Annotated in this window: 53 protein-coding genes and 2 tRNA genes (2 of these 55 only partly in view); 41 read left to right on the top strand and 14 right to left on the bottom strand. The window is 61.7% G+C overall.

From position 1 onward, the window contains the following. From ugpE to WD006_RS06740, 16 genes are all read left to right on the top strand, one after another. Positions 1-265, top strand: the 3' portion of a protein-coding gene (gene ugpE / locus WD006_RS06815) for a sn-glycerol-3-phosphate ABC transporter permease UgpE (protein ID WP_029307589.1). Its footprint begins 584 nt before the window's first position; only the last 265 of its 849 coding nucleotides appear in the window; its start codon lies off the left edge, out of view; the stop codon is at positions 263-265. A 9-nt stretch (positions 266-274) separates the two neighbouring features. After that, positions 275-1,378, top strand: a complete 1,104-nt coding sequence (locus WD006_RS06810; protein ID WP_011516763.1) for a sn-glycerol-3-phosphate import ATP-binding protein UgpC — start codon at positions 275-277, stop codon at positions 1,376-1,378. Beyond that, positions 1,375-2,112 carry a glycerophosphodiester phosphodiesterase gene (gene ugpQ / locus WD006_RS06805; protein WP_029307590.1) on the top strand — a complete coding sequence of 246 codons (738 nt, stop codon included), beginning with the start codon at positions 1,375-1,377 and terminating at the stop codon, positions 2,110-2,112. The genes WD006_RS06810 and ugpQ overlap by 4 nt, the downstream gene beginning before the upstream one ends. Positions 2,113-2,392: 280 nt before the next feature. Next, entirely contained in the window at positions 2,393-5,245 is a 2,853-nt protein-coding gene (locus tag WD006_RS06800) for a 2-oxoglutarate dehydrogenase E1 component (protein WP_011516761.1), read from the top strand. Between the two features lie 93 nt (positions 5,246-5,338). Then, the gene (odhB, locus tag WD006_RS06795; RefSeq protein ID WP_011516760.1) at positions 5,339-6,598 is read left to right on the top strand and encodes a 2-oxoglutarate dehydrogenase complex dihydrolipoyllysine-residue succinyltransferase; all 1,260 of its coding nucleotides are present in this window, start codon (positions 5,339-5,341) and stop codon (positions 6,596-6,598) included. A 125-nt stretch (positions 6,599-6,723) separates the two neighbouring features. Then, the gene (gene lpdA, locus WD006_RS06790; protein WP_029307591.1) at positions 6,724-8,148 is read left to right on the top strand and encodes a dihydrolipoyl dehydrogenase; all 1,425 of its coding nucleotides are present in this window, start codon (positions 6,724-6,726) and stop codon (positions 8,146-8,148) included. Between the two features lie 85 nt (positions 8,149-8,233). Then, positions 8,234-9,331, top strand: coding sequence for a cell division protein ZapE (gene zapE / locus WD006_RS06785; RefSeq protein WP_011516758.1), 1,098 nt, complete (start codon positions 8,234-8,236; stop codon positions 9,329-9,331). Between the two features lie 146 nt (positions 9,332-9,477). Further along, positions 9,478-12,063, top strand: coding sequence for a heavy metal translocating P-type ATPase (locus tag WD006_RS06780; RefSeq protein ID WP_029307592.1), 2,586 nt, complete (start codon positions 9,478-9,480; stop codon positions 12,061-12,063). Positions 12,064-12,065: 2 nt separating this feature from the next. Next, positions 12,066-12,212, top strand: coding sequence for a cbb3-type cytochrome oxidase assembly protein CcoS (gene ccoS, locus WD006_RS06775; protein WP_008647465.1), 147 nt, complete (start codon positions 12,066-12,068; stop codon positions 12,210-12,212). A gap of 171 nt (positions 12,213-12,383) precedes the next feature. Beyond that, a complete protein-coding gene (gene ccoN / locus WD006_RS06770) occupies positions 12,384-13,832 on the top strand; it encodes a cytochrome-c oxidase, cbb3-type subunit I (RefSeq protein ID WP_008647464.1) in 1,449 nt (482 codons plus the stop codon). 17 nt (positions 13,833-13,849) lie between these two features. Beyond that, positions 13,850-14,515: a cytochrome-c oxidase, cbb3-type subunit II gene (gene ccoO, locus WD006_RS06765; RefSeq protein WP_008647462.1), complete on the top strand. Its 666-nt coding sequence runs from the start codon at positions 13,850-13,852 to the stop codon at positions 14,513-14,515. A gap of 4 nt (positions 14,516-14,519) precedes the next feature. After that, complete coding sequence (locus WD006_RS06760) at positions 14,520-14,687, top strand: cbb3-type cytochrome oxidase subunit 3 (RefSeq protein ID WP_011516755.1); 168 nt, start codon at positions 14,520-14,522, stop codon at positions 14,685-14,687. Further along, positions 14,684-15,598, top strand: coding sequence for a cytochrome-c oxidase, cbb3-type subunit III (gene ccoP, locus WD006_RS06755; protein ID WP_011516754.1), 915 nt, complete (start codon positions 14,684-14,686; stop codon positions 15,596-15,598). The genes WD006_RS06760 and ccoP overlap by 4 nt, the downstream gene beginning before the upstream one ends. Positions 15,599-15,653: 55 nt before the next feature. Beyond that, on the top strand, positions 15,654-17,183 hold the full coding sequence (ccoG, locus tag WD006_RS06750) for a cytochrome c oxidase accessory protein CcoG (RefSeq protein ID WP_011516753.1): 1,530 nt from the start codon (positions 15,654-15,656) through the stop codon (positions 17,181-17,183). Between the two features lie 13 nt (positions 17,184-17,196). After that, positions 17,197-17,433: a membrane protein gene (locus WD006_RS06745; RefSeq protein WP_011516752.1), complete on the top strand. Its 237-nt coding sequence runs from the start codon at positions 17,197-17,199 to the stop codon at positions 17,431-17,433. Further along, complete coding sequence (locus WD006_RS06740) at positions 17,430-17,675, top strand: hypothetical protein (RefSeq protein WP_008647451.1); 246 nt, start codon at positions 17,430-17,432, stop codon at positions 17,673-17,675. Before WD006_RS06745 ends, WD006_RS06740 begins: the two co-directional genes overlap by 4 nt. Before the next feature lie 83 nt (positions 17,676-17,758). Here WD006_RS06740 and fnr read toward each other — a convergent pair whose 3' ends face one another. Continuing rightward, positions 17,759-18,484, bottom strand: coding sequence for a fumarate/nitrate reduction transcriptional regulator Fnr (fnr, locus tag WD006_RS06735; RefSeq protein ID WP_024570149.1), 726 nt, complete (start codon positions 18,482-18,484; stop codon positions 17,759-17,761). Between the two features lie 85 nt (positions 18,485-18,569). On the opposite strand from fnr, the gene WD006_RS06730 reads away from it, so the two are divergent. The 8 genes from WD006_RS06730 to truB all read left to right on the top strand — a co-directional run bounded on the left by WD006_RS06730 (position 18,570) and on the right by truB (position 29,472). Next, positions 18,570-19,337, top strand: coding sequence for a sulfite exporter TauE/SafE family protein (locus WD006_RS06730; RefSeq protein ID WP_011516750.1), 768 nt, complete (start codon positions 18,570-18,572; stop codon positions 19,335-19,337). Between the two features lie 550 nt (positions 19,338-19,887). Then, positions 19,888-20,796 (top strand): SMC-Scp complex subunit ScpB, encoded by a 909-nt coding sequence (gene scpB / locus WD006_RS06725; protein WP_011516749.1) that lies wholly within the window; start codon positions 19,888-19,890, stop codon positions 20,794-20,796. Between the two features lie 28 nt (positions 20,797-20,824). Next, complete coding sequence (rluB, locus tag WD006_RS06720; protein ID WP_011516748.1) at positions 20,825-22,720, top strand: 23S rRNA pseudouridine(2605) synthase RluB; 1,896 nt, start codon at positions 20,825-20,827, stop codon at positions 22,718-22,720. Positions 22,721-23,048: 328 nt separating this feature from the next. Beyond that, on the top strand, positions 23,049-23,537 hold the full coding sequence (gene rimP, locus WD006_RS06715; protein WP_011516747.1) for a ribosome maturation factor RimP: 489 nt from the start codon (positions 23,049-23,051) through the stop codon (positions 23,535-23,537). After that, positions 23,534-25,009 (top strand): transcription termination factor NusA, encoded by a 1,476-nt coding sequence (nusA, locus tag WD006_RS06710; RefSeq protein WP_008650614.1) that lies wholly within the window; start codon positions 23,534-23,536, stop codon positions 25,007-25,009. The genes rimP and nusA overlap by 4 nt, the downstream gene beginning before the upstream one ends. A gap of 83 nt (positions 25,010-25,092) precedes the next feature. Further along, positions 25,093-28,032, top strand: coding sequence for a translation initiation factor IF-2 (gene infB, locus WD006_RS06705; protein WP_011516746.1), 2,940 nt, complete (start codon positions 25,093-25,095; stop codon positions 28,030-28,032). Positions 28,033-28,096: 64 nt separating this feature from the next. Then, positions 28,097-28,468: a 30S ribosome-binding factor RbfA gene (gene rbfA / locus WD006_RS06700; protein WP_011516745.1), complete on the top strand. Its 372-nt coding sequence runs from the start codon at positions 28,097-28,099 to the stop codon at positions 28,466-28,468. A gap of 59 nt (positions 28,469-28,527) precedes the next feature. Further along, on the top strand, positions 28,528-29,472 hold the full coding sequence (truB, locus tag WD006_RS06695) for a tRNA pseudouridine(55) synthase TruB (RefSeq protein WP_029307593.1): 945 nt from the start codon (positions 28,528-28,530) through the stop codon (positions 29,470-29,472). Between the two features lie 74 nt (positions 29,473-29,546). Here truB and WD006_RS06690 read toward each other — a convergent pair whose 3' ends face one another. From WD006_RS06690 to WD006_RS06675, 4 genes are all read right to left on the bottom strand, one after another. Further along, complete coding sequence (locus tag WD006_RS06690; RefSeq protein WP_011516743.1) at positions 29,547-31,160, bottom strand: DHA2 family efflux MFS transporter permease subunit; 1,614 nt, start codon at positions 31,158-31,160, stop codon at positions 29,547-29,549. Positions 31,161-31,179: 19 nt separating this feature from the next. Beyond that, positions 31,180-32,421, bottom strand: coding sequence for an HlyD family efflux transporter periplasmic adaptor subunit (locus WD006_RS06685; protein ID WP_011516742.1), 1,242 nt, complete (start codon positions 32,419-32,421; stop codon positions 31,180-31,182). 46 nt (positions 32,422-32,467) lie between these two features. Continuing rightward, positions 32,468-33,982 (bottom strand): AdeC/AdeK/OprM family multidrug efflux complex outer membrane factor, encoded by a 1,515-nt coding sequence (locus tag WD006_RS06680; RefSeq protein WP_035820801.1) that lies wholly within the window; start codon positions 33,980-33,982, stop codon positions 32,468-32,470. Positions 33,983-34,052: 70 nt separating this feature from the next. Then, entirely contained in the window at positions 34,053-34,559 is a 507-nt protein-coding gene (locus tag WD006_RS06675; protein ID WP_017514001.1) for a MarR family winged helix-turn-helix transcriptional regulator, read from the bottom strand. A gap of 195 nt (positions 34,560-34,754) precedes the next feature. Here WD006_RS06675 and typA point away from each other — a divergent pair, with 195 nt between their 5' ends. Further along, positions 34,755-36,578, top strand: a complete 1,824-nt coding sequence (gene typA, locus WD006_RS06670) for a translational GTPase TypA (RefSeq protein WP_029307595.1) — start codon at positions 34,755-34,757, stop codon at positions 36,576-36,578. Positions 36,579-36,664: 86 nt separating this feature from the next. On the opposite strand, the gene WD006_RS06665 is transcribed toward typA, so the two are convergent. Then, positions 36,665-37,576, bottom strand: a complete 912-nt coding sequence (locus tag WD006_RS06665) for a sterol desaturase family protein (RefSeq protein ID WP_035832607.1) — start codon at positions 37,574-37,576, stop codon at positions 36,665-36,667. Positions 37,577-37,721: 145 nt separating this feature from the next. Between WD006_RS06665 and WD006_RS06660 the strand changes: the two genes are divergently transcribed. The 3 genes from WD006_RS06660 to WD006_RS06650 all read left to right on the top strand — a co-directional run bounded on the left by WD006_RS06660 (position 37,722) and on the right by WD006_RS06650 (position 39,801). Beyond that, the gene (locus tag WD006_RS06660; protein WP_029307597.1) at positions 37,722-38,804 is read left to right on the top strand and encodes an enoyl-CoA hydratase/isomerase family protein; all 1,083 of its coding nucleotides are present in this window, start codon (positions 37,722-37,724) and stop codon (positions 38,802-38,804) included. A gap of 93 nt (positions 38,805-38,897) precedes the next feature. Then, positions 38,898-39,458 (top strand): NADPH-dependent FMN reductase, encoded by a 561-nt coding sequence (locus tag WD006_RS06655; RefSeq protein WP_011516735.1) that lies wholly within the window; start codon positions 38,898-38,900, stop codon positions 39,456-39,458. Positions 39,459-39,725: 267 nt separating this feature from the next. Continuing rightward, positions 39,726-39,801, top strand: a tRNA-Met gene (locus WD006_RS06650). A gap of 396 nt (positions 39,802-40,197) precedes the next feature. Here the strand turns inward: WD006_RS06650 and WD006_RS06645 are convergent. The 3 genes from WD006_RS06645 to WD006_RS06635 form a co-directional block, all read right to left on the bottom strand. Then, the gene (locus WD006_RS06645; protein WP_011516719.1) at positions 40,198-40,644 is read right to left on the bottom strand and encodes a phosphate-starvation-inducible PsiE family protein; all 447 of its coding nucleotides are present in this window, start codon (positions 40,642-40,644) and stop codon (positions 40,198-40,200) included. 516 nt (positions 40,645-41,160) lie between these two features. After that, positions 41,161-41,670, bottom strand: a complete 510-nt coding sequence (locus WD006_RS06640; protein WP_224445047.1) for a hypothetical protein — start codon at positions 41,668-41,670, stop codon at positions 41,161-41,163. Positions 41,671-41,697: 27 nt separating this feature from the next. Beyond that, entirely contained in the window at positions 41,698-42,117 is a 420-nt protein-coding gene (locus WD006_RS06635; RefSeq protein WP_011516714.1) for a hypothetical protein, read from the bottom strand. Between the two features lie 494 nt (positions 42,118-42,611). Between WD006_RS06635 and dusA the strand changes: the two genes are divergently transcribed. The 4 genes from dusA to WD006_RS06615 all read left to right on the top strand — a co-directional run bounded on the left by dusA (position 42,612) and on the right by WD006_RS06615 (position 45,426). Further along, positions 42,612-43,667 carry a tRNA dihydrouridine(20/20a) synthase DusA gene (gene dusA, locus WD006_RS06630; RefSeq protein WP_029307600.1) on the top strand — a complete coding sequence of 352 codons (1,056 nt, stop codon included), beginning with the start codon at positions 42,612-42,614 and terminating at the stop codon, positions 43,665-43,667. 924 nt (positions 43,668-44,591) lie between these two features. Further along, a complete protein-coding gene (locus tag WD006_RS06625; RefSeq protein WP_011516708.1) occupies positions 44,592-44,852 on the top strand; it encodes a hypothetical protein in 261 nt (86 codons plus the stop codon). A gap of 115 nt (positions 44,853-44,967) precedes the next feature. Further along, positions 44,968-45,043: transfer RNA gene (locus WD006_RS06620), tRNA-His, on the top strand. 173 nt (positions 45,044-45,216) lie between these two features. After that, positions 45,217-45,426 carry a DUF3079 domain-containing protein gene (locus tag WD006_RS06615; RefSeq protein ID WP_008650658.1) on the top strand — a complete coding sequence of 70 codons (210 nt, stop codon included), beginning with the start codon at positions 45,217-45,219 and terminating at the stop codon, positions 45,424-45,426. A 77-nt stretch (positions 45,427-45,503) separates the two neighbouring features. Here the strand turns inward: WD006_RS06615 and aspT are convergent, their stop codons facing one another. Then, positions 45,504-47,189 carry an aspartate-alanine antiporter gene (gene aspT / locus WD006_RS06610; RefSeq protein ID WP_011516705.1) on the bottom strand — a complete coding sequence of 562 codons (1,686 nt, stop codon included), beginning with the start codon at positions 47,187-47,189 and terminating at the stop codon, positions 45,504-45,506. Between the two features lie 55 nt (positions 47,190-47,244). After that, entirely contained in the window at positions 47,245-48,861 is a 1,617-nt protein-coding gene (locus WD006_RS06605; protein ID WP_011516704.1) for a bifunctional aspartate transaminase/aspartate 4-decarboxylase, read from the bottom strand. 268 nt (positions 48,862-49,129) lie between these two features. Between WD006_RS06605 and WD006_RS06600 the strand changes: the two genes are divergently transcribed. Further along, a complete protein-coding gene (locus WD006_RS06600) occupies positions 49,130-49,402 on the top strand; it encodes a hypothetical protein (protein ID WP_011516703.1) in 273 nt (90 codons plus the stop codon). 113 nt (positions 49,403-49,515) lie between these two features. On the opposite strand, the gene WD006_RS06595 is transcribed toward WD006_RS06600, so the two are convergent. Further along, on the bottom strand, positions 49,516-49,689 hold the full coding sequence (locus WD006_RS06595; RefSeq protein ID WP_011516702.1) for a hypothetical protein: 174 nt from the start codon (positions 49,687-49,689) through the stop codon (positions 49,516-49,518). 123 nt (positions 49,690-49,812) lie between these two features. After that, complete coding sequence (gene lexA, locus WD006_RS06590) at positions 49,813-50,469, bottom strand: transcriptional repressor LexA (protein WP_008650670.1); 657 nt, start codon at positions 50,467-50,469, stop codon at positions 49,813-49,815. A 205-nt stretch (positions 50,470-50,674) separates the two neighbouring features. Here lexA and WD006_RS06585 point away from each other — a divergent pair, with 205 nt between their 5' ends. From WD006_RS06585 to WD006_RS06550, 8 genes are all read left to right on the top strand, one after another. Further along, complete coding sequence (locus WD006_RS06585; RefSeq protein WP_011516700.1) at positions 50,675-51,676, top strand: asparaginase; 1,002 nt, start codon at positions 50,675-50,677, stop codon at positions 51,674-51,676. Between the two features lie 117 nt (positions 51,677-51,793). Continuing rightward, positions 51,794-52,168, top strand: coding sequence for a 30S ribosomal protein S6 (gene rpsF / locus WD006_RS06580; RefSeq protein ID WP_008650672.1), 375 nt, complete (start codon positions 51,794-51,796; stop codon positions 52,166-52,168). A gap of 20 nt (positions 52,169-52,188) precedes the next feature. Continuing rightward, positions 52,189-52,488 carry a primosomal replication protein N gene (gene priB / locus WD006_RS06575; protein WP_011516699.1) on the top strand — a complete coding sequence of 100 codons (300 nt, stop codon included), beginning with the start codon at positions 52,189-52,191 and terminating at the stop codon, positions 52,486-52,488. Positions 52,489-52,491: 3 nt separating this feature from the next. Next, a complete protein-coding gene (gene rpsR, locus WD006_RS06570; protein WP_006163606.1) occupies positions 52,492-52,770 on the top strand; it encodes a 30S ribosomal protein S18 in 279 nt (92 codons plus the stop codon). 30 nt (positions 52,771-52,800) lie between these two features. Continuing rightward, positions 52,801-53,253 carry a 50S ribosomal protein L9 gene (rplI, locus tag WD006_RS06565; protein ID WP_011516698.1) on the top strand — a complete coding sequence of 151 codons (453 nt, stop codon included), beginning with the start codon at positions 52,801-52,803 and terminating at the stop codon, positions 53,251-53,253. Between the two features lie 120 nt (positions 53,254-53,373). Further along, the gene (locus tag WD006_RS06560; protein WP_008650675.1) at positions 53,374-54,765 is read left to right on the top strand and encodes a replicative DNA helicase; all 1,392 of its coding nucleotides are present in this window, start codon (positions 53,374-53,376) and stop codon (positions 54,763-54,765) included. A 150-nt stretch (positions 54,766-54,915) separates the two neighbouring features. Beyond that, on the top strand, positions 54,916-55,542 hold the full coding sequence (locus WD006_RS06555; protein ID WP_008650676.1) for a DUF47 domain-containing protein: 627 nt from the start codon (positions 54,916-54,918) through the stop codon (positions 55,540-55,542). A gap of 13 nt (positions 55,543-55,555) precedes the next feature. Further along, positions 55,556-56,566: an inorganic phosphate transporter gene (locus tag WD006_RS06550; RefSeq protein ID WP_029307718.1), complete on the top strand. Its 1,011-nt coding sequence runs from the start codon at positions 55,556-55,558 to the stop codon at positions 56,564-56,566. 60 nt (positions 56,567-56,626) lie between these two features. Here WD006_RS06550 and WD006_RS06545 read toward each other — a convergent pair whose 3' ends face one another. Continuing rightward, a protein-coding gene (locus WD006_RS06545) for a C40 family peptidase (protein ID WP_029307719.1) crosses the window boundary here: on the bottom strand, positions 56,627-57,273 show its 3' portion. It continues 1 nt past the right edge of the window; only the last 647 of its 648 coding nucleotides appear in the window; its start codon straddles the right edge of the window (only 2 of its three bases are visible, at positions 57,272-57,273); the stop codon is at positions 56,627-56,629.

Raw genomic sequence — 57,273 nt, 5'->3', positions numbered from 1 at the left:
GTCGCGCACCAGCATCGCCGCGCTGTTCGTGATCCAGTTCATCTATGGCTGGAACCAGTACCTCTGGCCATTGCTGATCACCACGCAGAAGTCGATGACGCCCGTGGTGGTGGGCGTGACACAGATGATTTCCCGCTCGGGCGATGCCGCTACCGACTGGAACCTCGTGATGGCCACCGTGATGCTGGCGATGATCCCGCCGGCAGTGGTGGTGGTGCTGATGCAACGCTGGTTCGTCAAGGGCCTCGTGGAAACGGAAAAATAAGGTCATTCCATGGCAAAGCTGTCTCTTCGCAACGTTCAGAAAACCTACGCCGGGGGCACGCAGGTCGTGCACGGCATCGACATGGAAATCGCCGACGGCGAGTTCATCGTGATAGTCGGGCCGTCCGGCTGCGGCAAATCCACGCTGCTGCGCATGGTGGCCGGCCTCGAGACGATCACCGGTGGTGAGATCCATATTGGCGACAAGGTCGTCAACGATCTGGAGCCGGCCGCGCGTGATATCGCGATGGTGTTCCAGAACTACGCGCTCTATCCGCACATGAGCGTGTACGACAACATGGCGTACGGGCTGAAGATCCGCGGGATGTCGAAGGGCGAGATCGAGCAGCGCGTCAAGCATGCGGCCGGCATCCTGGAACTTGCGTCGCTGCTCGATCGCAAGCCGCGCGCATTGTCTGGCGGACAGCGGCAGCGTGTGGCGATGGGCCGTGCAATCGTGCGTGAGCCATCGGTGTTCCTGTTCGACGAGCCGCTGTCGAACCTCGATGCCAAGCTGCGCGTGCAGATGCGGCTGGAGCTCAAGGATCTGCACCGCCGGCTCAAGACGACCAGCCTCTATGTGACGCACGACCAGGTGGAGGCCATGACGCTGGCGGACCGCATGATGGTGCTCAATGGTGGCCGGGTGGAGCAGATCGGCACGCCGCTGGAAGTCTATGCGCGACCGGCCAGCACGTTCGTCGCCGGCTTCATTGGCTCGCCGCCGATGAATCTGGTGCCGGTGGCGCGGAACGGAAGCGGGCAGGGCGTCGCGCAAATGCGGGTCCAACCGAAGGACGGGCAGGCAGCGGCGACGCTGGGACATCTGCCGATGGGGCTGCATCTGCCCGAACAGGCGCTGATGGGATTGCGTCCCGAACACATCGAGCCTTGCGCCGTGCACGAGGCCATCGCCGAACTGGATGTGAGGGTGGTGGAGGCGCTCGGCGCGGATTCGTTCGCGTACGGATCGCTCGGCGGCCAGCCCATCGTGGTCAGGCTCGACAGCCAGACGCAGGTGCGTGCCGGTGACAAGCTGCCGATTACGGCGTCGGCCGAGCATCTGCATTTCTTCGACGTGCAGTCGGGCAAGCGTATCGAGGCTCAGGCATGACGAATTGGCCCTATCCCCGCTTTATTGCCCATCGCGGCGCGGGCAAGCTGGCTCCCGAAAACACGCTGGCCGCGTTTCGGCACGGTGCGTCGTTCGGCTACCGGATGTTCGAGTTCGACGTGAAGCTGTCTGCCGACGGCAAGCCGATCCTGATGCACGATGCGACGCTGGATCGCACAACGACCGGCAAAGGGCGTGTCGATGCGCTGACGCTGGGCGAACTGGCGGCGCTGGATGCTGGCGGCTGGCACAGTCCCGCGTACGCGGGCGAGCCGGTGCCGACGCTGGCGGCCATTGCTCACTATACGCAGGCCAATGGCTTCATGGTCAATATTGAGATCAAGCCGGTGCCAGGGGCCGAATATCGGACTGGTGCGGCCGTGGCGCTTGACGCACTTTCACTGTGGAGGGGCGCTGGCACGCCGCCGTTGCTGTCCTCGTTCTCGGAAGTGGCGTTGGAGGCCGCGCATCAGGTGGCGCCAGACCTCCCGCGTGCCTTGCTGCTGGATACACTGCCTGCCGATTGGCTCGAGCGGCTGCGCCGGCTGGAATGCGTGGCGCTCGACGCCAACCACCGTGAACTCGATGCTGCTGTCATCGGCGCCGCGCATTCGGCTGGGTTCAAGGTCCTCTGCTACACGGTCAACGACCGGGTGAGGGCAGCGAACCTGCTGTCATGGGGGCTGGACGGCTTGATCACCGATGCGGTCGATCAGATCGCGCCACAGTCCTGAACAGTCCGTCTTGTTTTGCATCACGAAAAGTCCCTACGAGTCCAGGGCAAACGTGCTATGCTTCGCGAGTGAAGACTTAGGTCCTTCCCCGCACAACTTGCCCTTTCGGGTCTAGCGGCGAGACCGAAAACTAGCGGCACCTGACACGGTGCCGTTCGTTCAAGGTGGTAACCGTTGGGCCCCCAAGAGTTGTTTGCAATCCGCTAACCGGTCGAGCCGTGTCGCGGAAGGTTGATGAACCCGCTTAACTCCGGCATTCCCGGAGAATAGTGAGCGCCCCATGATGCAGCAGTATCAAAGCAATTCGTACCTCTTCGGCGGCAACGCCCCCTATGTGGAAGAGCTGTACGAGGCCTACCTCCAGAATCCCAGTTCGGTTCCCGACAACTGGCGCGCGTATTTCGACGCGATGCAGAATGTCCCGGCTGCGGATGGTTCCAACGCCCGCGATATCCCCCACGCACCGATCGTCGCCTCGTTCGCCGAGCGCGCCAAGCAGGGCCCCATCAAGACCATTGTTGCCTCGGCCGATTCCGATATGGGCCGCAAGCGCGTCGCTGCCACGCAGCTGATCGCCGCTTACCGCAACATCGGCTCGCACTGGGCTGACCTCGATCCGCTCAAGCGCCAGGAGCGTCCGCCCCTGCCTGACCTGGATCCGGCGTTCTACGGCTTCTCCGAGGCTGACCTCGATATCGTCTTCAATGCCAGCAACACGTACTTCGGCAAGGAGTCGATGAGCCTGCGCGAGCTGCTCAACAACCTGCGAGAAACGTACTGCGGCACCATCGGCGCCGAGTTCATGTACGTGAGCGACCAGGCGCAGAAGCGCTGGTGGCAGGAGCGCCTGGAAACCACGCGTTCCAAGCCCGTGTTCACGCTGGAGAAGAAGAAGCACATCCTCGACCGCCTGACCGCGGCCGAAGGCCTGGAGCGATTCCTCCACACCAAGTACGTCGGCCAGAAGCGCTTCTCGCTCGAAGGTGGCGAGAGCTTCATCGCCGCGATGGACGAACTGATCCAGCACGCCGGGACCAAGGGCGTGCAGGAAATCGTGATCGGCATGGCTCACCGTGGCCGTCTGAACGTGCTGGTCAATACGCTGGGCAAGATGCCGGCCGACCTGTTCGCTGAATTCGAAGGCAAGCACGTCGACGACCTGCCGGCCGGTGACGTGAAGTACCACAAGGGCTTCTCGAGCGATGTCTCGACGGAAGGCGGCCCGGTTCACCTGTCGCTCGCGTTCAACCCGTCGCACCTGGAAATCGTCAACCCGGTGGTCGAAGGCTCGTCCAAGGCTCGCCAGGAACGCCGCGGCGACGTCGGCCACAAGGAAGTGCTGCCGGTGCAGGTGCACGGCGACGCGGCCTTTGCCGGCCAGGGCGTGGTGATGGAAACGCTGAACCTCGCGCAGACCCGCGGCTACGGCACGGGTGGCACGATGCATCTGGTTATCAACAACCAGATCGGTTTCACCACGTCGGACCCGCGCGACGCCCGTTCGACGCTGTATTGCACGGACGTGGTCAAGATGATCGAGGCGCCGGTGCTGCACGTGAACGGCGACGATCCCGAAGCCGTGGTGTACGCCATGCAGCTGGCCGTTGATTTCCGCATGGAATTCAACAAGGACGTCGTGGTCGACATCATCTGCTTCCGCAAGCTGGGCCACAACGAGCAAGACACGCCGGCTATGACGCAGCCGCTGATGTACAAGAAGATCGGCCAGCATCCGGGTACGCGCAAGCTGTACGCTGACAAGCTGGTGGCGCAGAGCCTGACCCCGGCCGAGTTCGGCGACGAGCTGGTCAAGGACTACCGTGCCGCCATGGACGCTGGCAAGCACACGGTGGATCCGGTCCTGTCGAACTTCAAGAACAAGTTCGCTGTGGACTGGATGCCGTTCCTGAACCGCAAGTGGACGGACGCTGCCGACACCGCCGTGCCGATGACGGAACTGAAGCGTCTGGCCGAGCGCATCACCACGATTCCTGAGCACTTCAAGCTGCATCCGCTGGTGGAGAAGGTCGTCAAGGACCGCTCCAACATGGGCCGCGGCGAGCAGATGCTGGACTGGGGCATGGGTGAACACCTGGCCTTCGCTTCGCTGGTTGCATCGGGCTACCCGGTGCGTATCACCGGCCAGGACGCCGGCCGCGGTACCTTCACGCACCGCCACGCCGTGCTGCATGACCAGGCTCGCGAGCGCTGGGATGCCGGCTCGTACGTGCCGCTGCAGAACGTGTCGGAAAACCAGGCACCGTTCACGGTGATCGACTCGGTGCTGTCTGAAGAGGCCGTGCTCGGCTTCGAATACGGCTACTCGACCGCCGAACCGAATGCGCTGGTGATCTGGGAAGCCCAGTTCGGCGACTTCGTCAACGGCGCTCAGGTTGTGATCGACCAGTTCATCTCGTCGGGTGAAGTGAAGTGGGGTCGCGCATCGGGCTTGACGATGATGCTGCCGCACGGCTACGAAGGCCAGGGTCCGGAACACAGCTCGGCCCGTATCGAGCGTTTCCTGCAGCTCTGCGCCGATCACAACATCCAGGTTGTCCAGCCGACCACGCCGGCCCAGATCTTCCACCTGCTGCGTCGCCAGATGATCCGTCTGTTCCGCAAGCCGTTGGTGATCATGACGCCGAAGTCGCTGCTGCGTAGCAAGGATGCCGTGTCGCCGCTGTCCGATCTGGCCAAGGGTCATTTCGAGACCGTGATCCCCGATCACGAGGAACTGAACGCCAGCAAGGTCAAGCGCGTGATCATGTGCTCGGGCAAGGTCTACTACGACCTGGTCAACACCCGCCGTGAGCGTGGTGCCACCGACACGGCGATCATCCGCATGGAACAGCTGTATCCGTTCCCGCACAAGGCCGTTGCCGCGGAACTCAAGAAGTATCCGGGCGCGACCGAAATCCTGTGGTGCCAGGACGAGCCGCAGAACCAGGGTGCCTGGTTCTTCGTGCAGCACTACATCATGGAAAACATGACGGAAGGCCAGAAGCTCGGTTATGCCGGTCGTCCCGCCTCGGCTTCGCCGGCGGTGGGCTACTACGCAAAGCACAACGAGCAACAGAAGGCGCTGCTGGACGCTGCGTTCTCCAAGCTCAAGGGCTTTGTTCTGACCAAGTAATTCGTCGGCACCCGCGGCCGCGCACCAGGATGCGCGCCGCGGGTCAGCCTACCCGCAACGAAACACACGCATACATCGAGGAATTTTCAAACCATGGCTATTGTTGACGTCAAGGTTCCCCAATTGTCGGAATCGGTCGCCGAAGCGACCATGCTGAACTGGAAGAAGAAGCCGGGCGAAGCTGTTGCTCAGGACGAGATCCTGATCGAAATCGAAACCGACAAGGTTGTGCTGGAAGTGCCGGCACCGTCGGCTGGCGTTCTGTCGCAGATCATCAAGAACGACGGCGATACCGTCGTGGCCGATGAAGTGATCGCCAAGATTGACACGGCAGCCACCGCAGGCGCTGTGGCACCGGCCGCCGCCGCTCCGGCTCCCGCCGCAGCAGCACCGGCCCCGGCAGCTGCTGCCCCCGCAGCCGCTGCCAGCGCTGGCGCCATCGCCATGCCGTCGGCTGCCAAGCTGATGGCCGAAGGTGGCCTGTCGGCTTCGCAAGTGGCTGGCACCGGCAAGGACGGCCGCATCACCAAGGGTGACGTGCTGGCCGCCGGCTCGGCTCCCGCTCCGGCCGCCAAGGCTGCTCCGGCTCCGGCCGCCGCCAAGCCGGCCCTGCCGCAAGTGTCGGCCCAGGTTGACTTCGCCGCGCTGGGCGATCGCCCGGAAGAGCGCGTGCCGATGAGCCGCCTGCGCGCGCGTATCGCCGAGCGTCTGATCCAGTCGCAATCGACCAACGCCATTCTCACCACCTTCAACGAAGTGAACATGAAGCCGGTGATGGATCTGCGCGCCAAGTACAAGGATCGCTTCGAGAAGGAACATGGTGTGAAGCTGGGTTTCATGTCGTTCTTCGTGAAGGCCGCCGTGCACGCGCTGAAGAAGTACCCGGTCATCAACGCCTCGGTGGACGGCAACGACATCGTCTACCACGGCTACTTCGACATCGGTATCGCCGTGGGCTCGCCGCGTGGTCTGGTGGTGCCGATCCTGCGCAACGCCGACCAGATGAGCCTGGCCGACATCGAGAAGAAGATCGCCGAGTTCGGCACCAAGGCGCGTGACGGCAAGCTGTCGCTGGAAGAACTGACCGGCGGTACGTTCTCGATCTCGAACGGCGGTACGTTCGGCTCGATGCTGTCGACCCCGATCATCAACCCGCCGCAGTCGGCCATCCTGGGCGTGCACGCCACCAAGGACCGTGCCGTGGTGGAAGACGGCCAGATCGTGATCCGTCCGATGAACTACCTGGCGATGTCCTACGACCACCGTATCATCGACGGCCGCGAAGCCGTTCTGGGTCTGGTGGCCATGAAGGAAGCGCTGGAAGATCCGGCTCGTCTGCTGCTGGACCTGTAATTCAGGCCAGACCTCCGTCTATCGTTTGTCGTCGTCCCCGCGCTTCGCGCGCGGGGACCCGGCCGCTACCTCGCCGCCGGACGCCCGCCCTTGCGCGGGCATGACACACCAGAGAGAAATTTCCCATGAGCAAACAATTCGACGTGCTGGTGATCGGCGCCGGCCCCGGCGGCTATATCGCCGCCATCCGCGCTGCCCAGTTGGGCCTGAACGTGGCTTGCCTGGAAGGCAACGCCTATGACGATCCGAAGGGCGAAGCACGCCTGGGCGGTACCTGCCTGAACGTGGGCTGCATTCCGTCCAAGGCACTGCTGGCATCCTCGGAAGAGTTCGAGAACGCCTCGCATCACCTGGCCGACCATGGCATCACCGTGGGCGACGTCAAGGTCGACGTGGCCAAGATGCTCAAGCGCAAGGACGACATCGTCAGCAAGATGACGAAGGGCATCGAGTTCCTGTTCCGCAAGAACAAGGTGACCCTGTTCAAGGGCTACGGCAAGTTCACCGGCAAGGCTGCAGAAGGCTTCCAGGTGGAAGTGAATGGCGAGACGCTGACCGCCAAGCAGGTCATCATCGCCACGGGCTCGAAGGCTCGCCATCTGCCGGGCGTCGCTGTCGACAACAACCTGATCAGCGATAACGAAGGCGCGCTGAAGTTCGGTACCGTGCCGAAGAAGCTGGGCGTGATCGGCGCCGGCGTGATCGGCCTGGAGCTGGGCTCGGTGTGGCGCCGTCTGGGTGCCGAAGTGACCGTGCTGGAAGCGCTGCCCGCATTCCTGGGCGCCGCCGACGAAGGCGTGGCCAAGGAAGCGCAGAAGCTGCTGACCAAGCAGGGGCTGCAGTTCCACCTGAGCGTCAAGGTCGACGAAGTGAAGACCGGCAAGGACAACGTCACGGTCAACTACACCGACAAGGACGGCAAGGCGCAGACGCTGGAAGTCGATCGCCTGATCGTGTCGGTGGGCCGCGTGCCGAACACCGACAACCTCGGCCTGGACGCCGTGGGCCTGGGCGTGGACCAGCGTGGCTTCATCGAGGTGGACGACCACTGCCAGACCAAGGTGCCGGGCATCTGGGCAATCGGCGACGTGGTGCGTGGCCCGATGCTGGCCCACAAGGCAGAAGACGAAGGCGTGGCCGTGGCCGAACGTATCGTTGGCCAGAAGCCGCATATCGACTTCAACACGGTTCCCTGGGTTATCTACACGTTCCCGGAAATCGCGTGGGTCGGCAAGACCGAGCAGCAACTCAAGGCCGAAGGCCGCGAGTACAAGTCGGGCCAATTCCCGTTCATGGCCAATGGCCGTGCGCTGGGCATGGGTGCTTCGGACGGTTTCGTGAAGATGCTGGCCGATGCCAAGACCGACGAGATCCTGGGCGTGCACATCGTGGCCGCGAATGCATCGGACCTGATCGCCGAAGCCGTGGTGGCGATGGAGTTCAAGGCTGCGAGCGAAGATATCGGTCGCGTCTGCCACCCGCACCCGTCGATGTCGGAAGTCATGCGCGAAGCCGCGCTGGCCGTCGACAAGCGTCAGCTCAACATGTAAGGCATTTGCCTCGCAAAGTGTGAGCATCGGCGCGCCGCCATTCGCGGCGCGCCGTTTTCACTTGCAGGCCCCCGGTTGAACCCACATGAACGTCACCGAGTTTTACGAACACGAACTCAAGCAGCGCGGCTATCAGTCAGATGAGGCGCAGCGTCGCGCCGTGGAGCGGCTCCAGCAATGCTATGACGAGTGGGTGGCCTACAAGGGCCGTCGAAACAGCACGCTGAAGAAGTTGCTGGTACACCCCGAGGTGCCGAAGGGCGTCTACATGTGGGGTGGGGTGGGGCGCGGCAAGTCGTTCCTGATGGACAGTTTCTATTCCTGCGTGCCGGTGGTGCGCAAGACGCGGCTCCACTTCCACGAGTTCATGCGCGAGGTGCATCGGGAACTCGAGGAACTGCGCGGTCGGGCAGACCCGCTGGACGAACTGGCGAAACGCATTGCGCGCCGCTTCCGGTTGATCTGCTTCGACGAGTTCCACGTCAATGATGTGGCGGATGCGATGATCCTGCATCGTCTGCTGCAGCAGTTGTTCGAGAACGGTGTGCAGTTCGTGATGACGTCGAACTATCGCCCGGATCTGCTTTACCCGGACGGCCTTCACCGTGATCGGGTGCTGCCGGCTATTGCGCTGCTGCAGCAAAAGCTCGATGTACTCAATGTCGATGCCGGCATCGACTACCGCAAGCGGGCGCTGGAACAGGTACAGGCCTACCATACGCCGCTGAACCGGGAGGCCAGCGCCGCGCTGCGCGATGCGTTCGTGTCCATCGCGGGTACGGCGGACGAGTCTCCGATCCTGCATATCGAACATCGCGAGATCAAGGCGTTGCGCAAGGCCAATGGCGTGGTCTGGTTCGATTTCGCGACCTTGTGCGGCGGCCCGCGCTCCCAGAACGACTATCTGGAGATTGCGTCACAGTTTCATACGGTGATCCTGTCGGATGTGCCGAAGATGACGCCGCGGATGTCATCGGAGGCGCGCCGCTTCACCTGGCTGATCGATGTTTTCTACGATCACAAGGTCAAGCTGCTGATGTCCGCCGAGGTGCCGGCCGACGAACTCTATACCGAAGGCCAGATGGCGAACGAGTTTCATCGGACGGTCTCGCGGATCATCGAGATGCAGTCGCGGGAGTACCTCGAGTCCGAACGTCGTACGGTCGACACCTCGTTGACCTGACAGGCTAGCAGGGGAGTCTGAAGGCCGTTCGAACCCGCTCCCCTGTTTGCACGGCCAGACCCTGGCTCCATTTTTGGAAGTTTGATCTTTATCAAGGCATATGGCGCGCTGGTTACCTAGTATTCGCTGGGTACTAAAAGCGCACTATGCCGTCCCTGCACGCTAGCCCCCTCGCGCCCGATGGAACGTCCGTTCCGTCCAATCCGAGCGCACAACTTGGTTCCGCCGCAGCCCTTGCCTCGGGCACGCGGCCTGGGTCGGCGTCTCTATCTACATCCACTACTCATTGTTTTCATTGCGGCCAGCCTCTCGGGCGCGATGTCACGCCGGTCGTCGCTGATATCGGCGGGCAGCGCCGCACATTCTGCTGTGGCGGCTGCCAGGCGCTGGCGCAGACACTCTATTCAGCCGGCTTCGGGCATCTATATAGCGATGTCACGCGGTTCGCGCGGCCGATAGATGCCCAGGCGCGACGCGAGGCAGAGCCTGTGTGGGCCGCCTACGATGCCCCCGAGCTGCGCAACCAGTTCGTTCGAGAACTGGGCGACGGCCGGGCGGAGATCACGCTGGCGCCGGAAAACATCCGCTGCGCGGCCTGTGCCTGGTTGATCGAGCAGCACCTCGGGCAACTGGATGGGGTCGAGTCGGCCGTGGCGAACGTGGCCACGCGCCGCGTAGTGGTGCGCTGGCAAGAGAACAAGCAGGGCGTGGCGGGGCTGCTGTCCACGCTGGCCGACATCGGCTACCAGGCATGGCCGTTCGAGGTCTCGCGTGGCGACCAGCACGATCGCCGCGAGCGGCGCGGCCTGCTGATGCGCATGGCCGTGGCGATGCTCGGCATGATGCAGGTGATGATGTATGCGTGGCCGCTCTATACGCACGAAGCCACGATCGACCCCGGCCAGCTTCAGTTGATGCGCTGGGCGAGCTTTGCGCTGACGATCCCGGTGGTTCTTTACTCTGCCTCGCCGATTTTCGCTGGCGCATGGCGTTCATTGCGGCAACGGCATATGGGCATGGACGTGCCTGTTGCGATCGGCGTGCTGGCTGGCTTCTTCGCGAGCGCTGTGGCGACCGTGCGGGGCGTCGGGGAGGTCTACTTCGATTCCGTGACGATGTTCGTCGCGTTCCTTCTGTTGGCCCGCTATCTGGAGTTGCGTGTCCGGCAAGCCTCGCGCAGTGGCGCCGAGATGCTGGCGCGCCAGCTGCCCGCGACCTGCGAGCGGCTGGTGGAGACGAGCGGCGTCGGCGAGCGGATCCCGGTTGCGCGACTGAATGCCGGTGACCGGATTCGCGTGAAGGCGGGCGAGATCATGCCGGCCGACGGTGTCGTGGTGGCTGGCGTCAGCGAAATCGACGAATCGATGCTGACAGGGGAAGCGCGGCCGGTGAAGCGCGCCATTGGCGACACCGTGCTGGCGGGTTGCTTCAATGCTGCCAGTCCGCTCGAGGTGAGCGTGCGCCGGATCGGCGCGCAGACCCGTCTCGCCGAGATCGTAGCCGTGCTGGATCGCGCGCTGGCGGATAAGCCCCGCCTGGCCCAGTTGGCAGATCGTGTGGCCGGCTGGTTTGTCGCCACCCTCTTGATCCTGGCCGCAATCACCGGGCTGGTCTGGGCGATCTGGATCGATCCATCACGCGCGCTATTGGTGACAGTCGCGGTGCTCGTTGTGAGCTGTCCTTGCGCGTTGTCGCTGGCTACTCCGGCGGCGCTGGCCGCCGCTGGCGCGGCGTTGTCGCGGCGCGGCGTGCTGCTGACCCGCGCGCACACGCTCGAAGCGCTTTCGGGTGTCACGGACATCATGCTCGACAAGACGGGCACGTTGACCGAGGGGCGTTTTGCGCTCGTGTCGACGGAGATCGCGGGCAATCTGGATCCGCCGACTTGCCAGAGTCTCGCCGCCGCCATGGAGCGTGGTGGGGAACATCCGATTGCGAGGGCCTTGGTTGAGGCCGCGGCGCACCATGCCGAACGGCTGGTGGCTGAACTGCACAACACTCCCGGGCAAGGATTGCAGGCAAATGTCGACGGCCGGTTGATGCGGCTGGGGCGTAGAGAGTTCGTCGCGGAATTGGCACCGGCAGCGGCCGACATCCGCCGCAGTGGTGACCGTTTTCCGGGCGCTACCGAGGTCTGGCTTGGTGACGCAAACGGTCCGCTGGCGTGTTTTCAGTTGGCCGATGTCGAACGGCCCCAGACAGCCGAGCTTCTGGCTTCGCTGACCCGACTCGGTGTGCGCTGTCATCTGGTTTCGGGCGATCAGCCGGCAGCGGTGCGCTGGTGGGCGGACCGCTTCGGCATCGAGACCGCCGTTGGAGCGGTCACGCCTGAAGGCAAGCGCGACTATGTAGCCAATCTTCAACAGCAGGGCGCCGTCGTTCTGGCGGTGGGCGACGGCATCAACGATGCGCCGGTGCTGGCCCAGGCCCAGGTTTCGATAGCGATCGGCAGCGGTGCGCCATTGGCGCAGGCCGGTGCCGATGCCGTGCTGACACACGGTGGCGTGGGCGAAATCGCCAATGCCATCGCCGTGGCCCGCAAGACGCGCCGTGTGGTACGCCAGAACCTGGGTTGGGCCTTTTTCTACAACGTCGTGGCGATCCCCCTGGCAGCTACCGGACTCGTTACGGCATGGATGGCAGGCATCGGAATGTCCGTGTCGTCGTTACTGGTTGTCGGCAATGCATGGCGCCTGTTGCGCGCCGCGGCGGCGCCGGCCAGGGAGTCCTGAATATGGAAACACTCTATCTATTGGTGCCGATGAGCCTGGTGCTGGTGGCCGTGATTGCCGGGGCGCTGTGGTGGGCGTTGCACGCGGGGCAGTACGACGACCTCGATCGCCCGGCGGAAGCAATTTTGCTCGACAACGACAAGCCTTGAATGTCAAGGCATATAGGTGACCGTTGCGGCGAACGCTCATTGACAGGAATTAATGCAAGCAGTTCGCAAGGGATGCTGGTGGCTTGATGAAAGTCAACGCGACTTGTAAGCCGATTTTCTAAAGTCACACCGTCAGTAGGTTTATTTTTACTTTTTGCATTGGGGGTCTGAATGGCTGTCACCACCGCGTCCTCACGCGCCGACACCTTCAACTATGGAGTCGTGCGGCAGTTTGCCGTCATGACCGTGGTTTGGGGGATCGTTGGCATGGCCGTAGGCGTTCTGCTTGCGGCGCAATTGATCTGGCCGGATCTGAATTTCAATACACCGTGGTTATCGTTCGGTCGCTTGCGACCGCTTCACACCAATGCGGTGATCTTTGCATTTGGCGGTAGCGCGCTGTTCGCCACGTCGTACTACGTCGTGCAACGCACCTGCCAGGCCCGGCTGTTCTGCGGCCCGCTGGCGTCGTTCACATTCTGGGGCTGGCAAGCCATCATCATCGCGGCGGTGATCACGCTGCCGATGGGCATTACTTCTTCCAAGGAGTATGCCGAGCTCGAATGGCCGATCGATATCCTGATCACGCTGGTCTGGGTTGCCTACGCGGTGGTGTTCTTCGGCACGATCATCAAGCGCAAGACCCGCCATATCTACGTGGCGAACTGGTTCTTCGGCGCTTACATCCTGACGATCGCCATCCTCCATATCGTCAACAACATCGAAATGCCGGTGTCGATGTGGAAGTCGTACTCCGCCTATGCAGGCGTGCAGGACGCGATGATCCAGTGGTGGTACGGCCACAACGCGGTGGGCTTCTTCCTGACCACGAGCTTCCTGGGGATGATGTACTACTTCATCCCGAAGCAGGCAGAGCGTCCGATCTACTCGTATCGCCTGTCGATCGTCCACTTCTGGGCGCTCAACTTCACGTACATGTGGGCGGGTCCGCACCACCTGCAGTACACCTCGCTGCCTGACTGGGCGCAGTCGCTGGGCATGGTGTTCTCGCTGATCCTGCTGGCTCCGTCGTGGGGCGGCATGATCAACGGGATCATGACGCTGTCCGGTGCCTGGCACAAGCTGCGTACCGATCCGATTCTCAAGTTCCTGGTGGTGGCGCTGTCGTTCTACGGCATGGCCACGTTCGAGGGCTCGATGATGTCGATCAAGACCGTGAACGCGCTGTCGCACTACACGGACTGGACGATCGGCCACGTGCACTCGGGTGCCCTGGGCTGGGTCGCGATGATCTCGATTGGCTCACTTTACTACCTGATTCCGCGCCTGTTCGGGGAGAAGGAGATGTACAGCACGCGCCTGATCGAGTGGCACTTCTGGATTGCGACGATCGGCGTCGTGCTCTACATCGCCTCGATGTGGATCGCCGGTGTGATGGAAGGTCTGATGTGGCGCGCCACGCAGCCTGACGGCACGCTGACCTATGCGTTCGTCGAAGCGGTCAAGGCAAAGTATCCGTTCTATCTGATTCGTCTGCTGGGTGGCCTGTGCTTCCTGAGCGGCATGATCCTCATGGCTTACAACGTGGCACGTACCATCATTGGCAAGCCTGCGGTTGACGCTCCGATTCCGGCCAACCTGCCGGCTTCCGCCCACTGATCGCCGAGGACCGAACGATGTCTCAAAAACAAGGATTCTTTTCCCACGAAACGCTGGAGAAGAACGTCGGCTGGCTGATCATCGCAACCATCATCGTGGTCAGTATCGCTGGCCTGGTGCAGATCGTGCCGCTGTTCTTCCAGCACTCGACGACTGAGCCCGATCCGGGCATCACGCCGTACTCGCCGCTGCGCCTGATGGGGCGCGACATCTACATCCGTGAGGGTTGCGTTGGTTGCCACTCGCAGCAGGTGCGTACCCTGCAGGCGGAGACTGAGCGTTATGGCCATTTCTCCACGGCGGGCGAGTCGGTGTATGACCACCCGTTCCTGTGGGGCTCGAAGCGTACCGGTCCGGATCTCGCGCGCGTTGGCGGCCGTTACTCGGACGACTGGCAGCGGATCCACCTGCGCAATCCGCGCGATGTGGTTCCCGAGTCGGTGATGCCTTCGTACCCGTGGCTGGAGAAGACGCAGTTGCCCACCAACGACATCCAGGCACGCATGCACGCGCTGAAGCGTCTGGGTGTGCCGTACAAGGACGAAGAGATTGCCCGTGCGCCTGAAGAGTTGGCGGGCAAGACGGAAGAAGATGCGCTGGTGGCGTATCTGCAGGGACTTGGCCTGAATCGCCGCAATGTGCGCGTTGACTCGGCGGCGGCTCCGGCGCCGGCGAAGGAGTGATGCCATGGCGATCGTGACCGCAATTGCAACCGTCGTGTCGATGCTGACGTTCATTGGCATCTGCTGGTGGGCATGGTCGGGCGGCCGCCAGGCCGCCAATCAGGAATCGGCGATGTTGCCGTTTGCCCTGCCTGACGAAAACACAACTACAAGCCGGAACCCACAGCCATGAGCGATTTCATTTCCGATTTCTGGAGTTATTACATCGCGGCCATCGCGCTCATCGGGATCGTCTGGTGTGTCTGGCTGCTGTTCTCCCAACGCAAGATGCCGAAAGGTGTCAGCACCACTGATGACACCGGTCATGTCTGGGATGGTGACCTGCGCGAATTGAACAATCCGCTGCCACGTTGGTGGATGTGGATGTTCCTGCTGGCCTGCATCTTCGGTCTTGGTTACTTGGCGCTGTATCCGGGTCTGGGATCGTACGCCGGTATGCTCAAGTTCTCGACGCAGGGCGAGCTTGCCGCTCACCGCGAAGCGGCCGAGAAAACGCAGCACCAGATCTACGCCAAGTATCTGAACATGGATATCAAGCAGGTGGCGGCGGATCCTGACGCGCGCGAGATCGGCCAGCGGTTGTTCCTGAACTACTGCGCGCAGTGCCATGGTTCGGATGCGCGTGGCAGCCGAGGCTTCCCCAACCTGACCGACAACGATTGGCTCTACGGTGGCGAGCCGGAGACGATCCAACAGACGATCACCAAGGGCCGCAATGGCGTGATGCCGTCGTTTGCGAGCACGATCGATGCGAAGCAGGCGGGCGATACCGCGCAGTACGTGCGTTCGCTGTCTGGTCTGTCCTCGGATCCGATTCGTGCATCGCGTGGCGAAAGCACCTTCAAGTCGACCTGCGCGGCCTGCCACGGCGCCAACGGCAAGGGCAACCAGGCACTCGGCGCGCCGAACCTGACCGACAACACGTGGTTGTACGGCAGCTCGGAAGCGACGATCGTCGACGCGATCCTGAAGGGACATAACGGTCATATGCCGGCGCATGAGGAGATTCTGACGCCCGAGCGCATCCGCATGCTGACCGCATATGTGTGGGGACTCTCGAATACGGGAGGCGCTGCAAAATGACTAACTGCCCCGGGGCCGGGCGGAGTGCCGCCCACCGGGGCGTGAGGGCAACACGATGAGCGCGCCCCTTAACGCCCCCGATCACTCGGACGATCACGCCTCGAACGATCCGTCTGCAAGCCAGTCGTCGAGCGATCGTAACGGCAACACTTGGCGTCCCGCGCCGCCCCCCAAGGGCGCAGAGACCACCGAGGAAGCGCTGTACGAGGTCCGCCGCAAGATCTATCCGCGCTCGACCTCTGGCGCGTTTTCGAGCTGGCGCGTGTGGCTGGTCATCCTGACGCAGTTGATTTACTACGGGACCCCCTGGCTAAAGTGGAATGATCGCCAGGCCGTGCTGTTCGATCTCGGCGCGCGCAAGTTCTACATCTTCGGTCTCGTGCTGTGGCCGCAGGATGTGATCTATCTTGCCGTGCTGCTGGTCATTTCTGCGCTATCGCTATTCCTGTTCACAGCCATCGCCGGACGCCTGTTCTGCGGCTACGCCTGTCCCCAAACGGTCTACACAGAGATATTCATGTGGATCGAGCGACATGTCGAAGGGGATCGCATCGCGCGGATCCGACTCGACGGCGATCCCTGGAGCCTGCGCAAGCTGCGAATCAAGGCGACCAAGCATGTGCTCTGGGTGCTGATCGCACTGTGGACGGGCTTCACGTTTATTGGATATTTCGCGCCGATTCGGGAGCTTGGTAGCGAGGTCCTGCATTTTACGCTCGGACCCTGGCAGAGTTTCTGGATGCTGTTCTACGCGTTTGCGACCTGGGGCAACGCCGGATTCATGCGCGAGCAGGTGTGCAAGTACATGTGCCCCTATGCGCGCTTCCAGAGCGTGATGGTCGACCGCGATACCTATGTCGTGACCTATGACGTGGGTCGTGGGGAGCCGCGTGGTAGCCGTTCCCGCAAGACCGATCGCCATGCCGCTGGCATTGGCGATTGCGTGAATTGCAGTATCTGCGTGCAGGTGTGTCCGACCGGTATCGATATTCGCGATGGCCTCCAGTACGAGTGCATCGGTTGCGGTGCCTGTATCGACGCGTGCAATCTGGTCATGGACAAGATGGAGTACCCGCGCGGACTGATCCGATACACGTCGGAAAATGCGATGCGCAAGTCCCTGTCGACATCCGACGCGCGCAAGCGGCTGCTGCGACCACGCACGATCATCTATACGCTGATCTGGTTGGTTCTGGCGGCGGGCTTCGTCGCGTCGCTGGCAGTGCGGTCGCCGATCAAGGTCGACATCATTCGGGATCGCGGCGCGCTGGGCCGGGAAGTGGAGGGGCGCTGGATCGAGAACGTCTATCGGCTCCAGGTGATCAACACCACGGAAGCGCCGATGCGGATTCGCGTGGAGGCTGAGGGCGACGACCTGACTGGACTGACGGTCGAGTATGACAAGTCCGCCGAGGCCATGCAGCCAACGTCCAACCGGTTGTTGCCGATTCGCATCCGCGTGCCGATCGACGATGCCAAGGAAGGCACGCACAAGATCAACGTAACGGTGACGGCGGAGGGCGAGGACGGCCGAGACGCGCATATCAGGCAATCCACGAGTTTCATTGTTCCCCGCAATCTGTGATGCTGAGGGCGAAATGGCAGCAAACAAGGAGAGCGCAATGACATCCCAACAGTCCAAGCCCTGGTACAGGGAACCGTGGCCGTGGCTTTTGATGAGCGGTCCGTTGCTTGCAATTATTGGCTGCGGCGTGACCATCTGGCTCGCCAACACGCATCCGGATTTGCCGGTTTCCGGCGTGGAGCGTCATGGTCTGGTCGTAGAGAAAACGGGGGCGGAGCATGTAACGTCGCCGGCTGCGAGGCGCCCATGAGACTCCGCTGGCTGATGTGGGTACTTTGGCCGGCGTTTCTGATGGGCGGAGCGGCCACCGCCACCGTATTTTCGGTCGTTGATCCGGGCGATCTCACGTTCTTCGGGCACCAGGTGGAAGCGTCTCGTGAGGCGGTCTACACGATTGGCTTCCTGGTGGCGTGGTTGTTTTGCGCGTTGTCCAGCGGGCTGACGCTATACACCATGCCAACCAAGCTCGAGGAGACCGACGAACTCGAGTAATGGATCGAGTGCTGGTAGAAAGCAGAACGGCCGCACCGGGAACTGAATTCCAGGTGCGGCCGTTTTCCTGGCTAGGACGTTCGTTAGCAGTTTCGGCTATAGACCTGCCTGATGCCTTCCATGTCCACGAGTTTCACGTGTCGTTGGCGAATCTGAATCAGGCCGGCTTCGGCGAATCGAGAGAAGAGCCGACTCACGGTTTCGAGCTTGAGGCCAAGGTAGCTGCCGATTTCTTCGCGGCTCATCCGCAGCACGAACTCGCTCGACGAGTAGCCGCGCATCGACAGGCGCTCCGACATGTTGACGAGAAATGCTGCCAGGCGCTCTTCGGCACGCATCGAGCCAAGAGTGATCAGCATGATCTGGTCCTGCGAGATTTCCTTGCTCATCAGTCGCAGGAACTGTTGCTGGAGCGACGGCAAGGTGCCGGACAGCGATTGCAGGTCATCGAATCGTACGACGCAGACCTCGGTGTCCTCGAGTGCAGTGGCATCGGATGCATGCTGCATCTCGCCGAGGCCGTCGAGTCCGACGACTTCACCGGGTAAATGGAAGCCGGTGATTTGCGTGCGTCCGTCCTCCATGGTCACGTGGGTCTTCAATGTGCCAAAGCGGATCGCATAGACTGCGGTAAGTGGCTCGCCCATGCGATAGAGCGTTTCGCCCTTGTGAACACGAACGCGTTCCTGTACGAGCGTGTCCATCTTTGCGAGGTCCTGTTGCGACATGCCCACGGGAAGGCAAAGCTGGCCCATGGCGCAAGTGGAGCAACGTGGAGACATCTCGGTGACGGGAATGGAGGTAAGCAATTGATGGTGCTCGCATGAATGCGCTTGCGATGGAGGCGCGATGCAGGCATTTTACAGCTTGATGTGACGCAGAAGCGAGGAACAGTTGCCATTTGGTGTGCTATTCAGTGTCTTTACACTTGCATTGCTTGGCGGCGTGCATTGCGCAGCCATGTGTGGAGGAATTGCCATTGCCGTCGAGCAACGGCAGTCCGGGGCGGCTGTCGCGGTCGTTAACGTCGTGCATCGTTCGCGGTTGCACTGGTGGCTGGAACTACTGGTTATGCACGCCGGGCGTCTCACGACCTATGTGCTGCTTGGGGCACTGATGGGGGCGGTGGGCGCGACAGTCTGGAAGCAGGATTACCTGCCAGTGCAGCGCTGGCTCTACGGTGCAGGCAGCCTGTTGCTTGTTCTGACCGGGGTGTGGTTGTTGCGGGGCCGCGTCATGCGGGCAGCGTGGCTCGAACGGCTGGCGGCGCGGGCGGCCTCGTATGTCGTTCAGGGCATCGCGTCGCTGGGTATGCAGATGCCGCTTCGCTTGCGTCGGCACGCGCCCATCATGCGGCGCTATGGGATGGGGTTGGCCTGGGGGCTGGTGCCTTGCGGTATGGTGTACGGCGCACTTGCGCTCGCCTTGTTGGCTGGTAATGCGCCTTCTGGGGCACTTGTCATGGCGGCCTTTGGCATCGGGACGCTGCCGAACCTGCTGGTGATCTCGGGTTTGTCGGGCTACCTGCGGCAACTGTCGCGCCGCCCCAGCGTGCGAGTGGGCGCCGCGCTTATTGTGATCGGTTTTGGGGCGCTGGGTGTCGCACGCGCCGTCTGGCTGCCCGATACGCTGGCCAATCACGGCTTCTGCGTCGTGTTCTAGACTTTTTTGCTGGTTGCAGGGCGGGGCTGGAATGCCATACAATCGCGAAACCACGGTATCGCGCTCCGATGCGCTCGTGGCGTCGCCGGGGCTGCATTCCCGATCTGGGGTGTGTGCCCAGGGGGTCTGGGCAGGTCTGGCTTGCCAGGATCGTCCCCACAGTTCATCCGGTTCACAAGATCTGGTTCCAAAGTCCGATGGGGCTGTGTGGAGAGGTGGCGCCGGTGCCAGGCGAAGTTGCCTGGGCCGATATCGATTGTTTCTTGCCGCCTTGGCGATCTGATTGTCCAGGTGAATGTCCACCCCAAAAGGGAGAGGGTGCGACGCAAGAGGTCCGTTGACTGGCGCAGTCTGTCAGCCCCGGACGATCTCCTGCCGGAACGACCCGGCAATTCGATGCAAAGAAAATGAGGTGCACGGCTGCGCTGCGAAAAGCTGCGAGTTAGCTGCGCGATGAGATGGCGGTGGCTTAGGCCTCGCTGTATCTGCAATCTCCAGTGCTTCAGGATTCGTCCAGAAGCAGGTGCAAAGACAGGCTGCACACAATCACATGAATACCCAAGAGGCGAAGATCGTCCTCGAGACCGCGCTGATCTGTGCGCAGGAGCCGTTGCGCGTTGGTGATCTGCGACGGTTGTTCGCCGACGACGTCGGTGCCGACACCATCCGGGTTCTACTCGAAGAGCTGCGCAACGACTGGCAGCAGCGCGGGGTGGAGCTCGTGGCCCTGGCCAGCGGTTGGCGGTTCCAGAGCCGTCCCGAGATGCGCGAGTTTCTTGACCGACTCAATCCGGAAAAGCCGCCGAAGTACTCGCGTGCCGTGATGGAAACGCTAGCGATCATCGCGTATCGCCAGCCGGTGACGCGCGGTGACATCGAAGAGATCCGGGGCGTGACGGTCAGCACGGAAGTGGTCAAGAAGCTTGAGGATCGGGACTGGATCGAAGTCATCGGTCACCGGGACGTGCCTGGCCGCCCCGCGTTGTACGCAACGACCAAGGCATTCCTGGATGACCTCGGTCTGCGCTCGCTGGATGAGTTACCGCCGCTCGAGGATGCCCAGGCCCAGGCCCAGGCGGCACTGCTGGATCAGCAGGCCATCGATTTCGAGGCGGTCGCGACGGCGAATCCGCCTGCTGGTGACGAGGAAGCCTTTTCGGAGGCTACCGTTGGGGTGGCTGAGACGGGCGAGCCGGCAGTTGAGTCGTTGTCGGTCGAGCCGCAATCCGAAGATCTGTCCGGTGGCGCGAGCGATGCCGCCGGCAATGAAAACGAACAGAACGACAGCGTCGCGCAGTTGCCCGAGGGTGATGGGCATGACGATGACGCGCCGGTGGCCCAGGCCAACGGATTCCATGTGGACACAGAGTCTTCCTCGCAGGAGGACGCCGCAGTTCCGGCTCGCGACGGTGATATGCCGCTGACGACCGAGGACGACGACGAGCGCGTGTCCAACTGAACAACATGCAACATCGATAGTGAATACTTTGTCTGATTCCGCTGAGCAAGACGTCCGCCAGCCGGACGTGCCGGGCGATACCGGCGCAGCCCCCGAGGGTAACGGCGCCGAAGGCGCGCCCCGCCGCAAGGGGCTGCGCCGCGGCCTGCGCAATCTAGTGGCTTCCCGTCGCCAGGCGGGGCAGGACCGCGATGGCCGGGAAACGGGGCGCGACGATGTCGAACCCTCGTCGACTGGCGAAAGCGGCGATGCTTCGCCGGCCGCCGCCCCCGCGCGTGGCCGTGGGCGTCGCAAGCCGGCGCCGGCCGCCGACACGCAGGCAGTTGCTGGTGCCGAGGAGATGGGTGGCGACGCGCAAGCTGGCCAGCCGCGATCGGATCAGCCAGCGCAGGGGGCTCGCAAGCGCCGTCAGCAGCCGCAACGCAAGGCAGCGCTGGTTGATGGTGACAACAAGCCAACCTCACAACAGCCGGGCCGCCGCAACAAGGGTGGTCAGCGCAAGGGTCAACAGCCTGGCGGCAAGCCGGGTGCTGACAGGGGTGACCAGCGTGTCGAGCAGCGCCAGGGCGACAAGCCCGGTCGGCAAGCCGGCAAGGGCGGCGCGAAGACCGCTGCCGGTGGCGAGGATCTGTTCCGTTTCGTGATTTCCGAGCAGTTCGATCAGGAAGACACGATTGTGCCGCGCACCAAGGCCAAGCCGGTGCGCGAACTGTCCGCAGACGACGACGCGCCCAAACTGCACAAGGTGCTGGCGGAGGGTGGACTTGGTTCACGCCGCGAGATGGAAGAACTGATCCTGCAGGGGCGTGTGTCGGTCAATGGCCTGCCTGCCCATATCGGCCAGCGTATTCTGCCGACCGACCAGGTCCGCGTGAACGGCAAGCTGATTCACCGCAAGGTGACGACCAAGCCTCCACGGGTGCTGCTCTATCACAAGCCCTCCGGCGAGATCGTCAGCCAGTCGGATCCGGAAGGCCGTCCGACCGTTTTCGACAGTCTCCCGCGCATCAAGAACGGCAAGTGGGTCGCGGTTGGTCGCCTCGACTTCAATACCGAAGGGCTGCTGATTTTCACCACGTCGGGTGATATCGCGAACCGTTTCATGCACCCGCGCTATGGCGTGGAGCGCGAGTACGCAGTGCGCACGCTGGGCGAACTGGCCGAAGCCGATCGTCAGCGGCTGCTGCATGGCATTCAGCTCGATGATGGCGAGGCAAACTTCCTGCGGATCGCCGATGGCGGTGGCGAGGGCGTGAACCAGTGGTATCACGTGGCGCTGACCGAAGGCCGTAACCGCGAAGTGCGTCGCATGTTCGAGGCCGTCGGTCTGACCGTGTCGCGCCTGATCCGCACGCGTTATGGTCAGTTCCTGCTGCCGCGCGGCTTGAAGCGCGGTCGCTGGCAGGAATTGGACCCGACGGATGTGCGCGGCCTGATGGCCAACATTGGACTGAAGGCGCCGTCCAAGGAAGCACAGAGCGGCGGCAAGGGTGTGACGAAGGTCGGCGGCCGCAAGCAGCGCGAAGAAGCGGCGCTGGCGGGCATGCCGATGCACACCGGCATGGATGGTCTGCCGCGCTACGAGAAGAGCGGTGGCCGGGGTGGTAATGCTGGGGGCGCGGGCCGTGGTCAGCCTGATCCGATGCAGACCTCGATGGGATACATTCCGTCCGGCCCTGCGCCGCTGACGTCGCATACGACCAAGTTTGGCGGCGGGATGGGCGGCGGCCTGCGGGGCCCTGGCGCCGGTGGTGGTCGCGGCGGCGGGCGGGGCGGCAAGGCCGGAAACGCTGGCAATGCGGGCAACGCAGGTGGCAATCGCCAGCGTCGCGGCGGTGGCGAGGTCAATGGAAATGTAATGCCAAAGGCTGCCAAGGGTGCGGGAGGCGGTAGTCGCCGTCCGCGCGGCCGAGGTCAGCGTTGATTGACGGATCGGGCGGTGCCGGTAATGGTCGGCAATCGCCCCGATCCGGAGCGGAACCTCGGAGGCTTTTGCCTTTTGGACATAATCCGCGTATAATCAAAGTCTATTCAAAAGTATCATCCTCGGCGAGGATGGGCGAATGATGGGCATTGCGCCCATTTTTTTTTGGTTCGCCCGTTTGCACTTGCGGCTGGTTTTCGTCACATGGCGGGCCGGCAGGATGATTGGGCAGGCAGGACGGTTTGCAGGTCGCGTCGAGCATCAATTCCGAGCGTATTGCGTTGTCCGGTGTCTGCCACGGTATTGAAGGCCACTACTCGGGATTACAGTGCATCTGGCAGATTTGATCGAAACCACCCTTATCGGCATGGGCTACGAGTTGGTTGAGCTTGAGCGTGCCCCGGCCGGACTTCTGCGTGTCTATATCGATCAGCCTGAAACTGGCATCGTCATTGAGGATTGCGAGAAGGTCAGTCGCCAGCTCACTCACGTGCTCACTGTGGAGAACGTTGATTACGAGCGCCTCGAAGTGTCGTCGCCAGGCCTGGACCGGCCGCTGAAGAAGTTGGCCGATTTCGTTCGCTTTGCCGGTGCTGAGGTCAGGGTTACGCTGCGCCTGCCGGTCAATGGCCAGAAGAATTTCGTGGGCATCCTGTGTGAACCCGCAGGAGATGCCGGGGCCGAGAAGATCGGCCTGGAGTTCGAAGGCAAGGACGGTCCGGCACTGCTGGAATTCGCCATATCCGATGTCGATCGCGCACGTTTGGTGCCGGTGATCGACTTCAAGGGAAATCAAAGAAAAGGGAACAAGCAATGAGCCGCGAAGTTCTGTTGCTCGTCGATGCGCTAGCGCGCGAAAAGAACGTCGACAAGGATGTGGTTTTCGGTGCGCTGGAGGCGGCTCTCGCCTCGGCCACCAAGAAACGTTTCGAGGAGGACGTGGATATTCGCGTTCATATCGACCGCGAATCCGGTGAGCACGAGACGTTCCGCCGCTGGCTCGTCGTTCCTGATGAACAGGGTCTGCAGGAGCCGGACAAGCAGATCCTGCTGTTCGAGGCACGCGAGCAGAATGCCGATATCCAGCTCGACGACTACATCGAAGAGCAGATCGAGTCGGTCGAGTTCGGTCGTATCGGCGCGCAGGCGGCCAAACAGGTCATCCTGCAGCGTATTCGTGACGCCGAGCGCGAGCAGATCCTGAACGATTATCTGGATCGTGGCGAAAAGATCATGACCGGCACGGTCAAGCGCGCCGACAAGAAGGGCTTGATCGTCGAGTCGGGCCGCGTGGAAGCGCTGCTGGCACGTGACCAGATCATCCCGAAGGAAAACCTGCGCACCGGCGACCGTGTGCGCGCGTATATCCTCAATGTGGACCGCGCCGCGCGTGGCCCGCAGATCGAACTGTCGCGTACCGCGCCTGAGTTCCTGATCAAGCTCTTCGAGAACGAAGTGCCTGAAATGGAACAGGGCTTGCTGGAGATCAAGGCTGCCGCCCGCGATCCGGGTGTGCGCGCGAAGATCGCCGTCGTGGCGCATGACAAGCGTATCGATCCGATCGGTACCTGTGTGGGCGTGCGAGGCACGCGCGTGACGGCCGTGCGTAACGAGATCGGCGGCGAGGCCGTGGACATCGTGCTGTGGTCGGAAGATCCGGCGCAGTTCGTCATCGGCGCGCTGGCACCGGCACAAGTGCAGTCGATCGTGGTCGACGAAGAGAAGCACAGCATGGACGTGGTGGTCGACGAGGAAAACCTCGCCGTCTCCATCGGCCGCAGTGGTCAGAACGTACGCCTGGCGTCGGAGCTGACCGGCTGGCAGATCAACATCATGACGCAGGAAGAATCGGCGCAGAAGCAGGCCGAGGAAAGCGAAGTGGTGCGCAAGCTGTTCATGGCCAAGCTGGACGTGGACGAGGAGGTGGCGGACATCCTGATCGAGGAAGGCTTCTCCTCGCTGGAAGAAGTGGCCTACGTGCCCATCAGTGAAATGATGGAAATCGAGGCATTCGACGAGGACACCGTCAACGAGCTGCGCAATCGCGCCCGCGATGCGCTGCTGACGATGGAACTGGCCCGGGAAGAAAAGGTGGAAGAGGTGTCGCAGGATCTGCGCTCGCTCGACGGCCTGACGCCCGAGCTGATCGGCAAACTGGCCGAAGGCAACATCCACACACGCGACGACCTGGCCGAGCTGGCCGTGGACGAACTGGTCGAACTGGCCGGCGTGGGCGAGGAAGAAGCCAAGGCGCTGATCATGAAAGCACGGGAACATTGGTTTAACTGAGGGACACGTCCGGGGTGAAGCCTGGACGCGCTTTCCGCACACGAATTGTCCCGACGTAGAAACCGAGCATTGAAAGGGTTTGAATGGCAAGCACAACAGTTGCCCAACTGGCCGCAGAACTGAGCCGCAGCCCTGCTGCACTGCTGGAACAATTGCAGGCAGCTGGGGTGGGCAAAGCAACGCCAGACGACGTCATCACCGAATCGGACAAGACCAGGCTGCTGGATTACCTGAAGCGGTCGCATGGTCAGTCCGACGACAGCGCGCGCAAGAAGATCACGCTGACCAAGCGTGAGACTTCCGAGATCCGCCAATCCGACTCCACCGGCAAGACCCGCACGGTGCAGGTGGAGGTGCGCAAGAAGCGCGTCCTGATCAAGCGTGACGACGTGGAATCTCACGGCGACGGCGCCGACTCCCAGGAATCGGCCGAGGCCGCTGCCGAGGAAGTGCGTCGCGATGAGGAACAGCGCCGCGAGCAGGCCGAGGCCCTGGCACGTCAGGAAGCGGAGGCTCAGGCAGCCCGCGAGGCCGCCGAGCGCGAGGAAGCCGAACGCCGCGCCAAGCAGGAAGCCCTGGAGGCCGAACAGCGCCGCCAGGCCGAACTGCTGGCCCAGAAGGCTGCTGAAGAAGCTGCCGCCGCACAGGCCGCGGCCGACGCCGCCGAGGAAACCGCGCGCGAGAAGGCAGAAGAAGACAAGGCACGTCTGGCCACGGAACGCGCGCAAGCGCAGAAAAATGCCGACGACGCCAAGGCTGCCGTCGACAAGGCGCGCGCCGAGCAGGACAGCGCGAAGGCTGCAGCCGACAAGGCGCGTGCGGAGCAGGATGCTGCCGCCCGTCGCCGTCGCGAAGCCGCCGAAGCGGAAGCGCGCGCGATTCAGCAGATGCTGAATGCGCCGCCACGTGTGCTGAAGGCGCCGTCGGAGCGCAAGGCCGAGGAAAAGAAGGCCGAGCAGACGGGCACGCTGCACAAGCCGGTGAAGCCGGCTGGCGCCACGACCGAAGCGAAGAAGGACGACAAGAAGGCCGCACCGGCTGCCACGACTACCACGGCTGCCGCTGGCGACAAGAAGGGCGCCAAGGGTGGCAAGACCGGTACCTGGCAGGATGAAGGCAGCCGCGGCAAGAAGGGCGGTGGCCTGAAGACGCGCGGCGATTCGTCCGGCGGTGTCGGTGGCTGGCGCAGCGGCCCGCGTGGCCGTGGCGGCAAGCACAATGCCGACGACGCACGCAGCAACTTCCAGGCGCCGACCGAGCCGGTGGTGCGTGAAGTGCACGTGCCGGAAACCGTCTCGGTGGCCGATCTGGCGCACAAGATGGCCGTGAAGGCATCCGAGGTCATCAAGCAGATGATGAAGCTCGGCCAGATGGTGACGATCAACCAGGTGCTGGACCAGGAAACCGCCATGATCGTGGTGGAAGAAATGGGCCACAAGGCGTTCGCCGCCAAGCTGGACGATCCTGAAGCGTTGCTGGTGGTGGATGGCGAGGATCACGGCGATGCCGAGATGCTGCCGCGTCCGCCGGTGGTGACGGTGATGGGCCACGTCGACCACGGCAAGACCTCGCTGCTCGACTACATCCGTCGCACGAAGGTTGCAGCGGGCGAAGCGGGCGGTATTACGCAGCACATCGGTGCCTACCATGTGGAAACCGATCGCGGCGTGATCACGTTCCTGGATACTCCGGGTCACGAGGCCTTTACGGCCATGCGTGCCCGCGGTGCCAAGGCTACCGACATCGTGATTCTGGTAGTGGCCGCCGATGACGGCGTGATGCCGCAGACCAAGGAAGCGATTGCGCACGCCAAGGCTGCCGGTGTGCCGATCGTGGTGGCGATCACCAAGGTCGACAAGCCCGAAGCCAACCCGGACCGCGTCAAGCAGGAACTGGTGGCCGAGCAGGTCGTGCCCGAAGAGTACGGTGGCGAATCGCCGTTCGTGCCTGTTTCGGCCAAGACCGGCCAGGGCATCGACGATCTGCTCGAAAACGTGCTGCTGCAGGCCGAAGTGCTGGAGCTGCGCGCACCGGTGGACGCCCCGGCCAAGGGCCTGGTGGTGGAAGCCCAGCTCGACAAGGGCAAGGGCCCGATCGCGACGATCCTGGTCAGCAGCGGCACGCTCAAGCGTGGTGATGTGGTGCTGGCTGGTAGCGCCTACGGCCGTGTGCGTGCGATGCTGGACGAAAACGGCAAGCCCTCCAAGGAAGCTGGCCCGTCGATCCCGGTGGAAATCCAGGGTCTGTCGGAAGTGCCCGCCGCCGGTGAGGAAGTGCTGGTGCTGCCGGACGAACGCAAGGCACGCGAAATCGCGCTGTTCCGTCAGGGCAAGTTCCGCGACGTGAAGCTTGCGAAGCAGCAGGCCGCCAAGCTGGAAACGATGCTCGAGCAGATGGCCGAAGGTGAAGTGCAGACGCTGCCGTTGATCGTGAAGGCCGACGTGCAGGGTTCGCAGGAAGCGCTGGTGCAGTCGCTGCAGAAGCTGTCGACGAGCGAAGTGCGCGTGCAGATCGTGCACGGTGGCGTGGGTGGCATCTCGGAGTCGGACGTCAACCTGGCGACGGCATCGAAGGCGGTCATCATCGGCTTCAACGTGCGTGCCGACGCAGGCGCGCGCAAGCTGGCCGAGCACAACGGCATCGACATCCGCTACTACAACATCATTTACGATGCGGTAGACGAGATCAAGGCGGCCATGTCGGGCATGTTGGCACCGGAGAAGCGCGAGACCACGATCGGTCAGGTGGAAGTCCGTCAGGTCTTCCGCGTGCCGAAGGTGGGCGCGGTGGCTGGCTGTATGGTCACCGACGGTCTCATCAAGCGGAACTCGATGGTGCGCGTGCTGCGCAACAACGTGGTTATCCACGATGGCGAACTCGACTCGCTCAAGCGTTTCAAGGACGACGTCAAGGAAGTCAAGCAAGGCTTCGAGTGCGGTTTGTCGATCAAGAACTTCAACGACGTTCAGGAAGGCGACCAGCTCGAGGTGTACGAAATCACAGAGGTGGCGCGTACGCTGTAAGGCGATACGCAAAGACGGCAGGCTCCGGCCTGCCGTTTTCACTTCTGCTCACGCTCAGTTTTGAATGGCCAAGAAAGGCAATATCACCTCCCGTAACCTGCGCCTCTCCGATCAGATCCAGAAGGAGCTGGCGGAGATGATCCAGCGCGAGATCCGCGATCCGCGCCTGGGCCTGGTAACGCTGCAGTCGGTGTCGCTGACGCCCGACTATGCGCATGCCAAGGTCTACTTCACGGTGCTCGGCGCCGAACCCGAGACGGCTGCCGCCATCCTCAAGGAAAAGGCCGGCTACCTCCATTCGTTGCTGTTCAAGCGACTGCATATCCATACCGTGCCGACGCTGCATTTCCATCACGATACGTCGGTGGAGCACGCGATCGAGATGTCGAAGCTGATCAACGAAGCGAACGCTACGCGCGCCAAGGACGACGAGTAAGTCCACGGTTGCCCAAGTGGTGCCGGTGGATGCCGGCACCACGTTTTTCCTCCCCTGCAATGACCGATTCCTCCGCGACCCGACCGCCCCGGCTGCCACGCCGCGACGTGCATGGTGTGCTGCTGCTCGACAAGCCTCTGGGTCTGTCGTCCAACGATGCGCTGGTACGCGCCAAGCGACTGCTGCGCGCGAACAAGGCCGGCCACACGGGCACGCTGGATCCGCTGGCGACTGGACTGCTGCCGCTGTGTTTTGGCGAGGCCACCAAGTTCTCTCAGGATCTGCTTGACGCGGACAAGACCTACGAGGCGAAAGTCCGGCTTGGCGCGACGACGACCACAGGCGATGCCGAGGGCGAGATCGTCGTCGAGCGGCCGGTGACATGCGATCACGACGCGCTTGATGCTGCGGTTGCGCGCTTTACCGGAGAGATCGAACAGGTACCGCCGATGTACTCGGCACTCAAGAAGGACGGCAAGCCGCTTTACGAGTATGCCCGGGCCGGGCAGACCGTCGAGCGCGCGGCGCGGCAGGTAACGATTCACGCCATCACGCTGCTGGACGTTGATTTGTCTGCGGCGATGTTCACGATGCGTGTCACATGCAGCAAGGGCACGTACATCCGCACGCTGGCGGAAGATATCGGTGAGGCGCTGGGTTGCGGCGCGCACCTGATCGGGCTGCGCCGAACCGCTGTCGGTGACCTGACGCTGGAAGGCGCGGTCACGCTCGTGCAGATTGACGCACAGGCTGACGACGCACGGCCGGGAATGCTCGCGCCTGTCGACGCGTTGCTGCAACGGTGCCCGCCGGTGCATCTCGATGCCGCCGCGATGGGGCGCTTTCTGCAAGGCCAGCGCATCGCACGCCGCGATCTGCCGGAAGGGCAGGTGCCGCCGGATGAGGGCACGCTGGCACGTGTCTATGGCGACGAAGGGCGTCTGCTAGGCGTCGCGCGGATGAAGGAAGGGGCCTTGCGGCCCGAGCGACTAGTCAAACTCTAGGACGCGGCATAAGCAACGCCCAAATAAAAAAGGCATCGGATGAACCCGATGCCTTTTTTGTTCGATGTTCGACGTCAGTGCGCCCCGGCTGCTTCCGCGCCGCCGCCGCCCTTGGCGCGCTTGGTCAGCCAGACGAAGCCGATCAGCACGAAGAACAGCACGCCGGAAATCCAGAAGATGTCGTTGGCGCCGAGCATAGATGCCTGCTGCGAGATATTTCGCTCCATCAGGCCGATCGCCTGCATCCGGTTCATCCCCATCGACATCAGGTGGTCGAGCTGTGCCTGGTACGTCGGGTTATACGGATTGATCTGTTCGACCAACTGGGCATGGTGCAGCGCCGAGCGGTTCTCCCAGATCGTCGTCGAGATCGAAGCGCCGATCGCGCCGAACGTGATCCGTACAAAGTTCGACAATCCGGAAGCCGCCGGGATCTTCTCGGCCGGCTGGCCGGACAGGATGATTGACGTCAGTGGGATGAAGAACATTGCCATTGCGGCGCCCTGTATCAGCGTAGGGATGATCAGCGCGCGCGTATCAACGGTTGTGGTAAAGCCAGCACGCATGAAACTGACTACGCCAAACGTAATAAACGCAGCAGTTGCCACCCAGCGAGAGTCGACCTTCGGCAGGATGCGACCGATGATTGGCGACAGGATGATCGCGAAGATCCCCACTGGCGCCATCACCAGACCGGCGTCCGTCGCGGTGTAGCCGATGATGGTCTGCAGCCACAGCGGCAGAATCACCAGGTTGCCGAAGAACAGCCCGTACGCCACGGAGATTGCTACCACGCCTGCGGCGAAGTTGCGTCCCTTGAACAGGTGAATGTCGACGATCGGGTGCTTCTCATAGTTCTCCCAGATCAGGAAGAACAGGAATCCGACTACCGCCACCACCGTCAGCGTCACGATGATCGAGGAATGGAACCAGTCGAGTTCCTTGCCCTTGTCGAGCATGAGCTGCATCGACCCCACCCAGATCACGAGGAGAGCCAGGCCGATGCGGTCGATTGGCAGGATCTTCGTGGGTGTTTCGCGATCACGATAGATTGCCCATGTGGCATACGCGGTCATGATGCCGATCGGCACGTTGATATAGAAGATCCACGGCCATGTCATGTTGTCGGAGATCCAGCCGCCAAGCAGGGGGCCCATGATCGGCGCTACGAGTGTGGTCATGCCCCATAGCGCCAGCGCCATCGAACTCTTGGCAACCGGATAGCTGGCCAGCAGCAGCGACTGCGACAGTGGGATCATCGGCCCGGCTACGGCGCCTTGCAGCACGCGCGCGGCCAGCAGTGTCTCCAGGTTCGGCGCCACGCCGCACAGCCAGGACGAGAGCACGAACAGCAAGATCGACAGCACGAACAATCGCACGGCACCGAAACGCGTGGTCAGCCAGCCCGTCAGCGGCACCGAAATAGCGTTGGCGACGGCGAACGACGTGATGACCCAGGTGCCCTGGTTCGGCGACACGCCGAGGTCGCCCGAGATGGCCGGGATCGACACGTTGGCGATCGACGAGTCGAGCACGTTCATGAACGTAGCCAGCGACAGGGCGATGGTGCCAATGACGAGCTTGCCGCCCGTCAGCGGAGGGGGCGCGGCATGCCGGGCTGGCGCCGGCTTCGGCTTGGGGGCCGGCGCCGCGCCGGAATCCGGCACTGTGGTGATGGAATCTGCCATGGACTTCTCAGGCCGCGAATCAGGTGTTGGCAGGCTTGGCGGCTGCGCGCGCCGCGCTGGCGCCGCCCGGCGCCGCCGGTGCCGGCGTGCGGCCGCCGTTGTTGACGGAGATGATGCGGGCGATCAGTTCGTCGGCGTCCTGCGCCACCTTGTCATAGACGTCCGTCTGCAGAGGCCGGGCGTTGGTGGCGGTGACCATCGCGGCGCCTTCTTCCTTGCGCACGTCAACGGTGACGTTCATCGACAGGCCGACACGCAGCGGATGCTCCTTGAGTTGTTGGGCGTCCAGCGCGATACGCACCGGCAGGCGCTGCACCACCTTGATCCAGTTGCCGGTGGCGTTCTGCGCGGGCAGGAGCGAGAACGCCGCCCCGGTACCGGCCGAGAAGCCCTCGACATGGCCCTGGTACTTCACCTTCGAGCCATAGACGTCAGCTTCCAGTTCCACCGGCTGGCCGATGCGCATATGGGTGATCTGCACTTCCTTGAAGTTGGCATCAACCCAGACCTGATCGAGCGGTACCACGGCCATCAGCGGTGTGCCGGCGGCCACGCGCTGGCCAACCTGTACCGAGCGCTTGGCCACGTAGCCGGTGACCGGCGCCGGCAGTGTGGAGCGGGCGAACGACAGGTAGGCCGAACGCAGATTGGCGGCGGCGCGCTGCACGTTCGGGTGCTTTTCCACGGTGGTCTGGTCGGTCAATACCTGATTCGACGCGAGTTGCTCCTTCGAGGCAAGCAGCGCCGACTCGGCTGCTTTCAGTGCGGTCTGGGCGTGCGAGATTTCCTCGCTCGAGACCGCGCCCGAGCCGGCAATCGCCTGGCGGCGGCGCAGGTCATCGCGTGCCTTGGCCACATCGGCATCGCGCAATGCCACGTTCGCAGCCAGCGAAGCGTTGTTCACATAGAGCGTGCGCACTTCACGCACGGCTTGCGCGAGTTGGGCTTCGGCCTGTTCCATGGCCACCTGGGTGTCGGCGCGGTCGAGCTGGATCAGCGGCTGGCCAGCGGTGACGAGTTGCGTGTCGTCGGCGGCGATCGACACCACAGTGCCGCCCACCAGCGGGGTCACCTGGACCACGTTGCCGGCCACATAGGCATCATCGGTGCTTTCGAAGTGCCGGGCGTAGAGGCCCCAGTACAGGCCATAGCCGACGCCGGCCACCACGATCGCGGCAGTGAGCGTCGTGAGCAGGCGCTTGCGCTTGCTGTCACCGGTTGGAGCGGGTTTCTGGCTGGCCGATTGCTGGTTGTTGCTCATATCGATCTCGTACGTATTTTCGTCGTGTCTTGCATTGCCCGGCGTATCAGCCCCGGGTGCCCTTTTCCGTGTTCTGTTCTACGGCGCCGGCTTTTTCGTCGGCTTCCTCGTGATAGCCGCCGCCGAGAGCCTTGATCAGGCCCATCTGCAGATCCAGGCGGCGCGCCTGCAGATCTGTCGCCTGACGGCGTTGCTGCAGCACGGTGCTCTCCGCGTTCAACACGGTCAACTGCGTGCCGAGGCCGGCCTTGTAGCGCGTGGTGGCCAGCGAGTACGCGTGCTCGGCCAGTTCGAGTGCTTCGCGCTGCGTCTTGATCTGCTGATCAACGCTGCGGATGCTGATCACCGTATCGGCGGCCTCGCGCAACGCGTCGACCAGCGTCTGGTTATAGCTGGCCACGGCGATGTCGTACTGCGCGTACTTGCCCTTGAGGTTGGCGCGCAGGCGGCCACCTTCGAAGATCGGCAGGCGCAGCGTCGGGCCGAAGCCGAACGTGCGGCTGACACTCATCAACAGGTTGGCGGGGTCCAGCGACGCCAGGCCGGCGAACGCCGTCAGTGTCACGTCAGGCAGGAATTCCTTCTTGGCGACGCTGATGTCCTTGGACGTGGCCTCCACGCGCCAGCGGGCGGCAACAAGGTCGGGGCGGCGGCCGATCAGGCCGATCGTCAGGTCGTCCGGCAATTGTGGCGTCGGGTTGGCCAGCAGCGTCGGGCGCGTGATCTGCAGGCCGCGGTCCGGGCCCTTGCCGAGCAGCGCGGCGATCTGGTTGCGCGCCAGGGCGATTTCCTCGTCGATGGCCTGCAGTTCCGTTTGCGCCGATGCAACTGTGGCGCGGGCCTGTGTGGTTTCCACTTGGGTGTCGAGGCCGGCGGCCAGCCGCTGACGGGACAGATCGGTAAGGTCCCGGCGCTGGGCGATGGCACGTTCGGCAACGTCTCGCTGCGCGAAGAGCGCGGCCAGTCGGTTGTAGCTGCGTGCGATCGACGTGGTGAGCATCAGGCGTGCGGCCTGGCTCTCAGCCTCCATTGAGCGGTCATCCGACAGGGCGGCTTCGAGCGCGTCGCGATTCTTGCCCCAGAAGTCGAGATCCCAAGACAGCCCGAACTGCAGGCGGGACTGGTTCTGCCAGGAGCCGGCGAGCGGCGTGCCGGTGAAGAGGTCGGTGGCCGAGAAGCGCTGGCGAATGATGCTGCCTTCGAAATCGACGCTCGGGTACAGCGCCGCGCGCGTGGCATCGGCCATTGCGCGCGAGGCCTCCAGGCGTGCCAGCGCGACCTGCAGGTTCGGGTTGTCCTTGACGGCTTCGTCGGCCAGTGCGCGCAGTTGCGGATCATGGAACTGGTCGACCCAGTCCTGTGACGGCCATTGGCCGTGATCAGCGGTGAACGTCTGCGGCGAGGCCATCGTGCCGGGTTCGGCCAACGTCTGCGTGCTGTGCGAATTGCCCAACGCGGCACAGCCGGAAATGACAGCGGCAGCCAGGACCGTCAAGGCCAGGCTGCCGGTGCGGGCTGCAACGCCATTGCGGCCGAGGGTGGAGGAGGGGGAGAGATTCATTGTGTGACTGTGACCAGATCTTGCTTCAACGGGAAGGGCGCTCATCCTCTATTCGAATACTTGTTCAGCGCTATCCCGTGTTCCTGTCGAGCGGACAACTGGCCGCCGACGCAATGCCGCCGTTGTTGGCGATCAGCCTTAGCAACATGTCGCGCAGGGTCTCGATTTCTTCCTGGCTGAATCCCACGAAGTGTCGGCGCATCACATTGCAAAACACCACGGGCAGTTTTTCGACCATGGCTTCGCCTTCGGCTGTCAGCGACAGATCTACCACACGGCGATCATCGTCGCGCCGCGTGCGTTCGATCAGGCCGCGCTTCTCCATGCGGCTCAGGAGTCGGGTTACTGAGCCGGCATCTGTATTGAGATTGCGGGCCAGGTCGGTCACCGTTGTGGCCTCGCCCTTGGCCAGCATCATCAGGCAACTGGCCTGGGCGTGCGTCATGTCCAGGCTGCTGACTTCCTGCTCAACGCCCTGGGAGAGCGCGCTCTTGGCGCGGGCGAGCAGATAGCCGACACTTTTGCCGATTTCGTAGTGATCCGGATCGAACAGGTCGCCGGGTGTGTTTGACGTCATCTCTTGTCGCTGCAATCTTTGCCTGGGCAAATATAAGCATGTGCTGATGATACGGCAACAATAGAAATTTGCCATTGCAGGAAACGCAATGGTGTCCCTTGATCTATTCTGAGCAAAAGCACGTCGTTCCGCGCCGCAACATGCTAGAATGTTGGGTTAATTTTTTCGATCGCTCCGCCTTCAGGGGACGCCGCAATGACCCGCGCCATCCGTAATATCGCCATCATCGCTCACGTTGATCATGGCAAGACCACCCTGGTCGACCAACTCCTGCGCCAGGCAGGCACCTTCCGCGAGAACCAGCAAATCGCCGAACGGGTGATGGACTCGAACGACCTGGAAAAGGAACGCGGGATCACCATCCTCGCGAAGAACTGTGCCGTCGAGTACAACGGCACGCACATCAATATCGTGGACACCCCGGGCCACGCCGACTTCGGCGGTGAAGTGGAGCGCGTGCTGTCGATGGTCGACGGCGTGCTGCTGCTGGTGGATGCCGTGGAAGGCCCGATGCCGCAGACGCGTTTCGTGACGCGCAAGGCACTGGCCCTGGGCCTGAAACCGATCGTCGTGATCAACAAGGTTGACCGTCCGGGCGCCCGTCCTGACTGGGTGATCAACCAGACCTTCGACCTGTTCGACAAGCTCGGCGCCAACGACGAGCAGCTGGACTTCACCGTGGTGTACGCCTCGGGCCTGAACGGCTATGCCGGCCTGACCGAAGACGTGCGCGACGGCGACATGAAGCCGCTGTTCGAAACCGTGCTGGACAAGGTGCCGGTGCGTAACGATGACCCGAATGGTCCGCTGCAGATGCAAATCATCTCGCTGGACTACTCGAGCTACGTCGGCAAGATCGGCGTCGGCCGTATCTCGCGTGGCCGCGCCAAGCCGCTGCAGGACGTGGTGGTCAAGTTCGGTCCGGAAGGTAACCCGATCAAGGGCCGTATCAACCAGGTGCTGAAGTTCAGCGGCCTGGAGCGCGAGATTGTGGCCGAGGCGGAAGCCGGCGACATCGTGCTGATCAACGGTATCGAGGAACTGGGCATTGGCTGCACCGTGTGCGCCCCCGAGGCTCTGGACGCGCTGCCGATGCTGAAGGTGGACGAGCCGACGCTGACGATGAACTTCTGCGTCAACACGTCGCCGCTGGCCGGCCGCGAAGGCAAGTTCGTGACCAGCCGCCAGCTGCGCGAGCGTCTGGACCGCGAGCTGAAGTCGAACGTGGCGCTGCGCGTGGCCGAAACTGGCGACGATACGATCTTCGAAGTCTCGGGTCGTGGCGAACTGCACCTGACCATCCTGCTGGAAAACATGCGCCGTGAAGGCTACGAGCTGGCCGTGTCGCGCCCGCGCGTGGTGTTCAAGGAAATCGACGGCGTCAAGAACGAGCCGTACGAACTGCTGACCGTGGACGTGGAAGACGGCCACCAGGGTTCGGTGATGGAAGAGCTGGGCCGCCGCAAGGGTGAACTGCTCGATATGGCATCGGACGGCAAGGGCCGCACCCGCCTGGAATACCGCATTCCGGCGCGTGGCCTGATCGGCTTCCAGGGTGAATTCCTGACGCTGACGCGTGGTACCGGCCTGATCAGCCACATCTTCGACGACTACGCGCCGGTGCGCGAAGGCGGCCTGGGTGAACGCCACAATGGCGTGCTGATCTCGCAGGACGATGGCGACGCCGTGGCCTACGCACTATGGAAGCTGCAGGATCGCGGCCGCATGTTCGTGACGCCGGGCGATGCGCTGTACGAAGGCATGATCATCGGCATCCACAGCCGTGACAACGACCTCGTCGTGAACCCGATCAAGGGCAAGCAGCTGACCAACGTCCGTGCTTCGGGTACCGACGAAGCCGTACGACTGGTTCCGCCGATCCAGATGTCGCTCGAGTACGCGGTGGAATTCATCGCCGACGACGAACTGGTGGAGATCACGCCGAAGAGCATCCGTCTGCGCAAGCGCCACCTGAAGGAGCACGAGCGCAAGCGCGCCTCGCGCGAATCGGTGGCCTGACAGGCATCCGCTTGAAGAAAAAACCGCGCCCGGTGTGGCGCGGTTTTTTTATGGGCGCTTGCCGTCTCCAAGTGCGCAGGTTCGTATCAGATCGCGTCGGAGCGCTGTCCGTGCTCGGCAGCGGGCGTTTGGCCCGCGCTGGGCATCAATGCGGATCGAGGGCTGCGCCACTCGGGCGGCTTCCACAGGTATCGTGGGTCACGCTCGCGCCAGGCATCGGCAAACATGTCGCGCCATTCGTGGAATGTCAGCGTCAGCGGGTTGTAGGTGCAGACCTGCCGCGTAATGCCGTACTGCGGCGCTTCCTCTTCGGGCACGAAGGTGCCGAACATCCGGTCCCAGATCGTCAGAACCCCGGCGTAGTTGCGGTCGATGTATTGAGGATTCTTCGCATGGTGGACGCGATGGACCGATGGCGTGTTGACGAGTCTCTCAACCAGCGGCCAGCGTCGCCCCAGTCGCGTGTGCACGAAAAACTGAAACGCCAGGTTCAGTCCCACTGCAAGGATCACCCAGTCAGGCGTGAAGCCGACGAGTGCCAGAGGGATCCAGAAAATCCACATGCCGGAGATCGGGTAGGTCAGGCTCTGCCGGAAGGCCGTCGAGAAGTTCATGCCCTCCGACGAGTGATGCGCCACGTGCGAAGCCCACATCCAGCGCACCCGGTGGCTGGCACGATGGAACCAGTAGTAGAGGAAGTCCTGCAAGATCAATAGCAGCGCGAACGACCACCAGGTCTCCGGCACCGCACGAAGCCCGTGGGCGTAGCACCACGTGTAGACCGTGCGAACCATCAGCCAGAGAAACAGCGCATCGGATGCCTGATGCATCAGTGCGAGCGTGGCATTCGAGAGCGTGTCGCGCCAGCTATAGACCGAGCGATCGCGCTTCCACCAGTACCAGGCTTCCCAACCTATCGTCAGCACGAAGACCGGCGCAAAGGCCAGGAGAATCAGGCCGGGATCGAACGCCTCGGGGGCAGGGGTTTGCGGTGTCATGGGCGACAGTGTGCATATTTTTCGCAGTTTCGCATGGAGGGATTCCTCCATACGCATACGCGCATCGGGGTTTCCCGTGTTGTGCCGTGGCAGGCGCTTTGGCGGGTCTGTCGTAGAATCGCTGCCTGCAATGATGGAGACAGAAATGACGGAGTTTGTATCGACCCAGGTGCAGGGCGGCGTGGCGTATCTGACACTGACCCGGCCGCAGGCCCTCAACGCGCTGTCGCTCGAGATGATTCGCGCGATCACCGGTGCGCTGCAAAGCTGGGAGAACGATCCCGCAGTCCATGCGGTGGTAGTGGCTGGCGCGGGCGGCAAGGCATTCTGCGCCGGCGGCGATATCCGCTGGTTCTACCAGGCGCACCAGGCGAACGATCCGCTGCTGGATCAGTTCTTCGTTGAGGAATACGCGCTCAACCATCTGATTCATCGCTATGCCAAGCCTTACATCGCGCTGATGGATGGCGTGGTCATGGGCGGTGGTATGGGGATCTCGCAGGGCGCGCGGCTGCGCATCGTCACCGAGCGGACGAAAATGGCGATGCCGGAGACCAATATCGGTCTGTTCCCCGATGTTGGCGGTGGATGGTTCCTGGCACGCACGCAAGGTCATATCGGCGAGTACCTGGGCCTTACCGGCGCGGTGATCGGCGCGGCCGATGCTATTTACGCGAAGCTGGCCGATGCCTATCTGCCAACGAACGCGATCGCCGAGATGGTTGCATCGCTGCAGGCGCGGCAGTTCACCAGTGGCGAAGCGGTACTCGAGCAGATTGCGTCGTTCACGCGCCAGCACGCCGACGCCTGCGTACCATCCACCAGCCAACTGGCTTCGAATGCTGCCCTGATCGATACCTTGTTCGCAGGCGCCTCCGCACAGGCGATCCTGGCAGCTGTCAGCGACGCCGAAGGCGATTGGGCCGCGCAAACCGCCGCCACGCTGCGTAGCCGCTCACCGCTGATGCTTTGCGTCACGCTCGAACAGATCCGCCGTGCTCGCACGATGTCGCTCGAAGATGAGCTGCGGATGGAGCTCGACATGATGCATGACGTGTTCCGTCACGGCGACGGCATCGAGGGAATTCGCGCGCTGGTGATCGACAAGGACCACCAGCCGAAGTGGAATCCGCCACGCCTGGACGAGGTGAGTGGGGCACGCGTGCGTGCGTTCTTCGATAGTCCATGGCGCAAGGATGACCATCCCTTGGCTACGCTGGGCGCGTAAGTCGAGTAGAGTGTCGGCTGGACTGGCCCGCAGCGTTGTCGCGGACCAGGCTTCTCTTCGTTCGAACTCGTTCAAGCAGTGAAAGGAACCGTTATGAGCAATCCTCGCGATGTTGCCGTATTGGTGGGAAGCCTGCGCAAGGACTCCTTCAACCTGAAACTGGCCAAGGCCCTCGCGGCGCTCGCGCCGCCGCAGCTGAAGCTCGAGATTGTCGAGATCCGGCAGCTGTCGTTGTACAACCAGGACGACGATGCCAATCCGCCGGCGGAATGGGTGGTGTTCCGCGACCGTGTCCGTCGTGCTGACGCCGTGTTGTTTGTGACACCCGAGTACAACCGCTCGGTGCCAGCTGCGCTCAAGAACGCGATCGACGTTGGCTCGCGCCCCTATGGTCAGAGCGCCTGGGATGGCAAGCCGGGCGGCGTGATCAGCGCATCGCCGGGCAATATCGGCGGTTTCGGCGCCAACCACCATCTACGCCAGTCGCTGGTGTTCCTGAATGTCCCGGTGCTGCAGCAGCCCGAGGCCTATATCAGTGGCGTGGACAAGCTCTTTGACGATCATGGCAATATCGCCAATGAATCCACGCGTGGCTTCCTGAACAAGTACCTGACGACTTTCGCGGCCTGGGTAGAAAGGAACGCACCGCGCTGATTGCAGCGGATAGCAGTCCGAGTATCGTGACGGCGCCTTTGGGCGCCGTTTTTGTTGGCAGCTGCGCTGATGTGTGGGCTCTCCATCGAGTCGTCGGGGAGAGGCCTGCTCGGGTGTCATGCAGCCTCCGCGGACGTGGCAGATGGTGCCAGCGATCCTAATTTCCCAGATTGCGGAGTCACGCCCAAAGCCCGTACGGTTCACGCCGCGCGGGCTTTTTTGCATTTTCCTGTATCAATGCACTGCAGATCCGCGTATAGTTCGCCCCGCGGGGTGGAGCAGTTGGCAGCTCGTCGGGCTCATAACCCGAAGGTCGCAGGTTCAAGTCCTGCCCCCGCAACCAAATTTGAAAGCCCGCTCGGTTCATGCTGCGCGGGCTTTTTGTTTTTGTGTCTTTGGCGTGATTGTCAAAAGTCCAGAATTATTTCGGCACAGCGAGCTAGCATCGGCGTCAGCGTCCACACGAATGACAATTGGTGTATGGCGTGGTTGTCTTTCGTGTGGTTCGCTAGAGTGGGCGCGGCCACCAAAAAATGCCCGTATGACATGCACAAATTTGTGGACTCCATTCGGCACGACCCGCTGGGTGAGGGAATGCTGGTGTGTCGTCGCAAGCTGAGCGATGTTGCCAACGTAGTTCGTCGGCACCGGGGCGGCGCGAGCGACGTTGATCTGTCGGTGGCCTATGGCGTTGGCGCTGAAGGCACACCAGGCCGACCGGCGGAGGGGTTTGATGCTCTCAATCTGCAGACGGTGGCGACTTGAATCGAACCAGAAAGTAACCACCCGTTAGCGAGAGCACCACTGCGGCCACGCCCATTAGGGAACCGCCCGACATGTGCTCCACATCCAAATTAATCACATGGCGGCCGACGGCAATGATGGCCACGGCCAAGATGGTTTCCAGCCGAACGCGGTGCGATCTGAAATACACGCGCAGTGTTTCCATAAGCTCGAGCCCGAGAATGATGAGCAGTACGCCGGAAAAGGCTGTCTGTACCGACTTCATAAGCTCCGGAACGGTATCGATGCTGCTAACGCGCTCGAGAATATCGGACGAGAACATGATCCAAAGCTGAATGACCATCGCCAAGATTACCGCCATCAGCAGGATCTGAGCGGCCACAAGGATGGATTGTTCGAACCAGAATGTGATTTTGGCAGTGATCTTCTTTTCCACTTGCATAACCGGCGAGACTCCTCGTTAAGAACTTGTCCGCAAATAGTTGGTGCCGCCAAGCGCGTCCTGACCTAGCGTTTCTCGGCAGACCACGGCGACTAGAATGACTGCATAGGTGGCATAGATTGTCGGTGTCATCTCATACCTTCCTTGCTGATGAGTCCGACCGTCTTCGCGAAAAATTCGACCGTCCGGCCGTCCCTCACGTGCCCGTAGAGAGCGGGTTTGGCACCGACTGCAAAGAGGTTGGCACTAAATATCAGACCGAGGAAGGCACACGCGCCGACGGCAAGGAGGCGGCTCAGAACCATGAGTGACCCATGAGGCCTAGGCTGCACGCCCTCTCACGCGCAAAGAATTCCCTTTTTTCAAATGGGAGTTCAAATGGCTGGAGTCAAAGGGCGCATTGGAGGGGCTTGTTCGGGGGCGAGCCGCAAGACGAAGGTGGCTAATGCTGAAGAGGCGCACTTTCCCATGGGCCTTGCGACGAGTAACAGGCCGGATGTCAGCGTCGAGGCCGCCCTAGCGGTCGGTGCTGCGGTTCTTGGCGCTAGACTTCATTTCGTTCTTGCGTTCGCGGAGGAGGGCCTCCGAGTTGGCGATGAACGCCCCACCTTCAGGCCGATACTCCAGGATCGCTTCGGCCTTGGATGTGCGCCACCGGTAATGGTGTTTCAGATCTGGATGGGGCTGGTTGGGTACGCCGTATGCTTCGATTAGCGCCAGCCTTATCGCGTCGCCGTCGCGTTCGCTCGGGAACGTAATGATCAAGGAAGAGAACCGGTTCTTATAGAAGCAATATCGGATGTCGCTCAAAGTTGCCTTACCCATTGTGAGCGTGTCGTCTGGTCGCTCATAACAGTGCTCCCCTATTGCAAGACTCTGAGTTTTCCGGGCATTCGGGATTGACGAGACAGGATCGCCCCAGCGCAAACCGCGGAACCCGTTGATGGGCTCCGCTGCGAAGACGGCGCCGTTGAAGACTGAGACGGCCAAGACGACCAGGAGCAGCGCTGGGGCAGGGGATTTCATCGATGAGTCCTATCGCTCGCACTAGAGCTAGCCGTTCCGTTGCTCGTCGAGATAAATCGACTGTAGTCCGTCCGCGATCTGCGTGGTCGTCAGGTCCGGGACTTTGCCTCCCCAGGGGTCTGGCGCGGCCAATATCTGGAGGTCTGTGGGAAATAGCTCAAGGACGGCTCCAGGGTAAAAACATGCTGGGACTGCATCCAACTCGCCTGTCGGATTAACCAGAAACACCTCGAAAAGGCGTGGCCTGCCTTGGCGGTCTTTGCCAGCTACGTAGTAGTAACGTCGTTCGTTCGCTACAAGAGACGATGCAATATAAGGCGGGATGATGTCGGGAATTTGAGATCTCTTTTCGGCAAATATGCGAGCGAGCTCAATCAGAGTTGGTTCTTCCGCGGCAGGTTCAAGGGATTCTGTCGTTCTTATGCTGGTGTCCATCTTTGCAATCAAGCGCCCTAAGTCCTCCGGTGCGTACGCGTCGTGGTATATACACTTCTCGATAGGTCGCGGGGTTTAGCGCGCGAGTGGCATTTTGATTCTGCTTACGTCGCGCTAGGCAGTCCATAGGCCCAGGCTGGAAGTGTCGGGATCACATGCTGCCTCGTGCCGCATGTCACGGAAGTGCAGGTCGTCGATCTCAAGCATTTTGCAGGCGCGGGTAAAGGCGGAGCTTATGGGGGCGTCGTTGGCCAAGCTGCGCGAGCTTCCGCTCCCGCTTTTTCAACCAGGACTTGGCCGCCTGTTTCCGGTCAAGCGTCTTGGCCTCGGTGAACATCGTAGCGCCGCCTTGCTTCAGGCGAATCTGCGCTGTGTGCCATATACTTCCGTCCTTTCGCACACGTTGCGTGATCGTCCCCATGGTCCCGGTGCTACGCGAGTAGTTGTGTGCTACATCGTGGCACTTTGTTCGGAAAAAGGGACGAAACAGGCAGAATCAGTAGGCAATGGAACAGACCAGTAGCACCCCACAAACCGAGTCCAGAGGCGGAAGCCAAGGAAATATCAGGCCCCGTAGAATTTCTGTGGCGCCAATGATGGACTGGACTGACCGCCATTGTCGGACGTTTCACCGCGCCCTGAGTCAACACACCTGGCTCTATACGGAGATGGTGACGACTGGTGCGCTGCTGCACGGCGATGTCGCGCGGCACCTCGATTTCAGTGCGGCGGAGCAACCTGTGGCGCTGCAGCTTGGCGGCAGCGAGCCGGTGGACCTTGCCCAAGCGGCAAAACTGGGCGAGCAGTGGGGCTACAAAGAGATCAATCTGAACTGCGGTTGTCCGTCCGAGCGCGTGCAACGCGGTGCGTTTGGTGCGTGCCTGATGGCCGAACCACAGCTTGTGGCCGATTGTGTGAGGGCCATGCGCGATGTCGTGTCGGTGCCGGTTACGGTCAAGCACCGCATTGGCATTGATACGATCGAGCACTACGGATTTGTGCGTGATTTTGTCGGCACCATTGCGGAGGCCGGCTGTGACATATTCATCGTCCACGCGCGTAATGCGATTCTGAAGGGGCTGAGCCCAAAGGAGAATCGCGAAATTCCACCGCTGCGATATGAGGTCGCCTATGAACTAAAGCGGGAATTTCCACATCTGGAAATCCTGATTAATGGTGGTGTTGTCTCGTGCGGTGAAATAGACGAACACCTGAGGCACGTCGACGGCGTAATGATCGGGCGTCAGGCTTATCACGATCCCTATTTCCTCTCGGAAATGGATGCACGTTTCTATGGTGGGACTGCGCCTATCGTGACGCGCGAAATGGCCGAGCTGACGATGCAGGCATATATCGGCGATCTCGTGGAGAAGGGGGGCTATATGGGGGCTGCAACGCGCCATATGCTTGGCCTCCATCGCGGAATCTATGGTGGCCGTGGTTGGCGTCGTGTGCTTTCCGATGCCCGTCGAATGAACGCAGCGCGCTCCCGAGCAGATGTGGATGCCCTGTTCGAGGAGGCGCGCTCACACCTTCGTCCGGGGCTCCAGGAAGCGGCGTAATTTGATGTCAGTCAGATTTCTGCATGTCGAGGAAAGGTTCTAAAAACGAACGCTCGTTCCATGCGACCGGGCGCAAATGTATGCTGCTGAGGCGTTTGCGCCTGTCGGGCCGTCCGAAACCCGCGCCGGCAAAGGGATTCCCCTAATTCGCCAGTGGCGCCTCATGTTCTTAAACTGTGCCTGCCCTCGAATACAGGGCTTTCTTCAACTGATTTTCCAGCCCGCCTTGTGCGGGCTGTTTTTTCTTGTTGGGCCTGTTTCGTCACATCTCGGCCCTTGGGTTTGCCCGGATAGTGTGCGCTACATACAGCGACTACATTGAAAGCGCCTTCAGGGCATTGAGATCGCAAATTGAGAGTCCGCGCTGCGGGCTCTTTTTTTGTCTCCATACCTGTGAAGATGCTTTTCGGACACAGCGCTTCGACGCGCATGTGGTGAAAGAGTTCCGTATCTATCGGGCGGAAACAATATAATCGGTCGGTAACGAATTATTCCAATAAGCCTTGCCTGGTAAAAAAAACAGGCGACGCTTGTTTGAGGGTCGCCTGACGGGAATGTCGAGGGGGGTCAATGTCCCTCGCGAAAGAGTATCTATCAGCACCGCCTTCAGGTTGTACCCTGCATTGGTGGGGCAGGCAGTTCACATTACCAGTGCGGATTGCAATCAATCCAAGCTCAAGAAATTCGGCGCGCGTGCTTGTCGGTTGTGGGGGATTCTCGGGTGATAGAACTGATGAGCAGGCGCTGCCACCATGCTAGGATGCCGACCGGTGTCATGAGAGTGACGCTCGGGCTGAACCACGACGATGTCTGGCGTGGTCTCAGTGGAGGAATAGAAGAGTAGGGGTTGGCCGGTCGCTCGCAAGAGCGTTTGCGCATGCAAGTGCCGTGTGTGCGTCCGGAAGCGAATCCTGGAGGTTCAGAATGGGATCAGAAGAGCCGTTCGGTGAGGTTTTCGAGGGCTGCCGGGTGATATGGGTAGTCGAGCAACTACAGGACGGGAAATGGACGGCGCGTTACTGCTGGCACGCGGGGACTTCGGCCGAATCGGGCAGGGCGCTACAGAGAGATGTACTTAACGGCAAGTCGAAGCGACTACTGGCCTTGTGTCCGACCGAGGCAGAGACAATCGCCGCCATCAAGGAAGCTGTGCTGCTGGAGGCAAGGTGGCAGGGAAGTCGATAAAGCCATCTGGGAGCGTTGTCGAATTTTTTGTGCGTGATACTAGCCACAGAATCAAAAGCCATGTATAGTCTTGTTCTTCGCTGAGCGGCAACGTCGGCAGCGAAGAATCTCTACGGTGGCTGTAGCTCAGTTGGTAGAGTCCAGGATTGTGATTCCTGTCGTCGTGGGTTCGAGTCCCATCAGCCACCCCAAAGAATTGTCGTCAAAACAGCGCCTCCGGGCGCTGTTTTGCATTTCGGCAAAGCTTCTTGTGGGCGAGGGATAGGCGCGCTTGCGTTGGATCAAGCATTCCCGGAATCAGTCGTTCGCCCAGATTCGCCAGGGCTACTATCAAGCCATCAGACAACAGCGTCTCTCGCTTGTCATGGCTAAGAAGTTTCCCCTGCATCCCGCACACCCTGAGCGCGTGTGCTGGGGGTGCGACAAATTCTGTTCGACCGATGCAATGGGCTGTGGCAATGGCTCAAGCCGCACACAGCATCCCGCCGAATTGCTCGGCGAAGATTGGTATCTACATGGCGATTGGGGCATCGAGCCTCAACTCGATGCCCCAGCCAAGACCGGGCTTGGATAACCAGTCGGTCGATTTGATCGCTTCAATCCCTTGAAGCCGGATTGCGCCACCCAAGTGCAGCTGAGCGGCGCAAACGCTCATGAAAGAATCATGATGACGACCATCCCCCAGATTGTCAGCAGGGTGTTACCCACAGCGTAGGTCACGGTATAGCCAAGGCCTGGCACTTGGCTTTTCGCGGTCTCGCAGATCATGCCGAGCGCAGCAGTGGTTGTGCGCGCGCCGGCACAGACTCCAAGTACGAGCGCCGGATGAAAGCGAAATACGTACTTGGCCAGGTACATGCCGATGATTAGCGGTATCGATGTGGCGAAAATACCCCAGAGGAAGAGGCTGACGCCGAGTTTCTGCAGGCCGGCAATAAAGCCAGGGCCCGCGGAAATACCGACGACCGCAATGAACACATTGAGGCCAACCGAATTCATGAACCAAAGAGTTGGCTCAGGTATGCGTCCGAAAGTCGGGTGAATGGCCCGGTACCAACCGAAGATAATACCTGCGATTAGCGCGCCGCCTGCCGTGGAAATCGTCAGGGGAATGCCGCTGACGTTGATCACGACGGCACCGATCAATGCGCCGACGGTAATCGCCAGCGACACGAATGCCACGTCGGTCACCGTTGTCGGGCGGTCGATATACCCGACATGTTTCGCTGTCGCATTGATGTCCTGCGTGCGGCCGACCACCGTGATGACGTCACCGCGGTAGAGCTTGGTTTTCGGCAGTACGGGGATGACCGTTTCCGTCGGTCCGCGCTTGATCTTCTTCAGGAAAATCCCACGCGCACCGGGCCACCGAGCCATCTCCTGCAGCGTGTGGCCATCAACCTCCTTGTTGGTGATATAGATGTCCACACCCTCCGTCTGCACATTGAGCAGCTCTGAGTCTTCCACTTCACGGCCGCTTGGTCCCAGTCTGGCAATCAGTTGATCGCGCTTTCCGCCTATTGCGACGATATCGCCAGGCTCCAGAACGGTATCGAGTTGTGCCTCGATAATCTTGCCACCTCGGCGAATGCGTTCGATAAAGGCACGTACGCCTTCGGCCGTGCTGGCCTCCAGTTCGGCTACGGACTTGCCGATGTATGGGCTGTGGGGGGCCAGCGCGTAGGCTCGCAGTTCAAACTCATGCCATTCTGTGCCTTCTCCGTCTGCTCCGGCTCCAAGTTGCTGCTCATAATCCTTGCAGGCAGCTACAAGGTCGATGCCAAGCAGTTTGGGGCCAATTTGCGCCAGGATAATTGCCGAGCCGACCGTACCGAAGATATACGTGACCGCATAGGCGATCGGCATGCCGTCCAGAAGCTGTTTGGTTTCTTCCGGAGATCGGCCCAGGCGATTGATGGCATCAGTGGCGAGGCCCATGGACGCCGAGATTGTCTGCGAACCCGCAAATAATCCGGCAGCCGACCCGAGATCGTAGCCGGCGACCATCGCCGCAACGATGGGTGCGGCGAGACACAGCACCGAGACTATCGCAGCAAATATGGCTTGAGGGATGCCATCCTTCGCAATGCCGCGAACGAACTGCGGGCCGACGCCATAGCCCACCGCAAACAGAAACATCAGGAAAAAGACGGATTTCACGTTCGCGGAGATCTTCACGCCGAGGATGCCGATGACGATCGCCACCAGCAGTGTCGACGTTACGGCGCCCAGGCTGAACCCCTTGTAGCTCTTCCCGCCTACCCAGTAGCCGATTCCCAGTGCGAGAAAAATCGCGATCTCGGGGTACGCCTTGAGGGTGGAGACAAACCAGGTCATAGCCTACTCCTGTATTTGTAGACTGATTAGTCAGAACTGCCTTGCCGCGACCGGGTTACTTCTTTTTCGGCTTCTGTGTCTTGCCGCCGGACTCCTGGTATCGCGCCAGATACTCGTCGCGCAGCTTGCGCACCGAGCGCCCGATCTTCACGTAGTCCTCTTCATTCAGGTTGGCGAGCGAAACGCGACCAGAGGGGTGACGGGTGCCGAAGCCACCGCCAGGCAACAGGACCACGCCGGCTTCCTCGGCGAGTCTGAATAGGAGCTCATGCGGCTGAATCGATTCGAGCAACCATTTGACGAAATCGGCGCCGACTTCGCGGCTCATTTGTTCGACGTCGAGCAGCGTGTAGTAGTCGACCACGTTCTCATCGACGGCTTCCGGCGCAACGCCCATGCCGCGATAGAGCGCGGCCTTGCGGCTTCTAATCAGCCGCTTCATGGTCTGCTTGTAGTGGTCGGCGGAATCCATCAGCGAGAACAGGGAGAACAGCACCATCTGCACCTGCTGCGGCGTAGAAAGACCGGCGGTATGGTTCAGTGCCACCGTGCGGCTGTCGGCAACCACTCGGTCGATAAAGGGCAGCTTCTCTGGTTCGGTGGTAATGGAGGAATAGCGCTTGTTCAGATCCTTCTGAATATTCTTGGGGAGGTTCGCCAGTTGCTCGTCGAAAAGATTCGACTTGTGCGTGGCAATAACGCCGAGGCGCCAGCCGGTGGCGCCGAAGTACTTGGAGTACGAGTACACCAGGAGCGTGTTCTTGGGGCACATCGCAAACAGCGAGACGAAATTGTCGGCGAAGGTACCGTACACATCGTCCGTCAGGAGAATCAGATCTGGGCGTTCTTCAACGATGCTGGCGATGTATTTCAGGCTTTCATCGCTCATTTTTACGGAAGGCGGATTGCTGGGGTTCACCAGGAAAAACGCCTTAACCTTGGGATCTCGCAGCTTGTCGAGTTCCTTCTTCGGGTACTGCCATCCACCTGCGGGATCGGCATCGATCGAAACTTCTGTCAGGTGGTATTCGGCCAGTTCCGGAATTTCGATATACGGCGTGAAGATCGGCATTCCCAGTGCGATCGTGTCACCGGGATTGAGCAGATGATTGACCTTCAGCGAATTGAAGAGGTACGTCATCGCGGCGGTTCCGCCTTCTACGGCGTACAGGTCGAAATCGCCCAGGAACGGATGCGCGCCAATCATTTCCTTGCGGATGTACTGCTTGACGATCTTCTCGCTCAGTCGGAGCATCCGGTCGGGAACAGGATAGTTACAGGCCAGGATCCCTTCGCACATTTCGTACAGGAAATCACCGCCATCCAGACCAAGCTGGTCGCGCACATACGATACGGCGCCGGTCAGGAATTTGACGCCAGGAACGTCCTTGTGCACGCGGGCATAAAGGTCGAACCGCTCCTCGATACCTGCGCGTCGCGGAAAACCGCCGACACCTTCTGGCAAATACGAAAATGACCTTTCCGATTCGATCATGGCGAACTGGCCGAGCTGCCAGAAGCCATGTCGCGGGATGGTTGCCAGAAAATTCGGATTACCTCGCCCGGCATTTAGCATCAGGCGATTCGATACGCTTCCTGCCAACTTGATGAGTTCGTCCTTGAGTTCGAAAGGCGACAGGCTGGCGAGCCTTGACGTATCGTGCTTGGCCATCGTGCATCTCCTGAAGGTGCTGAGCGGTATAGGGGTGTGGGAGGGACGAAAGGCTTCAACCTTTCGTCATCGTCGGATCGAATGGGGCAAAACCATGCCGGGTTGGCGCTTTCCGCCACGATCGACGTTCTCGGTTGTTACCCTAGCCGGAGAGCGAGAAATTTTCATTGGCCCAAAGAACTACGAATGGCCAGGAAAATGCGCGACGTCGCGAAATCGGGCAAGTAATCTGTAAAGATCAGGAATTGCAGATGCTACGGAGGAGAGCATGACGCTCAGATTTCACGAACTCTCTCCCGATGTGCGGGAGGCTTTGGAGTCCATTTGCGCCAGGCACGGATTCGTCCCAGACGATTTCGAATTCGCGGTTGCGAACGTGCTCAATCCGGGGGAGAGCGCTGCGGATATGGTGACTGTCGAACGCGTGGTCGGCGGCCAGTTACAGAAATACAAAGGAGGCGCCGGTGGGGCTGCGACCTGGCTGGCTGCCTTTGAGGCAGACCTCGCCTCCGATTGGTTCGGTGCGCCGTTGGCCGATTGATGTCGAGTCAGATTGATGATGGTCGGGTCCCGATTAGCGTCGGGTCCCGGGTCCATCATCGCCGGTACATGCAATACGCTGCAGTGCATGGTGACAGCAGAGAACTGGCTGCCTCAGTCAAGAGTTTTCGAGGACGGTTCCGCAAGCTCGAGCATTCGGCAGATGGCGGCCATATTGCCGACCATGGTGCGGCGATGGGTGCCCTGGTAGACGCGAACGCCCTTGATCTGGCGGAAGGGGACCGGCTTGACCGGACGGCGGGATGCGACGGATTCGGATTGCAGCATGGCAACACCTCGTAATTTGCGTTCAGCAGAAGTCCGCACCCGTCGTCCGTAAAGGACGGGGCGGCGTTGGCAAAGCAAAAGCGGGTGACCGGGGCAGGTGGCCAGCTGCCTGGGTCCGGAGAGTCAGAAGCCTGAAGATCTGATCAGGCCAACTGCGATACCCTCCAGGGAGAACTCGTCACGTCCTGCATGCAGGACGATGTTCTGGAAGTCGGGGTTCTCGGCGATCAACTCGATCGTGTCGCCGCGTTTCTTCAAACGTTTGACGGTGACGTCATCGCCCAGACGGGCGACGACAACCTTGCCGTTCGCGGCTTCGCTGGCTTTCTTCACGGCAAGCAGGTCGCCATCCAGAATGCCGGCGTCGCGCATGCTCAGGCCGCGAACGCGGAGTAGATAGTCGGGGCGCTCGTCAAAGACAGAGGCATCGACTTGATACTGCCGGTCGATATGCTCGGCAGCCAGAATCGGGCTGCCAGCTGCGACGCGACCGACTAGTGGCAATGTCAGTTGCAGCACGCCCGCCATCGGTAACGAAAACTGATCGGGTCGTTCAGAGTCGCTACGCGTCACCTTCAGACGAATGCCTCGCGACGCGCCCGGTGTCAGCTCGATCACACCCTTGCGCGCCAGAGCCCGCAGGTGTTCCTCGGCCGAATTGGGGGAGGAGAAGCCGAATTCGGCGGCGATCTCGGCACGAGTGGGCGGAAAGCCCGTGTTGCGGATCGTGTCGCGGATCAGGTCGAAAATCTGCTGCTGCCGGGGTGTCAGGGTCGCCATGGGTCGCAGGTCTTGTGCCGAAGCACTGTATGTTTAAACAGTATGCTGTGATTTTATACAGTATCGGGTGAAGTGCAAGCACATTTTGCGCAGCCGGCTCAACACGAGTAGTTCTGTGGGGTGAGGCCCACGGGTTTGTCACGGGTTCGGCCAGGCGTTCGCGCAGTTACAATCGGCCCGCCTACAAGCTCCGTCAACCCCGTCCATGTCCGTACTCCTGCCTCGTATCGTTGTGCTCGCGACTGGTGGCACCATCGCCGGTTCGTCCGCAAATCCTGCCAGTAGCGCGCACTATCAGGCTGCGACAGTGCCCGTATCGCAACTTGTACAGGCAGTGCCCGCGCTGGCCGATGTGGCGCGAGTCGAGGCGGAGCAGGTGGCGCAGGTGGACAGCAAGGACATGATGTTCGATCTCTGGCGGATGCTTGCCGCGCGAATCGGGTATTGGTCCGCGCAGGACGATGTCGCCGGGATCGTGATCACACATGGCACTGACACGCTGGAAGAGACGGCGATGTTCCTGCATCTGACACAGGCTTGCCCGTTGCCTGTCGTGATGACGGCGGCCATGCGCCCATCGACGTCGCTTTCCGCTGACGGGCCGCTGAACCTGCTCGATGCGGTGCGCGTGGCGGCAAGCCCGGTGGCAGTTGGCAAAGGTGCGCTCGTGGTGCTGAATCAGCAGATTCATGCCGCGCGTGATGTCGTCAAGGCGCATACGTCGGCTGTCGATGCTTTCCATTCGCCAGTTGCCGGTCCGCTGGGTTTTGTGCAGGACACCTATGTCCATTTCTCGCGCACCCCGGGTCCTGATCAGGCGCCGCGCTTGCCGGTGCCCGCTGCATGGCCGTTGGTGGAGATCGTCGCCAGCTACGCGCAGCCGGGGAGGGTCGGTATCGATGCGATGGTGGCCGCCGGCGTGCTCGGGTTTGTCGTGGCCGCGGCCGGCAACGGTTCCGTGCACGAAACGCTGACGGCCGCGCTGGTCGATGCTGCGGCATGTGGCGTTGCGGTGGCTCGAAGCTCGCGTACCGGTGCTGGTCATGTGGCAATCCCCGCACCGCCGCGACCGGCAGGTGGCGTATTTGTCTCGGCGGGCGACCTCAATCCCTACAAAGCGCGCGTGCTGCTGCTGCTGGCGTTGGCCGGCGACCCTTCGCTGGGGCGCGATGCGGCCCGGCTTCAGGCGCTCTTCGAGCGGTACTGAGACAGGCCGGGTGCCGAATCCTTGCGGGAAGGCCCCTTTCCGGGCTATACTCGCGGGCTACTCAACCTTGCCGCACCGGACGTGACGCCCGGGTGGCTCATCCCAAAAGGAGCGTCAATGCGTCATTACGAAATCGTATTTATCGTCCATCCGGACCAGAGCGAACAAGTGCCGGCGATGATCGAGCGTTACAAGCAGCTCGTCACGTCGCAAAACGGCCAGATTCACCGCGTGGAAGACTGGGGCCGTCGTCAAATGGCCTACATGATCCAGAAGCTGGCCAAGGCTCACTACGTTTGCCTGAACATCGAATGCGGCAAGGACACGCTGGCTGAACTCGAACACGCGTTCAAGTTCAACGACGCTGTGCTGCGTCACCTGATCGTTCAGACCAAGAAGGCCGAGACTGCTCCTTCGCCGATGATGAAGGAAGTGCAGCGCGAAGAAGCCCGCAAGGCCGCGCAAACGACCACGGAAGGCCAGCCCGCCTGAGAGCGGACTGCATTGTTGCGGTGAACCAGCTTCGGCTGACCGCCACGCTCGTCGAGCGAGAGGCGCTGCGCTATACGCCGGCTGGAGTGCCCGTCGTCAACTGCATTCTGCAGCATGCCGGCGAGACACTGGAGGCGGAAACGCCCCGGCAGGTGGAGTTCGCAATCGTGGCCATGGGCATTGGCGCCGTTGGCCAGCAGCTTGAGCGGTTTCCGCTCGATACGCTGCTCGATTGCGAAGGCTTTCTGGCCCGCAAGCACCGCAACAGCAGGACACTGGTCTTTCACATCACTCGATGTAAAGCATTCGAAAAGGATTGAATCATGGCATTCGTCAAACGTGACAACAAGAACAAGAAGCGCTTTCAGCAACAGAACCCGCTGTTCAAGCGCAAGCGCTTCTGCCGCTTCACCGTGGCAGGCGTCGAACAGATCGACTACAAGGATCTGGACACGCTGAAGGACTTCATCGGCGACAACGGCAAGATCACGCCGGCTCGCCTGACCGGTACCAAGGCTCACTATCAGCGTCAGCTGGATACGGCCATCAAGCGCGCTCGCTTCCTGGCGCTGATGCCGTACACCGACCTGCACAAGAACTGATAGTCCCAGGACCGCAAGGAGAAATACACGATGCAAGTCATTCTGCTGGAAAAAGTCATCAACCTGGGTAGCCTGGGTGACATCGTTCGCGTGAAGGACGGTTACGCTCGTAACTTCCTGATCCCGACCAAGCGCGCACGCCGCGCGACGCAAAGCGCCATCGCCGAATTCGAAGTGAAGCGCGCCGAGCTGGAAAAGGTTGCCGCCGAAAAGCTGGCTGCCGCTCAAGCCGAAGGCGAGAAGCTGAATGGCCTGACCGTCCAGATCACCCAGAAGTCGGGTGTGGACGGCCGTCTGTTCGGTTCGGTGACCAACGCTGACATCGCTGAAGCCCTGGCTGGCCAAGGCTTCAAGCTGGAGAAGGCTCAGGTTCGCATGCCGTCCGGCCCGCTGAAGGTTGTTGGCGACCACCCGGTCAGCGTTGCTCTGCACACCGACGTGGTGGTAGATGTGACCGTGGCCGTTCTGGGCGAGCACGTCTAAGCCGTACCCCGCGAAGCAGTGCGCCAGTTCGGTTTGGCGTGCGCGATGCACAGAAAGGCAGGAGCCGCGCTCCTGCCTTTTTTGTTTGCGCGGCCTTCAGCGCCGCTATAATTGCCCCCCATGAACGCGCCCGCCGCAGATCCCCAACTAGACAGTCTCAAGGTTCCACCGCATTCCATCGAGGCCGAGCAATCGGTACTTGGCGGGTTGCTGCTGGATAACGCCGCCTGGGACCGGATTGCCGACTTCATTTCTGAGGCAGATTTCTATCGTTTCGACCATCGGCTGATCTTTCAGAGCATTGCCCGTCTGATTTCGGCGACCAAGCCGGCCGACGTGATCACTGTCTTCGAGATGCTCCAGGGGGCCGGCAAGGCCGAGGAGGTCGGAGGGCTGGCCTACCTGAACTCGCTGGCCCAAAACACGCCGAGTGCGGCCAATATCCGTCGTTACGCGGAAATCGTGCGTGAACGTGCGGTGCTGCGCAAGCTTGTGACCGTCGCCGATGACATCGCGTCGGCGGCCTTCGCACCCAAGGGGCGAGAGGTGCGCGAGCTGCTCGACGAAGCCGAGTCGAAAGTATTCGCCATTGCCGAAGAGGGCGCGCGTGGCCAGAAGGGCTTCCAGGAGATCCAGCCGCTGCTGACGCAGGTGGTCGAGCGGATCGACGAGCTCTACCACCGTGACTCCACCAGTGATGTGACCGGCGTTCCCACTGGCTTCATCGACCTCGATCGCATGACCAGTGGTATGCAGGCGGGGGATCTGATCATCGTGGCAGGGCGCCCCTCGATGGGTAAGACGGCATTCTCGCTGAACATTGGCGAGCACGTGGCCGTCGAGCAGGGGTTGCCTGTAGCGGTCTTCTCGATGGAAATGGCGGGCGTCCAGCTGGCCATGCGTATGCTGGGTTCGGTGGGGCGCCTCGATCAGCATCGCCTGCGTACCGGTCGACTGCTCGACGAGGACTGGCCGCGCTTGACGCACTCGATTCAGCGCATGAACGACGCGCAGTTGTTCATCGATGAGACGCCGGCGTTGAATCCCATGGAGTTGCGTGCCCGTTCCCGCCGTCTGGCGCGGCAATGTGGACAGCTTGGCCTGATCATCATCGATTACCTCCAACTGATGTCGGGTTCGGGTAGCGGCGAGAACCGTGCCACCGAGATCTCGGAAATCTCGCGTTCGCTGAAGGGGTTGGCCAAGGAGCTCAACTGCCCGGTCATTGCCTTGTCGCAGCTGAACCGCAGTCTGGAACAGCGCCCGAACAAGCGCCCCGTGATGTCCGACTTGCGAGAGTCGGGCGCTATCGAACAGGATGCCGACGTGATTCTGTTCATCTATCGCGACGAAGTTTACAACCCGGATTCGCAAGACAAGGGCACGGCCGAGATCATCATCGGCAAGCAGCGTAACGGTCCAATCGGTACCGTTAGGCTCACGTTCCTAGGTCAATTCACGAAATTTGACAATTTTAGCGGTGGTCCGGCGTTCTTCGACAACGACACCTGATTCGCCGTGATTACCCCGCAGGGCGACGCATACCTGTAAAATATTGCGCTTTGATGACAGCCGCCCTCGCGCGGCTGTCATGCAATTTGCCCTGCATCCCATTTGCAAAACAACCAAGCGCGGCCCTGAGGCGCGCCACAAGGACATTTCATGTTCGGTCGATTCATGCCCACCGAGGGCAAGTTCTTCGAATATTTCAACCAGCACGCCGATTGCGCGGTGACTGCAGCCCATGAGCTGGAGGCGCTGGTCAACGACCTGCCCAACGCCGAAGCCCATGCCCGGCGCGTGCAGGCCACCGAAAAGAAGGCGGACCGCGTCACGCATGACACGATCGACCTGCTGCACAAGACGTTCATCACCCCGCTGGACCGCGACGAGATTCACAAGCTCATCACGACCATGGATGACATCCTGGACCTGATGGAGGATGTTGCCGAGACGATTTCGCTGTACGACGTGACGAGCCTGACCGACGAGGCCCGTCGTCTGGCGGCGATCTGCGTGCAGTGCTGCGATCAGGTGAAGATTGCCGTTGCGCTGCTCGAAGACATGGGCAACGCCAGTGCGATCCTGAAGACCACGCAGCAGATCGACCAGCTCGAATCCGAGGCCGATCGTGTGATGCGCTCGGCGATGTCGAAGCTGTTCCGCGAGGAAACCGACGTCAAGCGTCTGATCAAGCTGAAGGCGATCTACGAACAGCTCGAGTCCATTACCGACAAGTGCGAGGACGTGGCCAACATCATCGAAGGTATCGTCCTGGAAAACGCCTGAGGCGCGTACTCGCATGCAAACTGTTCAAATGAGCTTGTGGGTGATCGGCCTGTTGGTCGCGCTTGCGCTGCTGTTCGACTTTATGAACGGCTTCCACGACGCGGCCAACTCGATTGCCACGGTGGTTTCCACGGGCGTGCTCAAGCCGCACCATGCCGTGGCCATGGCGGCCATGTGCAACGTGATCGCCATCTTTATTTTCCACCTCAAGGTGGCAGCCACAGTCGGTACGGGAACCATCGACGTCAATATCGTCGATCATTACGTGATTTTCGGTGCCCTGGTTGGGGCAATTGCCTGGAACGTGATTACCTGGCTGTATGGCATCCCTTCGTCGTCCTCGCATGCGCTGATCGGCGGGCTGGTGGGTGCCGCGGTGGCCAAGGCAGGCACGGGCGCGCTGGTCGGCAACGGCCTGCTCAAAACCGTCGCGTTTATCCTGATCTCGCCGCTGCTCGGCTTCATCCTGGGTTCGATCATGATGGTGATCGTCGGCTGGACGTTCTTCCGCACGCCACCGTCGCGCGTGGATCGCTGGTTCCGTCGCCTGCAACTGGTGTCGGCGTCGCTCTACAGCCTGGGTCATGGCGGTAATGACGCGCAGAAGACCATCGGCATTATCTGGATGCTGTTGATTGCCAGCGGTCATGTCGCAGTGGGTGGCGCCGCACCGCCGATGTGGGTGATTGTGAGCTGCTACCTGGCCATCGGCATGGGCACGCTGTTCGGCGGTTGGCGGATTGTGCGCACGATGGGTCAGAAGATCACCAAGCTGAAGCCCGTGGGTGGCTTCTGTGCGGAGACGGGCGGTGCGATCACGCTGTTCATTGCTTCCGCGCTGGGTGTGCCGGTATCGACCACGCATACGATCACCGGTGCGATCGTCGGCGTTGGCTCGGCTCAGAAGATGTCGGCCGTGCGCTGGGGCGTGGCGGGCAACATCGTGTGGGCCTGGGTCCTGACGATTCCGGCCTCGGCATTTATGTCCGCCATTGCCTGGTGGATCGGTAAGCAGATTCTGTAACGCTGGCAAGCGCGAGCGGAATCCCAATGACAAGCCAGGCTTCGTGCCTGGCTTGTTCGTTTACCGGTTCGCGAATGCGGCGATCGGATCGTCGTCGTCCGGGGCGGGTGGGCTGAGTGGGGTGAGTGGGGCTGAAGGGGCTGGGCTGGGAACCGGGGTCATATCGAGGCTGCCGGCGGCCACGACGCGCCGCGCGCCGTTGTAGCGCGACGCCCAGTACGACTTGGTCATGTCTTCCAGCCGGACGGTGCCACCGGTGGCCGGGGCGTGGACAAAGCGATTCTGTCCGACATAGATGCCGACATGGGAGTTGGCGCGTCCCGTCGTGTTGAAGAAGACAAGATCGCCCGATGCGACATCGCGTCGATCGAGTGTCGTGCCACGTTGTCCCATTTGCTCGGTGGTGCGTGGCAGGTTGACGCTGGCGGCGCGCTGGACCACGTAACGGACCAGGCCGCTGCAATCGAATCCGGAGTCAGGCGTGTTTCCGCCGTAGCGGTATGGTGTGCCGACGAGGGACATTGCCTGGATCGAGATTTCCTCGAGTCCGGCGCTGGGATCGACGATTGGCTTGCCCGGTGTGCGGGGCAGCGACGCGCCTTGACGTGCGGGCGGTCCGCCGGCGCAGGCGGCGAGCAGTAGTGCCGCTGCGCACAGTGCGGATAGTGAAAGCCGGCGAGAGGGTGAGTGAAACGGGCGCTGCGGCA

This window comes from Cupriavidus sp. Met-2 (assembly GCF_049843575.1).
In the GTDB taxonomy this organism is placed as follows: Bacteria; Pseudomonadota; Gammaproteobacteria; order Burkholderiales; family Burkholderiaceae; genus Cupriavidus; species Cupriavidus metallidurans.
This window is presented reverse-complemented; position numbering and strand designations above follow the sequence as displayed.

Excerpts from the sequence above, each read along its gene's own strand:
- WD006_RS06745 (WP_011516752.1), top strand. The coding sequence starts at position 17,197 with ATGGCAGCAAACAAGGAGAGCGCAATGACATCCCAACAGTCCAAGCCC.
- WD006_RS06680 (WP_035820801.1), bottom strand. The coding sequence starts at position 33,982 with ATGAATCTCTCCCCCTCCTCCACCCTCGGCCGCAATGGCGTTGCAGCC.
- ccoS (WP_008647465.1), top strand. The coding sequence starts at position 12,066 with ATGGAAACACTCTATCTATTGGTGCCGATGAGCCTGGTGCTGGTGGCC.
- WD006_RS06685 (WP_011516742.1), bottom strand. The coding sequence starts at position 32,421 with ATGAGCAACAACCAGCAATCGGCCAGCCAGAAACCCGCTCCAACCGGT.
- ugpQ (WP_029307590.1), top strand. The coding sequence starts at position 1,375 with ATGACGAATTGGCCCTATCCCCGCTTTATTGCCCATCGCGGCGCGGGC.
- rpsR (WP_006163606.1), top strand. The coding sequence starts at position 52,492 with ATGGCATTCGTCAAACGTGACAACAAGAACAAGAAGCGCTTTCAGCAA.
- rplI (WP_011516698.1), top strand. The coding sequence starts at position 52,801 with ATGCAAGTCATTCTGCTGGAAAAAGTCATCAACCTGGGTAGCCTGGGT.
- WD006_RS06690 (WP_011516743.1), bottom strand. The coding sequence starts at position 31,160 with ATGGCAGATTCCATCACCACAGTGCCGGATTCCGGCGCGGCGCCGGCC.
- WD006_RS06645 (WP_011516719.1), bottom strand. The coding sequence starts at position 40,644 with ATGCAAGTGGAAAAGAAGATCACTGCCAAAATCACATTCTGGTTCGAA.
- WD006_RS06780 (WP_029307592.1), top strand. The coding sequence starts at position 9,478 with ATGCCGTCCCTGCACGCTAGCCCCCTCGCGCCCGATGGAACGTCCGTT.
- WD006_RS06800 (WP_011516761.1), top strand. The coding sequence starts at position 2,393 with ATGATGCAGCAGTATCAAAGCAATTCGTACCTCTTCGGCGGCAACGCC.
- zapE (WP_011516758.1), top strand. The coding sequence starts at position 8,234 with ATGAACGTCACCGAGTTTTACGAACACGAACTCAAGCAGCGCGGCTAT.
- WD006_RS06600 (WP_011516703.1), top strand. The coding sequence starts at position 49,130 with ATGACGCTCAGATTTCACGAACTCTCTCCCGATGTGCGGGAGGCTTTG.
- odhB (WP_011516760.1), top strand. The coding sequence starts at position 5,339 with ATGGCTATTGTTGACGTCAAGGTTCCCCAATTGTCGGAATCGGTCGCC.
- WD006_RS06740 (WP_008647451.1), top strand. The coding sequence starts at position 17,430 with ATGAGACTCCGCTGGCTGATGTGGGTACTTTGGCCGGCGTTTCTGATG.
- WD006_RS06675 (WP_017514001.1), bottom strand. The coding sequence starts at position 34,559 with ATGACGTCAAACACACCCGGCGACCTGTTCGATCCGGATCACTACGAA.
- WD006_RS06810 (WP_011516763.1), top strand. The coding sequence starts at position 275 with ATGGCAAAGCTGTCTCTTCGCAACGTTCAGAAAACCTACGCCGGGGGC.
- WD006_RS06550 (WP_029307718.1), top strand. The coding sequence starts at position 55,556 with ATGCAAACTGTTCAAATGAGCTTGTGGGTGATCGGCCTGTTGGTCGCG.
- WD006_RS06585 (WP_011516700.1), top strand. The coding sequence starts at position 50,675 with ATGTCCGTACTCCTGCCTCGTATCGTTGTGCTCGCGACTGGTGGCACC.
- WD006_RS06555 (WP_008650676.1), top strand. The coding sequence starts at position 54,916 with ATGTTCGGTCGATTCATGCCCACCGAGGGCAAGTTCTTCGAATATTTC.
- WD006_RS06605 (WP_011516704.1), bottom strand. The coding sequence starts at position 48,861 with ATGGCCAAGCACGATACGTCAAGGCTCGCCAGCCTGTCGCCTTTCGAA.
- typA (WP_029307595.1), top strand. The coding sequence starts at position 34,755 with ATGACCCGCGCCATCCGTAATATCGCCATCATCGCTCACGTTGATCAT.
- ccoG (WP_011516753.1), top strand. The coding sequence starts at position 15,654 with ATGAGCGCGCCCCTTAACGCCCCCGATCACTCGGACGATCACGCCTCG.
- ccoO (WP_008647462.1), top strand. The coding sequence starts at position 13,850 with ATGTCTCAAAAACAAGGATTCTTTTCCCACGAAACGCTGGAGAAGAAC.
- WD006_RS06640 (WP_224445047.1), bottom strand. The coding sequence starts at position 41,670 with ATGAAATCCCCTGCCCCAGCGCTGCTCCTGGTCGTCTTGGCCGTCTCA.
- WD006_RS06560 (WP_008650675.1), top strand. The coding sequence starts at position 53,374 with ATGAACGCGCCCGCCGCAGATCCCCAACTAGACAGTCTCAAGGTTCCA.
- rbfA (WP_011516745.1), top strand. The coding sequence starts at position 28,097 with ATGGCCAAGAAAGGCAATATCACCTCCCGTAACCTGCGCCTCTCCGAT.
- WD006_RS06665 (WP_035832607.1), bottom strand. The coding sequence starts at position 37,576 with ATGACACCGCAAACCCCTGCCCCCGAGGCGTTCGATCCCGGCCTGATT.
- infB (WP_011516746.1), top strand. The coding sequence starts at position 25,093 with ATGGCAAGCACAACAGTTGCCCAACTGGCCGCAGAACTGAGCCGCAGC.
- ccoN (WP_008647464.1), top strand. The coding sequence starts at position 12,384 with ATGGCTGTCACCACCGCGTCCTCACGCGCCGACACCTTCAACTATGGA.
- WD006_RS06660 (WP_029307597.1), top strand. The coding sequence starts at position 37,722 with ATGACGGAGTTTGTATCGACCCAGGTGCAGGGCGGCGTGGCGTATCTG.
- nusA (WP_008650614.1), top strand. The coding sequence starts at position 23,534 with ATGAGCCGCGAAGTTCTGTTGCTCGTCGATGCGCTAGCGCGCGAAAAG.
- lpdA (WP_029307591.1), top strand. The coding sequence starts at position 6,724 with ATGAGCAAACAATTCGACGTGCTGGTGATCGGCGCCGGCCCCGGCGGC.
- ccoP (WP_011516754.1), top strand. The coding sequence starts at position 14,684 with ATGAGCGATTTCATTTCCGATTTCTGGAGTTATTACATCGCGGCCATC.
- truB (WP_029307593.1), top strand. The coding sequence starts at position 28,528 with ATGACCGATTCCTCCGCGACCCGACCGCCCCGGCTGCCACGCCGCGAC.
- lexA (WP_008650670.1), bottom strand. The coding sequence starts at position 50,469 with ATGGCGACCCTGACACCCCGGCAGCAGCAGATTTTCGACCTGATCCGC.
- WD006_RS06760 (WP_011516755.1), top strand. The coding sequence starts at position 14,520 with ATGGCGATCGTGACCGCAATTGCAACCGTCGTGTCGATGCTGACGTTC.
- WD006_RS06625 (WP_011516708.1), top strand. The coding sequence starts at position 44,592 with ATGGGATCAGAAGAGCCGTTCGGTGAGGTTTTCGAGGGCTGCCGGGTG.
- scpB (WP_011516749.1), top strand. The coding sequence starts at position 19,888 with ATGAATACCCAAGAGGCGAAGATCGTCCTCGAGACCGCGCTGATCTGT.
- rpsF (WP_008650672.1), top strand. The coding sequence starts at position 51,794 with ATGCGTCATTACGAAATCGTATTTATCGTCCATCCGGACCAGAGCGAA.
- WD006_RS06655 (WP_011516735.1), top strand. The coding sequence starts at position 38,898 with ATGAGCAATCCTCGCGATGTTGCCGTATTGGTGGGAAGCCTGCGCAAG.
- WD006_RS06595 (WP_011516702.1), bottom strand. The coding sequence starts at position 49,689 with ATGCTGCAATCCGAATCCGTCGCATCCCGCCGTCCGGTCAAGCCGGTC.
- aspT (WP_011516705.1), bottom strand. The coding sequence starts at position 47,189 with ATGACCTGGTTTGTCTCCACCCTCAAGGCGTACCCCGAGATCGCGATT.
- dusA (WP_029307600.1), top strand. The coding sequence starts at position 42,612 with ATGGAACAGACCAGTAGCACCCCACAAACCGAGTCCAGAGGCGGAAGC.
- WD006_RS06615 (WP_008650658.1), top strand. The coding sequence starts at position 45,217 with ATGGCTAAGAAGTTTCCCCTGCATCCCGCACACCCTGAGCGCGTGTGC.